The sequence below is a fragment of the Pseudomonas sp. NPDC087598 genome (assembly GCF_044743525.1).
Classification (GTDB): Bacteria; Pseudomonadota; Gammaproteobacteria; order Pseudomonadales; family Pseudomonadaceae; genus Aquipseudomonas.
Genome location: NZ_JBIUWQ010000022.1, coordinates 39,873 through 95,677, shown reverse-complemented (window position 1 = coordinate 95,677; position 55,805 = coordinate 39,873). Strand labels below are relative to the sequence as shown.

The 55,805-nt window shown below is 59.4% G+C and carries 45 protein-coding genes; 14 read left to right on the top strand and 31 right to left on the bottom strand.

What is annotated here, in order from left to right:
- The 8 genes from ACIOWE_RS14620 to mtnA form a co-directional block, all read right to left on the bottom strand.
- Positions 1–305: S1 RNA-binding domain-containing protein (locus tag ACIOWE_RS14620; RefSeq protein WP_401392465.1), on the bottom strand; the 305-nt coding region annotated here is incomplete at its 3' end.
- A gap of 119 nt (positions 306–424) precedes the next feature.
- Positions 425–1,114 carry a (d)CMP kinase gene (gene cmk, locus ACIOWE_RS14615; protein WP_401392462.1) on the bottom strand — a complete coding sequence of 230 codons (690 nt, stop codon included), beginning with the start codon at positions 1,112–1,114 and terminating at the stop codon, positions 425–427.
- Entirely contained in the window at positions 1,111–3,318 is a 2,208-nt protein-coding gene (locus ACIOWE_RS14610; RefSeq protein WP_401392459.1) for a bifunctional prephenate dehydrogenase/3-phosphoshikimate 1-carboxyvinyltransferase, read from the bottom strand. Before ACIOWE_RS14610 ends, cmk begins: the two co-directional genes overlap by 4 nt.
- A gap of 28 nt (positions 3,319–3,346) precedes the next feature.
- Positions 3,347–4,459, bottom strand: a complete 1,113-nt coding sequence (gene hisC, locus ACIOWE_RS14605) for a histidinol-phosphate transaminase (protein WP_401392456.1) — start codon at positions 4,457–4,459, stop codon at positions 3,347–3,349.
- A 12-nt stretch (positions 4,460–4,471) separates the two neighbouring features.
- Entirely contained in the window at positions 4,472–5,566 is a 1,095-nt protein-coding gene (gene pheA / locus ACIOWE_RS14600; RefSeq protein WP_007908404.1) for a prephenate dehydratase, read from the bottom strand.
- Positions 5,566–6,651, bottom strand: a complete 1,086-nt coding sequence (gene serC, locus ACIOWE_RS14595; RefSeq protein WP_401392453.1) for a 3-phosphoserine/phosphohydroxythreonine transaminase — start codon at positions 6,649–6,651, stop codon at positions 5,566–5,568. Before serC ends, pheA begins: the two co-directional genes overlap by 1 nt.
- Before the next feature lie 231 nt (positions 6,652–6,882).
- Entirely contained in the window at positions 6,883–9,657 is a 2,775-nt protein-coding gene (gene gyrA, locus ACIOWE_RS14590) for a DNA gyrase subunit A (protein WP_401392450.1), read from the bottom strand.
- 425 nt (positions 9,658–10,082) lie between these two features.
- Positions 10,083–11,159: an S-methyl-5-thioribose-1-phosphate isomerase gene (gene mtnA, locus ACIOWE_RS14585; protein WP_401392447.1), complete on the bottom strand. Its 1,077-nt coding sequence runs from the start codon at positions 11,157–11,159 to the stop codon at positions 10,083–10,085.
- A 108-nt stretch (positions 11,160–11,267) separates the two neighbouring features.
- Between mtnA and ACIOWE_RS14580 the strand changes: the two genes are divergently transcribed.
- From ACIOWE_RS14580 to ACIOWE_RS14560, 5 genes are all read left to right on the top strand, one after another.
- Positions 11,268–12,602 carry a TRZ/ATZ family hydrolase gene (locus tag ACIOWE_RS14580; protein ID WP_201237301.1) on the top strand — a complete coding sequence of 445 codons (1,335 nt, stop codon included), beginning with the start codon at positions 11,268–11,270 and terminating at the stop codon, positions 12,600–12,602.
- Between the two features lie 58 nt (positions 12,603–12,660).
- A complete protein-coding gene (ubiG, locus tag ACIOWE_RS14575) occupies positions 12,661–13,359 on the top strand; it encodes a bifunctional 2-polyprenyl-6-hydroxyphenol methylase/3-demethylubiquinol 3-O-methyltransferase UbiG (protein WP_025113081.1) in 699 nt (232 codons plus the stop codon).
- 4 nt (positions 13,360–13,363) lie between these two features.
- Positions 13,364–14,035 carry an N-acetylmuramic acid 6-phosphate phosphatase MupP gene (gene mupP / locus ACIOWE_RS14570; protein ID WP_201237300.1) on the top strand — a complete coding sequence of 224 codons (672 nt, stop codon included), beginning with the start codon at positions 13,364–13,366 and terminating at the stop codon, positions 14,033–14,035.
- Between the two features lie 186 nt (positions 14,036–14,221).
- Positions 14,222–14,962 carry a YciK family oxidoreductase gene (locus ACIOWE_RS14565; protein ID WP_401392443.1) on the top strand — a complete coding sequence of 247 codons (741 nt, stop codon included), beginning with the start codon at positions 14,222–14,224 and terminating at the stop codon, positions 14,960–14,962.
- 361 nt (positions 14,963–15,323) lie between these two features.
- Positions 15,324–16,250, top strand: a complete 927-nt coding sequence (locus tag ACIOWE_RS14560; RefSeq protein ID WP_201237298.1) for a GGDEF domain-containing protein — start codon at positions 15,324–15,326, stop codon at positions 16,248–16,250.
- A gap of 125 nt (positions 16,251–16,375) precedes the next feature.
- Here ACIOWE_RS14560 and ACIOWE_RS14555 read toward each other — a convergent pair whose 3' ends face one another.
- The 7 genes from ACIOWE_RS14555 to ACIOWE_RS14525 form a co-directional block, all read right to left on the bottom strand.
- Complete coding sequence (locus ACIOWE_RS14555) at positions 16,376–17,137, bottom strand: TenA family transcriptional regulator (protein WP_401392440.1); 762 nt, start codon at positions 17,135–17,137, stop codon at positions 16,376–16,378.
- Between the two features lie 79 nt (positions 17,138–17,216).
- Positions 17,217–19,676 carry an EAL domain-containing protein gene (locus tag ACIOWE_RS14550; RefSeq protein WP_401392437.1) on the bottom strand — a complete coding sequence of 820 codons (2,460 nt, stop codon included), beginning with the start codon at positions 19,674–19,676 and terminating at the stop codon, positions 17,217–17,219.
- 201 nt (positions 19,677–19,877) lie between these two features.
- The gene (locus ACIOWE_RS14545; RefSeq protein ID WP_401392434.1) at positions 19,878–21,704 is read right to left on the bottom strand and encodes an ABC transporter ATP-binding protein; all 1,827 of its coding nucleotides are present in this window, start codon (positions 21,702–21,704) and stop codon (positions 19,878–19,880) included.
- Positions 21,697–22,332, bottom strand: a complete 636-nt coding sequence (locus ACIOWE_RS14540; RefSeq protein ID WP_201237294.1) for a DsbA family protein — start codon at positions 22,330–22,332, stop codon at positions 21,697–21,699. The genes ACIOWE_RS14545 and ACIOWE_RS14540 overlap by 8 nt, the downstream gene beginning before the upstream one ends.
- A gap of 2 nt (positions 22,333–22,334) precedes the next feature.
- Positions 22,335–23,276 (bottom strand): rhodanese-related sulfurtransferase, encoded by a 942-nt coding sequence (locus ACIOWE_RS14535; RefSeq protein WP_401392430.1) that lies wholly within the window; start codon positions 23,274–23,276, stop codon positions 22,335–22,337.
- A gap of 318 nt (positions 23,277–23,594) precedes the next feature.
- A complete protein-coding gene (locus tag ACIOWE_RS14530) occupies positions 23,595–23,894 on the bottom strand; it encodes a BolA family transcriptional regulator (protein WP_201237292.1) in 300 nt (99 codons plus the stop codon).
- A gap of 12 nt (positions 23,895–23,906) precedes the next feature.
- On the bottom strand, positions 23,907–24,425 hold the full coding sequence (locus ACIOWE_RS14525; RefSeq protein ID WP_201237291.1) for a DUF2059 domain-containing protein: 519 nt from the start codon (positions 24,423–24,425) through the stop codon (positions 23,907–23,909).
- Between the two features lie 193 nt (positions 24,426–24,618).
- Between ACIOWE_RS14525 and ACIOWE_RS14520 the strand changes: the two genes are divergently transcribed.
- A complete protein-coding gene (locus tag ACIOWE_RS14520) occupies positions 24,619–26,013 on the top strand; it encodes a class II fumarate hydratase (protein WP_401392426.1) in 1,395 nt (464 codons plus the stop codon).
- A gap of 123 nt (positions 26,014–26,136) precedes the next feature.
- Here ACIOWE_RS14520 and ACIOWE_RS14515 read toward each other — a convergent pair whose 3' ends face one another.
- On the bottom strand, positions 26,137–27,096 hold the full coding sequence (locus ACIOWE_RS14515) for a DMT family transporter (protein ID WP_401392423.1): 960 nt from the start codon (positions 27,094–27,096) through the stop codon (positions 26,137–26,139).
- A gap of 207 nt (positions 27,097–27,303) precedes the next feature.
- Here ACIOWE_RS14515 and ACIOWE_RS14510 point away from each other — a divergent pair, with 207 nt between their 5' ends.
- Positions 27,304–27,498, top strand: a complete 195-nt coding sequence (locus tag ACIOWE_RS14510) for a DUF6316 family protein (RefSeq protein ID WP_401392420.1) — start codon at positions 27,304–27,306, stop codon at positions 27,496–27,498.
- 111 nt (positions 27,499–27,609) lie between these two features.
- Here ACIOWE_RS14510 and ACIOWE_RS14505 read toward each other — a convergent pair whose 3' ends face one another.
- Both ACIOWE_RS14505 and pap read right to left on the bottom strand, forming a co-directional pair.
- The gene (locus ACIOWE_RS14505) at positions 27,610–28,794 is read right to left on the bottom strand and encodes a thiolase family protein (protein WP_401392417.1); all 1,185 of its coding nucleotides are present in this window, start codon (positions 28,792–28,794) and stop codon (positions 27,610–27,612) included.
- Positions 28,795–28,897: 103 nt separating this feature from the next.
- Positions 28,898–30,412 carry a polyphosphate:AMP phosphotransferase gene (gene pap, locus ACIOWE_RS14500; protein ID WP_401392414.1) on the bottom strand — a complete coding sequence of 505 codons (1,515 nt, stop codon included), beginning with the start codon at positions 30,410–30,412 and terminating at the stop codon, positions 28,898–28,900.
- 356 nt (positions 30,413–30,768) lie between these two features.
- On the opposite strand from pap, the gene mnmC reads away from it, so the two are divergent.
- A complete protein-coding gene (gene mnmC / locus ACIOWE_RS14495; protein ID WP_401392411.1) occupies positions 30,769–32,748 on the top strand; it encodes a bifunctional tRNA (5-methylaminomethyl-2-thiouridine)(34)-methyltransferase MnmD/FAD-dependent 5-carboxymethylaminomethyl-2-thiouridine(34) oxidoreductase MnmC in 1,980 nt (659 codons plus the stop codon).
- Positions 32,749–32,751: 3 nt separating this feature from the next.
- On the opposite strand, the gene ACIOWE_RS14490 is transcribed toward mnmC, so the two are convergent.
- On the bottom strand, positions 32,752–37,587 hold the full coding sequence (locus tag ACIOWE_RS14490) for an NEL-type E3 ubiquitin ligase domain-containing protein (RefSeq protein ID WP_401392408.1): 4,836 nt from the start codon (positions 37,585–37,587) through the stop codon (positions 32,752–32,754).
- A 249-nt stretch (positions 37,588–37,836) separates the two neighbouring features.
- Here ACIOWE_RS14490 and ACIOWE_RS14485 point away from each other — a divergent pair, with 249 nt between their 5' ends.
- From ACIOWE_RS14485 to ACIOWE_RS14465, 5 genes are all read left to right on the top strand, one after another.
- Positions 37,837–39,654 carry a dermonecrotic toxin domain-containing protein gene (locus ACIOWE_RS14485; protein WP_401392406.1) on the top strand — a complete coding sequence of 606 codons (1,818 nt, stop codon included), beginning with the start codon at positions 37,837–37,839 and terminating at the stop codon, positions 39,652–39,654.
- 109 nt (positions 39,655–39,763) lie between these two features.
- Positions 39,764–41,536 carry an N-acetylglutaminylglutamine amidotransferase gene (locus tag ACIOWE_RS14480; protein ID WP_401392403.1) on the top strand — a complete coding sequence of 591 codons (1,773 nt, stop codon included), beginning with the start codon at positions 39,764–39,766 and terminating at the stop codon, positions 41,534–41,536.
- A gap of 3 nt (positions 41,537–41,539) precedes the next feature.
- Entirely contained in the window at positions 41,540–43,288 is a 1,749-nt protein-coding gene (gene ngg, locus ACIOWE_RS14475) for an N-acetylglutaminylglutamine synthetase (protein WP_401392400.1), read from the top strand.
- Between the two features lie 161 nt (positions 43,289–43,449).
- The gene (locus tag ACIOWE_RS14470; protein ID WP_122597192.1) at positions 43,450–44,640 is read left to right on the top strand and encodes an osmoprotectant NAGGN system M42 family peptidase; all 1,191 of its coding nucleotides are present in this window, start codon (positions 43,450–43,452) and stop codon (positions 44,638–44,640) included.
- A gap of 170 nt (positions 44,641–44,810) precedes the next feature.
- Positions 44,811–45,038 carry a YheU family protein gene (locus tag ACIOWE_RS14465; protein ID WP_003236706.1) on the top strand — a complete coding sequence of 76 codons (228 nt, stop codon included), beginning with the start codon at positions 44,811–44,813 and terminating at the stop codon, positions 45,036–45,038.
- A gap of 5 nt (positions 45,039–45,043) precedes the next feature.
- Here the strand turns inward: ACIOWE_RS14465 and csrA are convergent, their stop codons facing one another.
- From csrA to ACIOWE_RS14450, 3 genes are all read right to left on the bottom strand, one after another.
- Complete coding sequence (gene csrA, locus ACIOWE_RS14460; protein WP_064120335.1) at positions 45,044–45,229, bottom strand: carbon storage regulator CsrA; 186 nt, start codon at positions 45,227–45,229, stop codon at positions 45,044–45,046.
- A gap of 148 nt (positions 45,230–45,377) precedes the next feature.
- Positions 45,378–45,710, bottom strand: coding sequence for a YnfA family protein (locus ACIOWE_RS14455; protein WP_003226957.1), 333 nt, complete (start codon positions 45,708–45,710; stop codon positions 45,378–45,380).
- Between the two features lie 63 nt (positions 45,711–45,773).
- Positions 45,774–46,589, bottom strand: coding sequence for an SDR family oxidoreductase (locus tag ACIOWE_RS14450; RefSeq protein ID WP_401392396.1), 816 nt, complete (start codon positions 46,587–46,589; stop codon positions 45,774–45,776).
- Positions 46,590–46,914: 325 nt separating this feature from the next.
- Here ACIOWE_RS14450 and ACIOWE_RS14445 point away from each other — a divergent pair, with 325 nt between their 5' ends.
- A complete protein-coding gene (locus ACIOWE_RS14445; protein ID WP_169432680.1) occupies positions 46,915–47,073 on the top strand; it encodes a DUF3309 family protein in 159 nt (52 codons plus the stop codon).
- 73 nt (positions 47,074–47,146) lie between these two features.
- Here ACIOWE_RS14445 and ACIOWE_RS14440 read toward each other — a convergent pair whose 3' ends face one another.
- From ACIOWE_RS14440 to ACIOWE_RS14400, 9 genes are all read right to left on the bottom strand, one after another.
- Complete coding sequence (locus ACIOWE_RS14440; RefSeq protein ID WP_401392393.1) at positions 47,147–49,240, bottom strand: LTA synthase family protein; 2,094 nt, start codon at positions 49,238–49,240, stop codon at positions 47,147–47,149.
- Positions 49,241–49,556: 316 nt separating this feature from the next.
- Positions 49,557–50,162 carry an START domain-containing protein gene (locus ACIOWE_RS14435; RefSeq protein ID WP_401392390.1) on the bottom strand — a complete coding sequence of 202 codons (606 nt, stop codon included), beginning with the start codon at positions 50,160–50,162 and terminating at the stop codon, positions 49,557–49,559.
- A 41-nt stretch (positions 50,163–50,203) separates the two neighbouring features.
- Positions 50,204–50,458, bottom strand: a complete 255-nt coding sequence (locus ACIOWE_RS14430; RefSeq protein ID WP_201237277.1) for a YkgJ family cysteine cluster protein — start codon at positions 50,456–50,458, stop codon at positions 50,204–50,206.
- Positions 50,459–50,624: 166 nt separating this feature from the next.
- The gene (locus ACIOWE_RS14425) at positions 50,625–51,095 is read right to left on the bottom strand and encodes a translation initiation factor 2 (protein ID WP_401392387.1); all 471 of its coding nucleotides are present in this window, start codon (positions 51,093–51,095) and stop codon (positions 50,625–50,627) included.
- A 78-nt stretch (positions 51,096–51,173) separates the two neighbouring features.
- Positions 51,174–52,613, bottom strand: coding sequence for a PLP-dependent aminotransferase family protein (locus tag ACIOWE_RS14420; RefSeq protein WP_401392384.1), 1,440 nt, complete (start codon positions 52,611–52,613; stop codon positions 51,174–51,176).
- A gap of 201 nt (positions 52,614–52,814) precedes the next feature.
- The gene (locus tag ACIOWE_RS14415) at positions 52,815–53,627 is read right to left on the bottom strand and encodes an OmpA family protein (RefSeq protein ID WP_201237275.1); all 813 of its coding nucleotides are present in this window, start codon (positions 53,625–53,627) and stop codon (positions 52,815–52,817) included.
- Positions 53,624–53,980: a DUF4398 domain-containing protein gene (locus tag ACIOWE_RS14410; protein WP_201237274.1), complete on the bottom strand. Its 357-nt coding sequence runs from the start codon at positions 53,978–53,980 to the stop codon at positions 53,624–53,626. The genes ACIOWE_RS14415 and ACIOWE_RS14410 overlap by 4 nt, the downstream gene beginning before the upstream one ends.
- Positions 53,981–53,989: 9 nt before the next feature.
- A complete protein-coding gene (locus ACIOWE_RS14405; protein WP_401392381.1) occupies positions 53,990–54,811 on the bottom strand; it encodes a substrate-binding periplasmic protein in 822 nt (273 codons plus the stop codon).
- A gap of 80 nt (positions 54,812–54,891) precedes the next feature.
- Positions 54,892–55,805: electron transfer flavoprotein subunit alpha/FixB family protein (locus ACIOWE_RS14400; RefSeq protein ID WP_401392378.1), on the bottom strand; the 914-nt coding region annotated here is incomplete at its 5' end.

Below are 55,805 nucleotides of genomic sequence, written 5' to 3'. Positions count from 1 at the left end.
GCTTCCAGAACGATCCAGCACTCAGCGCGCTTGGCTTTTTCACGGGACAGCTTGGTTTCACCGAAACCGTCTTCAACCGAGTCCAGAGCAACGTGAACTTCGTCACCGACATTGATAGTCAGATCGCCAGCGTCGTTGTAGAACTGCTCAAGCGGGATGAGTGCTTCAGACTTCAGGCCAGCGTGAACGGTTACCCAGCGAGCCTGGTAATCGATATCAACGATAACACCGGTGATGATGGAGCCTGCCTGAAGGTTCAGGGTTTTTAGGCTTTCTTCAAAGAGTTCCGCAAAGCTTTCGCTCATTTTAATTCCTGTAAATGAGGGCGAAGGATACGCCCATCTCCACACCCCAGACGGTGTGGGTTAGTTTCATATAGAAGAAGCGCTGCAGGACTATGACTGGTCCCCTGCGGCCTTCTTGGTCACCCGGCGATATCGCGAATGGCGATCTCGCTCATGATGCGTTCAAGCACCTGATCGAGCCACAACCCCGTGGAATCCAGCTGTATGGCGTCAGCCGCCGGTTTAAGCGGGGCTACCGCTCGCTGGGTGTCACGCTCGTCGCGCGCACGGATCTCATCTAGCAGACTCGACAGACTAACACCCTCGACTTTGCCCTTCAACTGCAAATATCGACGGCGCGCCCGTTCCTCGGCACTGGCCGTGAGAAAAATCTTCAGCGGCGCACCCGGAAAAACCACCGTACCCATGTCGCGACCATCTGCGACCAGGCCCGGCGCTTCCTGAAATGCACGCTGGCGCTGCAGCAGCGCCTCGCGCACGGCCGGCAATGCCGCCACTTGCGAGGCGCCGGAACCGACGCTTTCAGTGCGAATGACATCGCTGACTTCATCGCCTTCCAGAATGATCCGCTGCAACTGACCGTCGGTCGCCGCAATGAACTGAACATCCAGATGAGCGGCAAGTTTCTTCAGCAACTCTTCATTGGTCAGGTCGACACCATGGTTGTGCGCAGCAAACGCGAGCAATCGGTAAAGCGCACCGGAATCCAGCAGATTCCAGCCCAGACGCTTGGCCAGAATCCCGGCGACGGTGCCTTTGCCCGAGCCGCTTGGCCCATCAATGGTGATGACCGGTGCAATGTTCTTCACGACTGAGCCTCTTGTGCCACACGAATACCGACCTGCCCGCACAACGCGAGGAAGTTAGGGAACGACGTCGCGACGTTGGCGCAATCATGGATGCGGATCGGTGCAGTAGCGCGCAAGGACGCAACACTGAAGGCCATCGCGATACGGTGATCGCCGTGACCATGCACCTCGCCGCCACCAATCTGGCCGCCGTCGATAATGATGCCGTCCGGCGTTGGCTGGCATTTGACGCCCAAAGCCAACAGACCGTCCGCCATCACCTGAATACGATCCGATTCCTTGACCCGCAGCTCTTCGGCGCCGGTCAGCACGGTGCGCCCTTCGGCACAGGCAGCAGCCACGAACAGCACCGGGAATTCGTCGATGGCCAATGGAACCAGCGCTTCCGGAATCTCGATACCTTTGAGTTTAGCTGCCCGCACGCGCAGGTCAGCCACAGGTTCGCCGCCGACTTCACGCTGGTTTTCCAGGGTGATGTCCGCGCCCATCAGACGCAGGATGTCAATGACACCGGTACGGGTCGGGTTGATGCCGACGTGCTCAAGTACCAGCTCCGAACCTTCAGCGATAGAAGCAGCCACGAGGAAGAACGCCGACGACGAGATATCGCCAGGCACTTCGATATGAGTAGCTGTCAGCTTGCCGCCGGACTCGACCGAAGCCGTCGCACCATCGACGCTCACCGGATAGCCGAAACCACGCAGCATGCGCTCGGTGTGGTCACGGGTTGGTGCAGGCTCGGTAACGGTGGTCTTGCCTTCGGCATACAGACCGGCCAGCAGCAGGCAGGATTTCACCTGAGCACTGGCCATCGGCATGGTGTAGGTCAGGCCCTTGAGCTTGTGGCCACCACGAATGATCATCGGCGGACGACCTTCAGCGGCGGTTTCGATCACGGCGCCCATTTCACGCAGTGGATTGGCCACGCGATTCATCGGACGCTTGGACAGCGAAGCATCGCCAGTCAGGGTGCTGTCGAAGTTCTGCGCGGCCAACAGGCCGGACAGCAGACGCATCGAGGTCCCGGAGTTGCCCAGATAGATCGGGCCCGGCGCAGGTTTCAGGCCGTGCAGGCCAACACCGTGAATGGTTACACGGCCATGGTGCGGGCCTTCAATGACCACGCCCATGTCGCGGAATGCCTGCAAGGTTGCCAGGGCGTCTTCGCCCTCAAGGAAACCTTCGACTTCGGTGACGCCTTCGGCCAGCGAGCCGAGCATGATCGAACGGTGGGAAATCGATTTGTCACCCGGTACGCGAATCCGACCGGACAGGCGGCCACCAGGTTGAGCCAGGAAGATCAGATCGTTGGAATTCATAGCGTCCACATAGGCCCGGCGGGCCAGGATTTGACTGAAATGCTCGCGGGCAACCCGGGCGCGAGTGAAAACGCCCAATAATTGGTGCCCATCCCCTGCATCGACCGCGTCGCGCAAGGCGTCGAGGTCGCTGCGAAATGTATCGAGTGTGCGCAGGACAGCCTCGCGGTTGGCGAGGAAGATGTCGTGCCACATCACCGGGTCGCTTCCGGCGATTCTTGTGAAATCGCGGAAACCACCGGCAGCGTAACGGAAGATCTCAAGGTTTTCATTGCGCTTGGCCAACGAGTCGACCAGACCGAAGGCCAGCAGGTGCGGTAAATGACTGGTCGCGGCCAAGACTTCGTCGTGACGCTCGACCTGCATGTGCTCGACGTCGGCACCCAATTCGCGCCACAGACGATCAACCACGACCAGTGCAGCCGGATCGGTTTGCTCAAGCGGCGTCAGGATCACTTTATGACGACGAAACAGTTCGGCGTTGGAGGCTTCCACCCCGCTCTGCTCGGAACCGGCAATCGGATGGCCCGGCACGAAGCGCGGCGGCATCGCACCAAACGCTTCGGTTGCTGCGCGCACCACATTGCCTTTGGCGCTGCCGACATCGGTCAGAATCGCCTGCCCCAGATCCATGCTCGCCAGACGTGCGAGCACCTTCTCCATCGCCAGAATCGGCACCGCCAACTGAATCACGTCCGCGCCCTGGCAGGCTGCCACCAGGTCGTCTTCACAGCGATCCACCACACCCAACTCGACCGCCAGCTTGCGCGATTGCGGATCGAGATCGACCCCGACCACTTCGCGGCATACGCCACTTTCACGCAAGCCTTTGGCAAACGAACCACCGATCAACCCCAGACCGACCACTACAAGGCGACCGATCATAGGTGCAGCAGATTGCAGAGCAGTGACATCACCCACGAGCCAGAACCTTGCGCAGCGCTTCGAGGAAGCGGCTGTTTTCCGCCGGCAGACCGATGGTCACCCGCAGGTGATTGGGCATGCCGTAATTGGCCACTGGACGTACGATCACGCCTTCACGCAGCAGACCCTGGAATACCGGAGCGGCTACCTGAGCGAGATCGACACAGATGAAGTTGCCTTTGGATTCGATCCAGCCCAGGCCCAGCTCACGGAAACCGGCTTGCAACTGCTGCATGCCCGACTCGTTGAGCTGACGACTTTGCGCCAGATATTCTTCATCCTTCAACGCCGCACAGGCCGCTGCCAAAGCCAGGCTGTTGACGTTGAACGGCTGGCGAACGCGGTTCAGCACGTCAGCAACAACCGGAGTCGACAGACCGTAACCAACGCGCAACGCCGCCAGACCATAGGCCTTGGAGAAGGTGCGCGAAACCAGCAGGTTCGGGTAAGCGGCGAGGAAATCCAGACCGTCCGGCAAGTCGCTGCCTTCGGCGTACTCGATGTACGCCTCATCCAGAACCACCAGCACATGCTCCGGAACATCCTGCAGGAACTCGTCCAGCGCTTCAGCGCCGAACCAGGTGCCGGTCGGATTGTTCGGGTTGGCGATAAACACCACGCGGGTGTTGGCATCGATTGCCGCCAGCATAGCAGGCAGGTCATGCCCCCAATCCTTGGCCGGCACCACTTTGGCTTGCGCGCCGACCGCCTGAGTGGCAATTGGGTACACAGCGAAAGCGTGCTCACTGAACACCGCATTCAGGCCCGGCGCCAGATAGGCGCGCGCGACCAGTTCGAGAATGTCATTGGAACCGTTGCCCAGCGTGACCTGATTCAGGTCGACGCGGCACTGCTCGGCCAGCAAGGATTTCAATGCGAAACCGTTGCCGTCCGGATAACGGGTCAGCTCGGCCAGCTCTTCACGGATCGCCGCCAGCGCTTTAGGGCTGGCGCCCAGCGGGTTTTCATTGCTCGCCAGTTTGACGATTTTTGCCGGATCCAGATCCAGCTCGCGCGCCAGTTCATCCACAGGCTTGCCCGGAACGTACGGCGAAAGTTGTTGCACGCCCGGCTGTGCCAGAGCGAGGAAATTGCCACTCATTACTACCGCCCCTTACAGAACTGCTTTCGGGTAGGAACCCAGCACTTTGAGTGCTACTGCTTCCTGACTGATCTTTTCCAATACACCCTTGATCAACGGATCACGATGATGGCCGACGAAGTCGATGAAGAACACGTAAGTCCATTTGCCGCTGCGCGACGGACGGGTTTCGATGCGGGTCAGGTCGATGCCATTGTCATGGAACGGCACCAACAGCTCGTGAAGCGCGCCGGGTTTGTTGCTCATCGACACGATGATCGAGGTCTTGTCGTCGCCGGTCGGCGGCACTTCCTGGTTACCGATCATCAGGAAGCGCGTCGAGTTGTCCGGGCGATCTTCGATCTTCTCGGCCAGACGGGTCAGGCCGTACAGCCCGGCCGCCATGTCACCGGCAATTGCCGCCGAATTCCATTCACCCTTGACCCGTTTGGCCGCTTCGGCGTTGCTCGATACCGCGACGCGCTCGACATTCGGGTAATGCGCGTCCAGCCACTTGCGGCACTGGGCCAGCGACTGCGCGTGAGAATAGATGCGGCTGATGCTGTCGGTTTTGGTGTTTTCACCGACCAACAGGTGATGGTGGATACGCAGCTCGACTTCGCCACAGATGACCATGTCGTGTTCGAGGAAGCTGTCCAGCGTGTGGTTGACCGCGCCTTCGGTGGAGTTCTCCACCGGGACCACGCCAAAGTTCACCGCACCGGCGGCCACTTCACGGAACACTTCGTCGATCGCCGCCATTGGCTTGCTGATCACCGCGTGGCCAAAGTGCTTCATGGCCGCCGCCTGGGTGAACGTGCCTTCAGGGCCGAGATAAGCCACTTTCAGCGGCTGCTCCAGCGCCAGGCAGGAAGACATGATTTCGCGGAACAGCCGCGCCATCTCTTCGTTGCCCAGCGGCCCCTGATTACGCTCCATCACGCGTTTGAGCACCTGAGCTTCACGCTCGGGACGATAGAACACCGGCACTTCGCCTTCGGCCAGCGAGGCCATCTTTACTCGCGCGACTTCCTGGGCGCAACGCGCACGCTCACTGATCAGCTCCATGACTTTAGTGTCCAGAGCGTCGATGCGAACGCGCAGTGCCTTGAGTTCTTGCTCGGACATCAGCCGTGTTCCTTCTCGAATTCAGCCATGTACGCCACCAGCGCATTGACGGCGGTGATGTCGACGGCGTTGTAGATGGAGGCGCGCATGCCGCCCACAGACCGGTGGCCCTTGAGGTTGAGCAGACCGCGCTCGTCGGCACCGGCGAGGAACGGCTTGTCCAGACGGTCATCAGCCAAGCGGAACGGCACGTTCATCCACGAGCGATCCGACTTGTTGATCGGGTTGCTGTAGAGGCCACTGGCGTCGATGAAGCTGTACAGCGTGCGCTGCTTGACGTCGTTGAGTCTGGCGATGGCTTCGACGCCACCCTGCTCTTTCAGCCACTGAAACACCAGACCGGACAGGTACCAGGCCAGCGTCGGCGGAGTGTTGTACATCGAGCCATTGTCGGCGGCGACCTTGTAGTCGAGCATGGTCGGGCACAGCGAACGCGCCTTGCCAAGCAAGTCTTCGCGGATGATGTTGACGACAATGCCGCTCGGGCCGATGTTTTTCTGCGCACCGGCGTAGATCATGCCGAAACGCGAGATGTCGACCGGACGCGACAAAATGTCGGAGGACATGTCAGCCACCAGCGGTACGTCGCCGGTTTCCGGGATCCACTGGAATTCCAGACCACCGATGGTTTCGTTCGGCGCGTAATGAACGTAAGCGGCGTCTTTCGACAGGTTCCACTCGTTCTGGCCCGGAATGGCGAAATAGTCGTAAGGCTTGGCGGTAGCGGCAACGTTGACGTGGCCGTAGCGCGACGCTTCTTCGATGGCTTTCTGCGACCAGATACCGGTGTCGATGTAGTCGGCCGAGCCGCCTTCAGGCAACAGGTTCAGCGGGATCTGCGCAAACTGCTGACTGGCGCCACCTTGCAGAAACAGCACCTTGTAGTTCGAAGGGATATTCAGCAGGTCACGCAGATCCTGCTCGGCCTGGGTTGCGATGGACACGAACTCATCGCTGCGATGGCTCATTTCCATGACCGACAGGCCCTTGCCGTGCCAGTCAAGGAGTTCACCTTGGGCGCGTTGCAGGACAGCTTCGGGAAGCGCCGCAGGGCCGGCGCAGAAGTTATAGGCTCGCTTGCTCACATCCAATCTCGCTCTGATTTGGTGGTATCACGCAATAAATCACACTACCGATCAACACAGCCCTGTGGGAGCGAGCCTGCTCGCGAATGCATCACCGCGGTGCGTCAGAGTTACCGCAGCGCCTGCATTCGCGAGCAGGCTCGCTCCCACAGGGGTTCTCCATGATGTCGAAATTTCATACCGGACAAATAACAAGGGGGCGAATTCTCATCCGCCCCCTCGCTTGTCCGCTTATTCTTGCGGTTCTTCGTCTGCTGCGGCGTCGAGCTGCTGGTCTTCGGCAGCATCGTCGATCACGACATTGCCTTCGAACTCCTCGCCCTCTTCACCTTCAAGCTCTTCACCTTCGACTTCCGAAGGCTCCTGAACCCGTTCCAGGCCGACCAGGGTTTCATCCTTGGCCAGTTTGATCAGCGTGACACCTTGAGTGTTACGACCCAGGCTCGACACTTCGTCGACACGGGTACGCACCAAAGTGCCCTGATCGGAGATCAGCATGATTTCTTCGCCATCCTGCACCTGAACCGCGCCGACCAGACGGCCGTTACGCTCGTTGCTGACCATGGCGATAACGCCTTGGCCGCCACGCTTGTACTCAGGGAACTCGGTGATGGCAGTACGTTTGCCATAACCACGCTCGGAAGCAGTGAGGATCTCGCTGCCTTCTTCCGGAATCAACATGGAGATCAGCTTCTGCCCTTCTGGCAGACGCATGCCACGCACACCGCGGGCGGTACGGCCCATGGCACGAACTTCGGATTCCTTGAAGCGAGTCACCTTGCCGCCGTCGGAGAACAGCATGATTTCCTGCTCGCCATCGGTGATGGCGGCGGAAATCAGGATGTCGCCTTCGTCCAGTTCCAGCGCGATCAGACCGACGCTGCGCTGACGGCTGAAGGCCACCAGCGGCGTCTTCTTGACCGTACCATTGGCAGTCGACATGAAGATGAACGGTGCCTTCTTGCGATCGGCAGCCTTGATGCGCGCACGGCGCTCTTCGTCGGTTTCGTTGCTGTTTTCGATTTCTTCTACGTCAGCCTCAACGCCTTCGGCCTCTTCTTCTTCAGCCTGACGCTTCATGGCTTCGAGATCGACCGGCAGCATGGTGGTGATGTATTCACCTTCGCTCAATGGCAAGAGGTTGACCAGCGGACGACCACGGGCTGCGCGGGACGCTTCCGGAATCTCGTAGGTCTTGAGCCAGTACACCTTGCCCTTGCTGGAGAACAGCAACAGCGTGGTGTGGCTGTTGGCAACCAGCAGGTGAGCAATGTAATCCTCATCCTTGACGCCGGTGGCCGATTTGCCTTTACCGCCACGACGCTGAGCCTGGTACGCAGCCAATGGCTGGGTCTTGGCGTAGCCACCGTGGGAAATGGTCACGACGCGCTCTTCTTCCGGGATCATGTCACCCAGGGTCAGGTCGAGACGGGCATCGAGAATTTCGGTGCGACGCTGATCGCCGTATTCGGCGCGGATCACTTCCAGCTCTTCGCGGATCACTTCCATCAGGCGCACGGCGCTGTTGAGGATGCGGATCAGCTCGCCGATCTGGTTGAGGATCTCTTGATACTCGGCCAGCAGCTTTTCGTGCTCCAGACCGGTCAGACGGTGCAGACGCAGCTCCAGAATGGCTTGCGCCTGCTCTGGCGACAGGAAGTATTTGCCTTCGCGCAGACCGTATTGCGGGTCGAGGTTTTCCGGACGGCACGAATCGGCACCGGCACGTTCAACCATCGCCACTACGGCGGAAGATTCCCACGGCGTGCTGATCAGCGCTTCTTTGGCTTCCGACGGGGTCGGCGAAGCCTTGATTAGGGCAATAACCGGGTCGATGTTCGACAGGGCAACGGCCTGGCCTTCGAGGATGTGGCCACGCTCGCGCGCCTTGCGCAGTTCGAACACGGTACGACGGGTGACAACTTCGCGACGGTGACGAACGAAGGCTTCCAGCAGATCCTTGAGGTTAAGGATGCGTGGACGGCCGTCGATCAGCGCAACGATGTTGATGCCGAATACCGATTGCAGCTGGGTCTGGGCGTAGAGGTTGTTGAGGATGACCTCAGGCACTTCGCCGCGACGCAGTTCGATCACGACGCGCATACCGTCCTTGTCGGACTCGTCGCGCAGCTCGGTGATGCCTTCCAGCTTCTTCTCTTTGACCAGCTCGGCGATCTTCTCGATCAGACGCGCCTTGTTCAGCTGATAAGGCAGTTCGGTGATGACGATCTGCTGACGACCACCGACCTTGTCGATATCTTCGATGATCGAACGGGCACGCATGTAAATGCGCCCGCGACCGGTACGGTAGGCTTCGATGATACCGGCGCGACCGTTGATGATCGCGGCAGTCGGGAAGTCCGGACCGGGGATGTATTGCATCAGCTCGTCGACGGTCAGCTCAGGGTTGTCGATGAGTGCCAGGCAACCGTCGATGACTTCACCGAGGTTGTGTGGCGGAATGTTGGTCGCCATGCCCACGGCGATACCGCTGGAGCCGTTGACCAGCAGGTTGGGGATACGGGTCGGCATGACCGCCGGGATCATTTCGGTGCCGTCGTAGTTCGGCACCCAGTCCACGGTTTCTTTATGCAGATCAGCGAGCAGCTCGTGCGCCAGTTTGGTCATGCGCACTTCGGTGTATCGCATGGCCGCAGCGTTGTCGCCGTCGACCGAACCGAAGTTGCCCTGACCGTCAACCAGCAGGTAGCGCAGGGAGAAAGGCTGAGCCATGCGGACGATGGTGCCGTACACCGCGGTATCACCGTGCGGGTGATACTTACCGATCACGTCGCCGACAACACGGGCAGATTTCTTGTACGGCTTGTTGAAGTCGTTGCCCAGCTCACTCATCGCGAACAGTACGCGACGGTGCACGGGCTTGAGGCCATCGCGCGCATCCGGCAGTGCACGGCCGACGATTACGCTCATCGCGTAGTCGAGATAGGACTGTTTCAGCTCGTCTTCGATATTGACCGGGAGGATTTCTTTGGCCAGTTCGCCCATGAGAAGCCTGATTCCTTTTTCTGGTGAAACTTCGTCATATCCATGTGGGAGCAACGAAGCTCGTCGGGGCAGGCTGAGTGCCATGCGCCGACTTACGACAAATCAACAATCTGGAGAGTGGATTTGCGCAGTAAAGACAGCTCCGCGGAGCTGCCTCGGAAAACGCCGGATGTTATCACAAAGGCCGCCACGCACCTATCCCCCAGATGCGCATGGAGCATAGTTAGTTGACCGGTGACAGGCTTAACGGGGACGAGAGAGGCTCAGAGCTTCTTTGAATGCAGAATCGGGGCTTGGATTGCGGATGTTTATTGACTTTTAGGGCCTATTCGCGAGCAGGCTCGCTCCCACAAAGTTCTGCAGCGATCACAAAACCTGTGGGAGCGAGCCTGCTCGCGAAGAGAACAACGCCGACATCATGCCAATCAATGCAGGCGTTTGCGGCACATCAACTGGGCCATTTTCGCGGTGTCCGGGCGCTCGACGATGCCCTTCTCGGTAACAATCGCATCGATCAGGTCCGCTGGCGTCACGTCAAACACCGGGTTGAACGCCTCAACGTCTGCGCCGACCCGTTTGCCGCCGACTTCCAGCAACTCGGCACCGTCACGCTCTTCAATCGGGATGTCATCGCCGCTGGCCAGATTCATGTCGATGGTCGAACTCGGTGCCACCACCATGAAGCGCACGCCGTGGTGCATCGCGTTGACGGCCAGTTGATAGGTACCGATCTTGTTCGCCACGTCACCATTGGCAGTGATCCGGTCAGCACCGACGATCACCCAGGTCACGCCTTTGGTCTTCATGATGTGCGCGGCGGCGGAATCGGCATTGAGCGTGACCGGAATACCTTCGTTGGCCAGTTCCCAGGCAGTCAGCCGCGAGCCCTGCAACCACGGGCGGGTTTCGTCGGCATAAACGCGCTCGACCATGCCCTCAAGGAATGCCGCGCGAATCACGCCCAGCGCCGTACCAAAACCACCCGTGGCGAGTGCGCCGGTATTGCAGTGGGTCAGGATCGCCTGCGCATTGCCTTGATGTTTGCGGATCAGGTCGACGCCCAATTGCGCCATGGTCAGGTTGGCTTCGCGGTCGCTTTCATGAATGGCGATGGCTTCCGCTTCCAGCGCGGCCAGTGGATCGGCATTGTCTTTCAGCCGATCGAGCCGATCGTGCATGCGACCCAACGCCCAGAACAGGTTGACCGCGGTCGGACGAGAATCGGCCAACAACGCGAAATCCTCCTCCAGCGCCGCATACCAGTCACCGCCCTCAGCCAATCGCGCACGGGCCGCAAGCACAATGCCATACGCCGCACTGATGCCAATGGCCGGTGCGCCGCGCACCACCATCGAGCGAATCGCTTCAGCCACGCCAGCGGCGCTGGTGTAGGCAATCCAGGTTTCCTCGAACGGCAAAATACGCTGATCCAGCAGGTGGAGCGCGCCATCTCGCCAATCGATGGCCTTCACTTTCTCCGCAGCCAACAGTCGATCGCGCATCCCTCACCCCGCACTCATGAACAAAAGCCGCCGATTATAGCGATCCCCCCGCGAAGACGCTCGGGTATACTTCGCCATCCTTTACAAAAGCACTGGAACCGACCCTCGATGCCGAAACCTGCCATTGCGCTCGACTTATTATTGCTGCCGACCTGGCTGGTACCCGTCGAACCTGCAGGCGTTGTGCTCAAGGAGCACGGCCTGGGCATCCGCGACGGTCGCATCGTGTTTATCGGCCCACGCGCCGAAGCATTGAAGTGCAACGCCACGGAAATCCGTGAATTGCCGGACGTCTTGCTCAGCCCGGGCCTGATCAACGCGCACGGCCATGCAGCGATGACCCTGTTTCGCGGCCTGGCAGATGATCTGCCGCTGATGACCTGGCTGGAAAACCACATCTGGCCGGCCGAAGCCAAATGGGTCGATGAAGACTTCGTCCGTGACGGCACCGATCTGGCCATCGCCGAGCAGATCAAGGGCGGCATCACCTGTTTCTCGGACATGTATTTCTTCCCCAAGGTTGCCAGCGAGCGCGTGCACAACAGCGGCATTCGCGCCCAGATCGCCATTCCGATCCTCGATTTCCCGATTCCTGGCGCCAGCAGCGCCGATGAAGCCATTCGTCAGGGCGTCGAGCTGTTCGGCGATCTGAAGCATCACGAACGGATCAAGATCACCTTCGGCCCTCATGCACCCTACACCGTCGGCGACGAGAACCTCGAGAAAATCCGCGTGATCGCCGAGGAGCTCGACGCCTCGATTCACATGCACGTCCATGAAACGGCCTTTGAAGTCCAGCAAGCGGTCGAACAGCGCGGCGAACGGCCGCTGGCCCGCCTCGGCCGACTTGGCCTGCTCGGCCCGCGCTTCCAGGCCGTGCACATGACCCAGATCAGCGATGACGACCTGGCGTTGCTGGTAGAAAGCAACACCAGCGTGATCCATTGCCCGGAATCGAACCTCAAACTGGCCAGCGGTTTCTGCCCCGTGGAACGTTTGTGGCAGGCTGGGGTGAATGTCGCCGTCGGCACTGATGGCGCAGCGAGCAACAACGATCTTGATCTGCTGGGTGAAACCCGCACAGCCGCGCTGTTGGCCAAGGCCGTCGCCGGCTCCGCCACCGCACTCGACGCCCACCGCGCCCTGCGCATGGCCACGCTCAACGGCGCGCGAGCGCTGGGCATCGAATCGCAGGTCGGCTCGCTGGAAATCGGCAAAGCCGCCGACATCGTCGCTTTCGACCTGTCTGGCCTGGCCCAACAACCGGTCTATGACCCGGTTTCGCAGCTTATATATGCCACCGGTCGCGATTGCGTGAAACACCTGTGGGTCGCCGGCAAACAATTGCTCGACGACCGGCGCCTGACGCGCATGGACGAACAACAGCTGGGCGCCACCGCCCGCACTTGGGGCCAGCGCATCAGCGGCCACACCGAATCGTAAACACCGCGGAGTCCGTTCCGCGGCTACAACCTTTTTCAAGTTTTTCGAGGAATTGAACATGAGCAACGTCGACCACGCCGAAATCGCCAAATTCGAAGCCCTGGCCCATCGCTGGTGGGACCGTGAAAGCGAGTTCAAACCGCTGCACGACATCAACCCGCTGCGTGTCAACTGGATTGACGAACGAGTCAATCTGGCCGGCAAGAAAGTCCTCGACGTAGGCTGCGGCGGCGGCATCCTCAGCGAAGCCATGGCTCAGCGCGGCGCCACCGTGATGGGCATCGACATGGGTGAAGCGCCGCTGGCGGTTGCGCAACTGCATCAGCTGGAATCCGGTGTCAGCGTCGAATACCGACAGATCACCGCCGAAGCCCTGGCCGAAGAAATGCCCGAGCAGTTCGACGTGGTCACTTGCCTGGAAATGCTTGAACACGTGCCCGATCCATCGTCGGTCATCCGCGCCTGCTTCCGCATGGTCAAGCCGGGCGGCCAGGTGTTCTTCTCGACCATCAACCGCAACCCGAAGGCCTACCTGTTCGCCATCGTCGGCGCGGAATACATCATGAAGCTGCTGCCGCGCGGCACCCACGACTTCAAGAAATTCATCCGTCCGTCCGAGCTGGGCGCGTGGAGCCGCATGGCCGGCCTGACCGTCAAGGACATCATCGGTCTGACCTACAACCCGTTGACCAAGCACTACAAACTGGCCAACGACGTTGACGTCAACTACATGATCCAGACCCTGCGCGAGGAGTAAGCCGATGGCCATCAGAGCAGTCCTTTTCGACATGGACGGCACTCTGCTCGACACCGCGCCGGACTTCATCGCCATTTGCCAGGCGATGCGCGCGGATCGCGGTTTGCCGCCAATGAACGACAAGCACATCCGCGACGAAATTTCCGGCGGCGCCAAAGCCATGGTCGCGGTGACGTTTTCGATGGATCCGGAGTCGCCGGGCTTCGAGGAATTGCGCCTGGAGTTTCTTGAGCGCTATCTGGCTGGCTGCGCAGTGCACAGCAAACTGTTCGATGGCATGGGTGAACTGCTCGCCGACATCGAGAAGGCCAACCTGGTCTGGGGCGTGGTCACCAACAAGCCGCTGCGCTTTGCCGAGCCGATCATGCAGCAGCTGGGGCTGGCCGAGCGCTCGGCGCTGTTGATCTGCCCGGATCACGTGAAGAACAGCAAGCCGGATCCGGAGCCGTTGATCCTTGCGTGCAAGATGCTTGATCTGGATCCGTCGACGGTTCTTTTTGTAGGCGATGATCTGCGCGATATCGAGTCGGGCCGCGATGCCGGGACCAAGACCTGCGCAGTGACGTTTGGCTACATTCATCCGGACGACAACCCGCGGCACTGGGGCGCGGACGTGGTGGTGGATCATCCGTCGGAGTTGCGCAAGGTACTCGACAGCGCGCTTTGCAGCTGCTGACCCGACTGTTTGCAGGATGCCTTTTGTGGCGAGGGGATTTATCCCCGATCGACGGCGAAGCCGTCGTTAAATCTGCACATCAAATCGACCTGAACGAATGCTGGGGCTGCTGCGCAACCCATCGGGGATAAATCCCCTCACCACAAAGGGTGAAGCAGGTCTTCATGAATGGATTGTGAGGTTTTTATGTTCGATTACTCCGCTCGTCCCGAATTGCTCAAGGATCGGGTCATTCTGGTCACCGGTGCCGGTCGCGGCATTGGCGCGGCTGCCGCCAAGACCTATGCCGCGCATGGCGCTACGGTGCTGCTGCTGGGCAAGACTGAAGCCAACCTGACGCAGGTCTACGATGAGATCGAAGCGGCGGGTCATCCGCAACCGGCGGTGATTCCGTTCAACCTCGAAACCGCCCTGCCCCATCAGTACGATGAGTTGGCAGCGATGATCGAAACCGAATTCGGTCATCTTGACGGCCTCCTGCACAACGCCTCGATCATTGGCCCACGCACGCCGATCGAGCAATTGTCCGGCGAAAACTTCATGCGCGTCATGCAGATCAACGTCAACGCCATGTTCATGCTTACGAGCACTCTGCTGCCGCTGCTCAAGCTGTCGCAGGATGCTTCGGTGGTGTTCACCTCCAGCAGCGTCGGGCGCAAGGGTCGTGCGTACTGGGGCGCTTACGGCGTGTCGAAGTTCGCCACCGAAGGCCTGATGCAAACCCTCGCCGACGAAGTTGACGGCGTGGCGCCAGTGCGCGCCAACAGCATCAACCCGGGCGGCACTCGCACCAGCATGCGCGCGCAGGCTTATCCGGGGGAAAACCCGCTGAACAATCCGACTCCGGAGGAAATCATGCCGGTCTACCTGTACTTGATGGGTCCGGACAGTACCGGCATCAACGGCCAGGCATTCAACGCGCAGTAATGCCATACGTCGCATTTGTTGCCGTGGCGGATTCCCGTCGCGGCATGCATTTGCCGCCGCCGGCCGTCACATAACAGTCAAATATCCAGCACGCCCTTCTCGCCTCTCACATCAAGTCGTTGATTTATAACGGGTTAAATAAAACCGAACCGAATGGCACGACTTTCGCTCTAAATTTCCTCAAAGCATGCCGTGTGAAGGCAATGGGGCAAGGCCTGATTCGATAGCTGACTAATCGTCATCAGGCAGACTAAACTTACGCCAAATGTCCTACGGGACTGATGGATCAGTATGACGCGCAGCCCATAGCCGCTCTCACCCAGCCTGTAAGACAGACTTACTGCTTAGGGGCTCACGCCATATGAAATCACCCTCCCAGACCAATGCAATTGACTTTGACAGTGCCAAATTGCAACGCCTGGGCTTTGGTCAGCTCCCTCCGCTTCTGGAGCGTCCGACCAGCCTGGCGCAACTGCGCCAGCAAATGAGCCTGCAACTGCAAACCAGTCTTGAGCCGCAACGGATTCTCGGTCTGTTTTTTCGCGAAGTGCAACGTCTTGTGCCGCTGGATGCCTTGAGCTACGTGCATCAGGGCAGTGACCTGCGCCTGGAGTTTGGCGCTCGAGGCCACCACTCGGTCAGCTACAGCCTGAGCCATGAAGGCGAGCACATGGGCGAACTGGTGTTCCGCCGCAATCAGCGCTTCAACGAACAGGATCAGGGCAATCTCGAATCGCTGCTGTCGTCGTTGCTGTTTCCGATGCGCAATGCCCTGCTCTACCGCGCCGCAACGCAAAGCGCGCTGCGTGATCCGTTGACCGGTGCCGGCAACCGCATCGCCATGGAGCAGACACTGCAACGCGAGATCGAAATGTCGCGTCGGCACCTGCAACCGTTATCGGTGCTGATGCTCGATATCGATCACTTCAAACGCGTCAATGACAGTCACGGACACAGCGCTGGCGACACCGTGCTCAAAGCCGTGGCCGCCTCGATCAAGGGCCAGTTGCGCAACGTCGACATGGTGTTTCGCTATGGCGGGGAAGAGTTTCTGATCCTGCTGTCCAACACCAGCCGGGAAGCGGCGGCGATGGTTGGCGAGCGCCTGCGCTATGCGGCACAGGCTGCGGAGTATTACGCGGATGGGCAGTTGATCGAGCTGACGGTCAGTCTGGGCTGCTCGACCTTGCTCCCGGGCGAGTCGGCGGAGAGTCTGTTGCGTCGTGCGGACAGTGCGCTGTACGTGGCCAAACGCGAAGGACGTAATCGCTTGGCGATGGCGGGCTGAATCTCCCCACCAAAAACAACTGTAGGAGTGAGCCTGCTCGCGATAGCGATCTGACATTCAACAATGATGTTGGCTGACAGTCCGCCATCGCGAGCAGGCTCACTCTTACATTTTTACGCGGCTAATCAGCTCTCGACTACCGCCCGGCGCTCACGGCTTACCAGCAAGCGCTCAGACGTTTCGAGCTGCATGCAGCGCTCCAGGAACAGATACATATAGTCATAGCTCTTGCACACCGCCTGACGCAGCTCGGCCTGCAACGCCTTGCTCGGGTTCATGCCCGCCAGGGTGCAGATGATTTCCAGCGCCTCCCAAGGGTGAGCATCGTCGTATTGGGCGTGCATCTTCAGCCACTTCATCGCCCGCTTTCGGTCTTCTTCGGGAAACGCGGCGGCGTACACCCCGTTGGAACAGACCAGCGCCGACCACTCCCCGGTCGCGCCTTCGATAGCGTAGTTGGTCGCGGCGATGGCCACGATCAGCGAATCGGCAGAACTGGTATGCCAGCACCAATGACTCAGAGCATGCAGTTCCGGCGGCACGTGCTGAGCCTGAAGATCTTCCAGACTGACGCCGTGCGCGCGACTCCAGTGCACCCAGTAATCGGCGTGATTGAGTTCAACGCGGATGTTGCGCATCAACCAGCGCCGCGCCATGTCTTCGCCCGGGTGACGGGCAAATTTGGTTTTGGTGAGATTCTGCGCCATGTACAAGGCAAATTGCTCAACCACCGGCCAGCCCCCGATCAGGTACTGACGCATGGTTTTGGCACTGAGCTTGTTATCACGCATGCGCAGATACAACTCATGTTCGACAACCCGGCGCTTGCTCTCGCTGCAATCCTCTATCAGCTGTTGTGCCCAGCCGGGATAACTTGCAGCTTCCATGAGTGGTCCGGTTCGGTTGAATGTGTCGATCACTGTTCGGCTCCTTTTGATTTGTGATTGTAAGGATCGGCGAGAGACTTCAACGGAACGTGCCAGGCGCTTTGAATAACAGCGGCTGCGGTCTGGCGGGCCGACTTAGCAAACTGTCGCAGGTAAACAATTGCGGGCGTTCAATAACATAACCCTGAGCGTAATCCACACCAATCTCAAGCAATGCCTGCTCGATCTGGGTTGTTTCAACAAACTCGGCAATTGTCTGCTTACCCATGACATGGCCGATGTGATTGATCACTTCGACCATTGCGCGGTTAATCGGGTCGTCCAGCATATCCTTTACGAAACTCCCGTCGATCTTCAGGAAGTCTACAGGCAAATGTTTCAGATAAGCGAACGAAGACATTCCGGCACAAAAGTCATCCAGTGAGAAATAACAACCCAAGCCTTTGAGTTCATTAATAAATCTGATTGCACTGCCCAAGTTTGAAATTGCACTGGTTTCAGTAATTTCAAAACAAATCATTTCAGGCGGAATAGAATGAATAACAAATTGTTCCCGCAGGAAGTGCAAAAACGCGTCATCTCCGATAGTAATGCCTGACAGATTAATCGCACACATTGCTAATGGGCCTTGATGTTCTTGTGCAATACATTGAGCAATAACCTTGAATACGTTTTGCACTACCCAACGATCCAACTGACTCATCAAGCCATAACGCTCGGCGGCGGGAATGAAACTGTCCGGCAGGATCATCCGGCCGGCTTCATCATGCAGACGCAGCAGGATCTCGATGTGTCCACCCTTGCCATCGCTCGGTTTCAGCGGCGAGATTTCCTGGGCGTAGAGGCAGAAGCGGTTTTCTTCCAGCGCCATGTGCAATCGTTGTACCCAGGCCATTTCGCCGAAGCGCAGCGACAGCTCGGAATCGTCGGCATGGTAGACCTGCACGCGGTTACGGCCCTTCTCCTTGGCCATGTAGCAGGCCATATCGGCAGCGCGCAGCGAGGCTTCAAGGGTTGTCGGCGTTTGCGCGACATGCACCAGGCCAATACTCACAGTGGTCAGGAAGGGCCGCCCTTTCCAGACAAAATGCAGGTTCTGCACGGTCTGACGCAGCGACTCGGCGATTTTCTCCGCCGCCTCCGGCGCGCAGTTCTCCAGCAGAATGCCGAACTCGTCACCACCGAGTCGCGCCAGCGTGTCGCCCTCGCGCAGGCCCGACTGCAGCAACGTGCAGATATGCCGCAACAGTTCATCGCCGGCGGCATGACCGCAGGTGTCGTTGACCAGTTTGAATTGATCCAGATCGAGGAACATCAGCGCATGCCGCCCGGACTGGCGCGTGAGGTTGTGCAATGCCTGTTCCAGGCGATATTCAAACTCGCGGCGGTTGGCCAGCCCGGTCAGCGCATCATGGGTGGCCTGCCACGACAGATTGGCGATGTATTGCCGCTCCTGAGTCATGTCGTGCAGCACCAGTACCGTGCCAATGACCTTGCTGCTATTGCGGATCGGCGCGCCGACCAGCGTCACCGACACCGTGCTGCCATCCAGGCGCTGGATCAGCTTGGAGTGCTCGCTGCCACCACTGAGCTGACCACTGAGAATGTGCTCGATCAGGGTCAGGCCTTCGGTCTGGGCGTTGTCGTCGAGCAAGTTGAACAGCGCCGCCAGCGGTAGCCCCGCAGCCTGCTCGGCCTTCCAGTGCGTCATGGCTTCGGCGGCGGGATTCATGTAATCGATGGCGCCGGTCACGTCGGTGGTGATCACGCCATCGCCAATCGATTGCAACGTGACATGCGCCCGGTCTTTCTCCAGCTGCAGCGCTTCGGCGAAGGCATGACGCTGCTTGAGCAGTTTGTGGGTGCGCCACAAGGCCAGCACGATCAACCCCAGCGCCGTGGCCAGGTTGGTGAGCAGCAGCAACCGCAGGATCATCCGCGAACCTTCGCCCAAAGCGTCGCTGAAGGCTTTCGCCGCTGGGGTCACGCCGTCGTTGATGGCAAAGATCCGCGCCTTCCAGCCCTGGATATCGGCGCTGCTGGCGGTGTCCTGCGAGATGCTGCGGTGCATTTCGCGCGCCACGTCATCGAGTTCGACCAGATAGGCGTCACCCACGGTCCAGCGGTCGATGGCGGTTTCCAGATAGCTGAAATGCCGGAAGTTGAGGTACAGCCAGATCAGGCTGGAGACGTCATCCGGGTGGTTGCCGCCCTTCAGAATGCCTTCGCGCGCAGCAGCCAGATCCGGCGGCTGGCGATCCAGCGCCAGGCGCAACTGATGGCCACCCTGAGGCACGGCAATCGCATTCTGGTATTTAAGGAAAATCGTCTCGTCACGACTGTCGGCGTACAGGTTGAGATAGTAGATGGCGTCTTTCTGGCCCTTGGACCAGAGGCTCTCCCCTGCCACATAGCCACGAACGGCCGACAGCACGTAAAGGCTCACGCCCCCCAACAAGGCCTGAAATAACACGACGGCAATAAATGGCCAGACGATGCCCAACAACCGTGGCGTTCCGAGAGTCCGCTTTTGCTTCATGAGATCCCTTGCGCAAGCACTGCCAGTTGAACACCGGAAAATACCGCTCCTGACAGCTCAGCCTAGGCTAATTTTCGACATGTCAAAGGGGCAGCTCTGCCGTCCACTATGTCGATCGTGCAACCTGGTTGTCTGCGGAGGTATTCCGGGCGTCTTTACTCAAAGCAATTCAAGCACTAAGCACAGAAACGCGGATAAAACTCAAGGGCGCTGGATTTGTTGCAGGTGGCCATAGAGCTTCGCGTACAGCCCGCCATCGGCAATCAATTGCTGATGATCGCCATCTTCGGCAACCTGCCCGCCATCGAAAACCAACACCCGGTCAGCCTGCTTTACCGCCGACAAGCGGTGGGCAATGATCAGCGTGGTGCGGCCATTGAGAAAGCGCGCCATGGCTTGATGCAAGTTGTATTCGGTGGCGGCGTCGAGGGCCGAGGTGGCTTCGTCGAGGATCACCACTTTCGGCTCCGCGAGGATCATTCGCGCAATCGCCAGACGCTGGCGCTGACCGCCAGACAAACGCACGCCGGAACGCCCGACGATGCTGTCGAGGCCGTCCGGCAATGCGCGAATGGCGGGTTCGAGTTGGGCGATTGCAAGTGCCTGCCAACAGGCTTCGTCACTGCGGGTGCGGCCCATGGTCAGGTTGGCGCGCACGGTGTCATTGAACAGCGCCGGGTGCTGCAACACCACGGCGACGTTTTCGCGAACCGTCTCCAGGCCGATTTCCTGCTGAGTCGAACCGCCGAAACGGATAGTCCCCGCCAGCGGCGTGTACAGCCCCAACAGCAACTGCACCAAGGTGCTTTTGCCACCGCCGCTGGCACCGACAATCGCCACCTTCTCACCGGGAGCGATGGACAGGTCCAGCTGATTCAGCACCAGTTCGTCGCCGTAACCGAAGCTCAGGCCTTGCACCTGAATGCCCACGGTGTCGCGGCCCTTGAACGGATCGACACCACCCGGGTACTGCGGCTCATCGGCACGTGCCAGCAACTCGTTGATCCGCGCCAGCGCACCGCCGGCCGCGTAGTAGGCGTATTGCAGATTCAGCAGCTGTTCCACCGGGCCGATCATGAACCACAGGTAACTGAATACCGCGAGCATCTGGCCGATCGACAGGTCGGAAAACAGTACGGTAAGCATCGCCGCCGCACGGAATATATCGATACCGAACTGGAACAGCAGACCACTGGCGCGGTTGGAAGCGTCGGTTTTCCACTGCGAGTTGACCGCGTAGTTGCGCACTTCCTGCGCTCGCAATCCGAGCCGGCCGAGGAAGTAACCCTGACGGTTGCCCGCACGCACTTCCTGGATCGAATCGAGGGTTTCGCTCAGCGCCTGGGTGAAACGCGCCGTGCTGTCGTTCTCGAGTTTCTTCAGGTGCTTGACCCGTTTGCCCAACTGCACCGTGGCGTAGATCACCAGCGGATTGAACAGCAGAATCAGCAGCGCCAGTTTCCAGTGCATCCACATCAGGATGCTCGCGGTGCCGACCAGCGTCAGCATCGCCACCAGAAAACGGCTGAGGGTTTCACCGACAAACTTGTCGAGGGTGTCCAGGTCCGTGACCAGATGCGTGGTCACCGTGCCGCTGCCCAGACTTTCATATTCGCCGAGGGAAATGCGCTTCAGCCGGTCGATCAGGCGCACGCGGATGCGATAGACGATGTCCTTGGCCAGCCGTGCGAACAGCCGCGACTGCAACACGCCAAAGCACAATGCGCTACAACGCAGGGTCAGGGTGACTACCAGCATCAGACCGATATAACCCGCCGCCTGCTGCCACATTGTCGGCAGCACATGGTTCATGATTTTCAACGCGGCATCGCCGTGACCGAGCAAGACTTCGTCGACCAGCAACGGCAGCAGCAGCGGAATCGGCACACTGCACAGCGTCGCCAGCACGGCCACACCGTTGGCGATCCACAGGGATTTTTTGTGATGGAGTGCCAGACGCCGGACTTCTGCCCAGCTCAGCCGGTCGACACGCTTTACGGCTGGCGTGTCATCGGCCCGGTCAGGCACAGGCTGCGCGCTCCAGCCAGCGACCGAGCAATGGCGATAACTCGCTGAGCGGTTGATAGCCGTTGGTCAGCAGCGCCAGTTGGCCGTTGCGTTCAGCAAGCAAGGTCGGAAAACCGGCGATGCCCAGATCCTGCACCCAACTGAAATCGGCCTGGGTCGCTTTGTGTTGATCCGCATGATCGAACAACGCAGCAAATTCGATACGCGGCACGCCGGCCTGTTCCGCCAATTCCACCAGCACGCTGGCCTGGGTGACGTCGCGACCTTCAACGTAAAACGCCTGTTGGATCAGCCCGACCAGTTTCCACGCACAATCGGGTGCGAGGCTGCGCGCCGTGACGATCGCACGGCAGGCAGGCTCGGTGTCGTAAACAAAACCCTCAGGCAACGCTCCCTCTAGCTTGAACGGCTGGCCGGTGGCCTCGGTGACCGCTTGCCAGTGCTCAAGAATGTAGCGCCGAGTCGTCGGTTCCAGCGCCGCCCCGCTGCCGGTGCGCAAACCGCCCACCACAAGGTGCAGCTCGACCCCGGCGGCTTGCGCCTGCTCGACCAGTGCCTTGGCCACCGGAGCGAACCCCCAGCACCAGGAACACATCGGATCCATTACATAGAGCAGGCGCGCAGACATGGTTAAGCCTCGGTGGATGCTTGCTTATAGTTGTAGCCGATCGGGTGCGGCTGATTGCGCGCCTTGGCCAGTTCGATCTGCTTCTGGCGATCGGTGGCGCTGCGACGGGTTTTCTCGCTCAGGCTGTTCCAGCAGTGCGGGCAGCTGATACCGGCGACGTAATGCTCGGAGGCGCGATCTTCAACGCTGACCGGCGTGCGGCAGGCATGACATTGATCGTAGTCGCCTTCGCTGAGGTCGTGGCGCACGGTCACGCGGTTGTCGAACACGAAGCAGTCGCCCTGCCACTTGGTTTCTTCCTGCGGCACCTCTTCGAGGTACTTCAGGATGCCGCCCTTGAGGTGGTAAACCTCTTCGTAGCCTTCGCCGAGCATGTAGCTCGACGCTTTCTCGCAACGAATACCACCGGTGCAGAACATCGCGACCTTCTTGTGCACGGCCGGGTTGAAGTGTTCTTTGATGTAGTCGGGGAATTCGCGAAAACTGGTGGTTTTCGGATCGATGGCGCCTTCGAAGGTGCCAATCGACACTTCGTAGTCGTTGCGCGTATCGATCAACAGCACTTCCGGGTCGCTGATCAACGCGTTCCAGTCTTGCGGATCAACGTAGGTGCCAACCTTTTTATTCGGGTCGACGCCTTCGACACCGAGGGTGACGATCTCTTTCTTCAGCTTGACCTTGGTGCGGTAGAACGGTTGCTCGTCGCAGTACGATTCCTTGTGATCGATGTCGATCATGCGCGGGTCGTTCTTGAGCCAGGCGAGCAGGCCGTCGATGCCTTCGCGCGTACCGGAAACCGTGCCGTTGATGCCTTCTTCGGCGATCAGCAGCGTGCCTTTGATACCGTTGTCGACCATCGCTTGCAGCAGCGGCTCGCGCAGGTTGACGTAATCTTCGAGGGTGACGAACTTATACAGTGCCGCCACGACAATCGGTTGTGTCATGGGTATTTCTCCAGGTGGCTACCCTCGTAAAGGGTGAACCGGATTCAAAAAAAAACGCGCCGGGTGAGCGGCGCGTTGCGGATTCTAGCAAAAACACGATGTGTTTTGGATTTACTGAGATGCCTGTGGCAACACAGAACCTGTGGTGAGGGGATTTATCCCCGATGGGTCGCGAAGCGGCCCCAAACCCTGATAATGCGTTTTTTCAGGTATATCGAGTTCTGTGGTTTTGGGGCTGCTGCGCAACCCATCGGGGATAAATCCCCTCGCCACAAAAATCCCCTCACCACAAAGCACCACGAACAAAACCGTCCAATATCAGTGTTTGCTTCCGCCGGCACAGGTCGGCGACGCCGGGGCGGCGCCGATCTCTGCCCATTCCTGCGGGGTGTAGGTGTGCAGCGCCAACGCATGGAACTCGCCCATCAGCTCGCCGAGCGTGCCGTAGACTTTCTGGTGGCGCTTGACCCGGTTCAGGCCTTCGAACTGCGCGCTGACCACCACGGCTTTGTAGTGCGTCTGTAACCCGCGACTGTGCATGTGGCTTTCATCCAGCACTTGCAGATGCTCAGGCTGCAGCAGGCCCAGCGTCGATTCGATGCGTTGTTGCATGGTCATCACGAACTCCGCTTACTTCTTCTTGGCCGGAGCAGCGCCTTTCGGGGCCAGCTCGTTGGTCATGTCGTCAAGCAACTTGTTGACCACCGGCACCGCGCTTTCCAGCTTGGCCTGAGTCATCTGGGCCGATTGCTGAGTCAGCTGCGGCATTTTTTCCAGGACTTTCTTGCCCAGTGGCGACTGGTAGAACGCGACCAGATCCTTGAGTTCGGATTCGCTGAAGTTGCTGGTGTAGAGCTTGACCATGTCCGGCTTCAGCTTGTTCCAGCCAATGGCCTGGTCCAGAGCGGCGTTGGCCTTGGCCTGGTAGGTTTCCAGAGTGGCTTTCTTGGATTCCGGGGCTTTGGTCTGTTCAAAACGCTGGGCGAACATTTGCTGCACTTGCATGTACACCGGGGTGCCCAGCTTGTCAGCGTGCGCCAGGGTCAGGAAAGCTTCGGCACTGGCGTTGTGGCTGGCGGTATCGGCAAGCACCTGGCCGCTGGCGCAAACCAGTGCAACCGCGGTACAGATGGCACGAAGACGAGTCATCGAGTTTCCTTTTAAGCAAAGCGAGGTAAAACCCCAAGGGCGACCATTCTGCGCCTAAAAATCGCTGCGGCTCAACCCCCGGGCCTTGCCGCGCTTGATTGACGGGGATTTGCCGGTCAACAATCGGATCGAGGGAACCACCTGGGCCGACACCGGCCTAAACTGCGCAAACAGACCAACAGGAGTGTGCACGATGAGCCGTATCGAAACCGACAGCCTGGGCCAGATCGATGTCCCGGACGACGCCTACTGGGGTGCTCAGACGCAACGCTCGCTGATCAACTTCGCCATTGGTCAGGAACGCATGCCGCTGCCGGTATTGCACGCCCTGGCCCTGATCAAGAAAGCCGCCGCACGGGTCAACGACCGCAACGGCGACCTGCCCGCCGACATCGCACGCCTGATCGAACAAGCCGCCGACGAAGTGCTCGACGGCCAGCATGACGACCAGTTTCCACTGGTGGTCTGGCAGACCGGCAGCGGCACCCAGAGCAACATGAACGTCAACGAAGTGATCGCCGGTCGCGCCAACGAACTGGCCGGCAATCCGCGCGGCGGCAAGACGCCGGTGCACCCGAACGATCACGTCAACCGTTCGCAAAGCTCCAACGACTGTTTCCCGACCGCCATGAGCATCGCCACGGTCAAAGCCGTGCAGGAGCAGTTGCTGCCGGCGATTGCCGAGCTGTCCGGTGGTCTCGCTGAACTCGCCGCTCGCCACATGAAACTGGTGAAAACCGGCCGTACGCACATGATGGATGCGACGCCAATCACCTTCGGCCAGGAATTGTCCGGGTTCATAGCGCAACTGGATTACGCCGAACGGGCGATCCGCGCCGCGCTGCCGGCGGTGTGTGAATTGGCGCAGGGCGGCACCGCTGTCGGTACCGGGCTGAACTCGCCGCACGGTTTTGGCGAGGCGATTGCGGCGGAACTCGCCGCGCTGTCGGGCCTGCCGTTCGTCACCGCACCGAACAAGTTCGCCGCACTGGCCGGCCACGAGCCGCTGACCAGTCTGTCCGGGGCGCTGAAAACCCTCGCCGTGGCGCTGATGAAAATCGCCAACGACCTGCGCCTGCTCGGCTCTGGCCCCCGCGCGGGTTTTGCCGAAGTGCGCTTGCCGGCCAACGAGCCGGGCAGCTCGATCATGCCCGGCAAGGTCAACCCGACTCAGTGCGAAGCGCTGTCGATGCTCGCCTGCCAGGTGCTGGGCAATGACGTGACCGTCGGCATCGCCGCCAGTCAGGGCCACTTGCAGTTGAACGTGTACAAGCCGGTGATCATCCACAACCTGCTGCAATCGATCCGCCTGCTCGGCGATGGCTGCAGCAACTTCCAGCAGCACTGCATTGCCGGTCTTGAGCCGGACGCCGAAGTCATGGCGAAACATCTGGAACGTGGCTTGATGCTAGTGACGGCACTGAATCCGCACATTGGCTACGACAAGTCGGCGGAAATCGCCAAGAAGGCTTACAGCGAGGGGTTGACCTTGCGTGAGGCGGCGCTGGAACTGGGCTATCTGACTGATGAACAGTTCGATGCGTGGGTGCGGCCGGAGAACATGATCGAGGCTGGCGCCAAGGGCTGAGTTCTCTAGCGCCTCGATGTCCGTCTTCGCGAGCAGGCTCGCTCCCACATTCGATCGCATTTCCGACATGGGATTGCGATCAATGGTGGGAGCGAGCCTGCTCGCGAATGAGGTCGACGCGGTTCAACCTGCCGCCACCTTCATCCGCCGCGCCTTCAATCCGGCAATCAACGACGGCCCCAACGCCACCAGCGCCGACCCCAGCACCACCAGCACTGCCCCGCCGTAGCCCAGACCGTTGATCTGCTCGGCATGCACGTATTCCGGCCACATCCATGCGGCAATCGCCACCGCACTGAACGTCACCAATGGCGTGATCGCCAGCGTCGCACTGACCCGCGACGCCTCCCAGTGCGCCAACGCTTCGGCAAACGCGCCATAGGCAATCAAGGTGTTCAAGCAGCACGCCAACAACAGCCAGCCCTGCAACGGGCTTAACTCAAGTGCTTCGAGCGGATGCACCCAAGGCGTCAGCAACAATGCGCAGAACAGGTAGATCACCATCATCACTTGCAGCGAATTCCACACCGTCAGCAACTGCTTCTGACCCAGCGCATAAAAGGTCCAGACCGTCGACGCCAGCAGCACCAGCAACACCCCGGCGGTGTAATCCGACAGCGAGGTCAGCAACTCCGCCAGACGCTGATTGAAGAACAGCACAAAACCGATCAACAACACCGCAAGACCAATGCCCTGGCCGATGCTGAAGCGTTCCTTGAACACAAACAGACTGGCGATCAACAACATGATCGGCCCCATCTGCACCACCAGTTGCGCAGTGCCGGGACTCAGCAGATTCAGGCCCATCAGGTACAGAACGTAGTTACCGACGAGCCCGAGCACCGCCATCAATACCAGCCAGCCGCCCTTCGGCCCGAGCACTTTGCGGCTCGGCAGACGTTTGACCGCAGCCAGATAAATGAACAGGCAGCCACCGGACACCGTCAGGCGAAACCAGGTCACCGTGATCGGGTCCATCACCAGCAAGACCTGTTTGAGCTTGATCGGCAGGATGCCCCACAACAACGCCGTCAGCAGCGCCAGGAACAAGCCGTACACCCAGCGACCCGATGAAATGTGCATGCGAACCCCGAAGCCTGCTGACAAGTGCGCTCATTCTAGGCTTGGCAACGCACGCAACACAGGGACAGTTCCGGACACGCCGCGAATGAAACTGTGCAGGTCGCAGCATTAAATTGACGTGTGCCGTTGATCGGCAGAGCAGGCAGGGTAAGTGCTTCAGGCATAAGCTCATTGTATCCACCGCCACCGCCATCAAGGAGACCCGTCATGTTAGGCATGCGCCGCCAGGACCCCGCCCCCGCCACGCACTTTCGCAGCGATCGGATATGCCGGGTCAATGGCGAACTGTTTTTCAGCACGCGGGAAAATACCCTTGAGGGGCCGTTCGACAGTGCCGAAAAGGCTGAGCTGGAAATCCGGGCTTATATCGCGCGGATGCAGTTGCAGGACTCCAACCGCTAGTCCGTGGTGAATTCATTCGCGAGCAGGCTCGCTCCCACAGGGGAATGCGATCACCTGTGGGAGCGAGCCTGCTCGCGAAAGCGGTAGATCAGACAACAAACAGGTCAGCGCTTAACGCACCGCCTCAAACAACCCCGTCGCACCCATCCCGCCACCAACGCACATGGTGACGATGCCATAACGCAGATTACGCCGCTGCAACTCCCGCACCAGATGCCCGACCTGACGCGACCCGGTCATGCCGAACGGGTGACCAATGGAAATCGAGCCGCCATTGACGTTGTACTTCTCGTTGTCGATCTCCAGCCGATCACGGCTGTACAGGCACTGCGACGCGAACGCCTCGTTGAGTTCCCACAAATCGATATCCGCCACTTGCAAGCCCTTGGTCTTGAGCAGTTTCGGCACCGAGAAAACCGGACCGATGCCCATTTCATCCGGCTCGCAACCGGCGACCGCAAAACCACGGAAAAACGCTTTCGGCTTGAGACCCAGTTGCAGCGCTTTCTCCAGGCTCATCACCAGCGTCATCGAAGCGCCATCGGACAACTGCGACGAGTTACCCGCCGTCACCGAACCGTCTTCGGCAAACACCGGCTTCAACCCGGCGAGGCTTTCGTAAGTGGTGTCCGGGCGGTTGCAGTCGTCACGGTCAACGATGCCATCGAGAATCTGCACTTCACCGCTGTTCTTGTCCTCGACGCGATACTTCACCGCCATCGGCACGATTTCATCGTTGAACAACCCGGAGGCCTGCGCTTGAGCGGTACGAATCTGGCTTTGCAGGGAATAGCGATCCTGCGCCTCGCGGCTGACGCCATAACGCCGCGCGACCACTTCGGCGGTCTGGCCCATCGTGTAATAGATGCCCGGTGACTGCTGTTTGAGCAGCGGGTTGATCAGGTGATCGGTATTGACGCTTTTCATCGTCAGGCTGATCGACTCGACACCGCCGGCGACGATGATGTCGCTGCAACCCGAGGCGATCTGGTTGGCGGCAATCGCAATCGCCTGCAAACCCGACGAACAGAATCGGTTGAGGGTCATGCCCGCCACGCCTGTGCCCAGTTGCGAGAGCACCGCGACGTTGCGACCGATGTTGTAGCCCTGCGCGCCTTCGTTGGAACCGGCGCCGACGATGCAATCCTCGACGCTGGCCGGATCGATGTCATTGCGCGACAGCAGCGCGTTGACGCAGTGCGCCGCCATGTCGTCAGGGCGGGTCTGGTTGAACTTGCCGCGAAAGGACTTGGCCAGGCCGGTCCGTACGCTGTCGACGATCACCACTTCACGCATGGCATACCTCATTGTTGTTGTCGGTTGAAAGTGGACCTGAGCATAAGTCCACCCGATTACCGACCGCGACAATCATTCACCCCGCGTATGCGTGTCCATCGGTTCAGTCCTTGTGCTTTTTAGCCTTCTTGTCGGACTTCTCAAACGCCTCTTCCAGTGCCCGGTTGATCGTGTGCAACACCTTGACCCGCGCCCAGCGCTTGTCGTTGGCCTCAATCAACGTCCACGGAGAAATCTCGGTGCTGGTGCGGTCGACCATGTCGCCGACGGCGGCGCGGTAGTCGTCCCACTTGTCGCGGTTACGCCAGTCGTCTTCGGTGATCTTGAAGCGCTTGAACGGAATCTCTTCGCGTTCCTGGAAACGCTCCATTTGCGTGTCCTTGTCGATGGCCAGCCAGAACTTGACCACGATCACGCCAGCGTCGTCGACCTGCTCCTCGAAGTCGTTGATCTCGCCGTAGGCACGCATCCAGTCGGCGGTACTGCAGAAGCCTTCGACCCGCTCCACGAGTACTCGGCCATACCAGGAACGGTCGAACACGGTGAACTTGCCCCGCGCCGGAATATGCCGCCAGAACCGCCACAGGTAAGGCTGCGCGCGCTCCTCTTCGGTCGGCGCGGCAATCGGCACGATGTTGTACTGGCGCGGGTCGAGTGCGGCTGCGACCCGGCGAATCGCCCCGCCCTTGCCTGCCGCGTCGTTGCCTTCGAACACGGCCACCAAGGCGTGGCGGCGCATGCGTTTATCGCGCATCAGCCCGGACAGCCGCGCCTGCTCGGTGATCAGTTGTTCTTCATAGTCCTTCTTGTCCAGGCGCTGGGTCAGGTCGAGGCTGTCGAGCAGGTTCAACTGATCGACTGCCGTGCCCAATGGCGCCGCACTGACATCGTGGGGATGCACGTCCGGTCGCTTCAGGGCGTTTTGCAAACCCTCGAGCAGAATCTTGCCGACCGCCAGACTGCGGTAATGCGCATCGGCGCCTTCGATGATGTGCCACGGCGCATAGTCGCGACTGGTACGACGCAACACACGCTCGCCGTACTTGACGAACTTGTCGTAGGTTTCCGACTGCTGCCAGTCCAGCGGACTGATGCGCCAGCTGTGCAACGGATCGTCGGCGAGGGCCTTGAGCCGCGCCTTCATCTGTTTTTTGGACAGGTGAAACCAGAACTTGAAGATCAGCGCGCCTTCATCGCAGAGCATTTTTTCCAGACGCTCGGCGGCGTTGATCGCCTGGTCCAGGCGCGGGTCCTTGAACAATCCATGCACCCGACCCTGGAGCATCTGGCTGTACCAGTTGCCGAAGAAAATCCCCATCCGCCCCTTGGCCGGCAACATCCGCCAGTAACGCCAGGCCGGTGGCCGCGCCAGTTCTTCGTCGGTCTGCTGATCGAAGGTGCGAACCTCGATCAGGCGCGGGTCCATCCACTCGTTGAGCAATTTGACCGTCTCGCCCTTGCCCGCGCCCTCGATACCGTTGATCAAAATGATCACCGGGAAACGCTTTTGCTGCTGCAACTCGAACTGCGCTTCCAGCAGTGCTTCACGCAGTGCAGGAACGGCGGACTCATAAGTGTCTTTGTCGATGGCGTGACCGATTTCAGCGGATTCAAACATGGGACGGCTCCTTCCAGGGTTCAGCAAGACTAGCGGATTGGGCACGGGCAAGGCGGAGAAATTCCCGCCTCACAGCAAGCGATGTGAACGACGATCCTGTGGCGAGGGAGCTTGCTCCCGCTCGACTGCGCAGCAGGCGCCAATCATGCTGGCGCGGGGAGTCAGACATACACGATTCGTCCGATTTCGGGGCCGCTTCGCAACCCAGCGGGAGCAAGCTCCCTCGCCACATAAATCCTTATATCCAATCCTGAATCATCGATTGTCCTTTAGGCGACCAATACAAGGCTTGCCTTGGATCAAGCAGGCCCTGCGCGATCGGCTAGAATGGCGGCCTTGTTGCTGCCGAGCCTGCCATGAAACCTGTAATGCCCCACGCCCAACTCGACTGGGATGACCAGGGACGCCCGCGTTCGCGGGTGTTCGATGACGTGTATTTTTCCGACCAGTCGGGGCTGGAGGAGACCCGTTATGTGTTTCTTGAGCAGAACCGTCTGGCCGAGCGCTTCGCGGCATTACCGGCGGACGGGCGACTGGTCATCGGCGAAACCGGATTCGGCACCGGGCTGAATTTTCTCTGCGCCTGGCAACTGTTCGAAGAGCATGCCTCGGCCAGTGCGCGTCTGCATTTTGTCAGTGTCGAAAAGTACCCGCTGAGCCCCGCCGACCTGCAACGCGCACTGGCGTTATGGCCGGCGCTGAAGCCACTCGCCGATCAGTTGCTCAAGCATTACGTGGCGATCCATCAAGGCTTTCAGCGCATCACCCTGGCCAACGGTCGAGTGACACTGACGCTGTTGATCGGTGATGCCCTCGAGCAATTGCCGCAGCTGGACGCGCAGATCGACGCGTGGTTTCTCGACGGTTTCGCCCCGGCGAAGAACCCTGACATGTGGACCGCTGAACTGTTCGTCGAACTGGCCCGACTGGCCGCGCCCGGCTCGACCATCAGCACCTTTACCAGCACCGGGTGGGTGCGGCGTTTGCTCAACGCCGCCGGGTTCAAGATGAAACGCACGCCGGGCATCGGCCACAAATGGGAAATCCTCCGTGGCGAATTCCTCGGCTGGCCCGAGCACGTTGCCCCGCCGCAAGCGGAAAAACCCTGGTTCGCACGCCCTGCCCCGCTGAACGGTGACCGCCGGGCGCTGGTGATCGGTGCCGGTCTGGCCGGCTGCGCCACGGCAGCCAGCCTCGCGTCACGCGGCTGGCATGTGAGTCTGCTCGAGCGTCACGCTGCCATTGCGCAGGAAGCGTCCGGCAATCCGCAAGGCGTGCTGTACCTGAAACTCTCGGCCCATGGCACCGCGTTGTCACAACTGATTGTCAGCGGTTTCGGCTACACCCGACGTCTGCTGGAAACCCTGCAACGCGGCCGCGACTGGGACGATTGCGGCGTGCTGCAACTGGCGTTCAACACCAAGGAAGCCGAGCGCCACGCGCAATTGGCGGAGGCGTTTGCGCCAGACCTGTTGCTGTGGCTCGACCAGCCCGAGGCACAAGCTCGCGCTGGCGTCGGTGTGGCCCACGGCGGTTTGTACTATCCCGAAGGTGGTTGGGTGCATCCACCCGCGCTGTGTCAGGCGCAAACGGCGCAAGCGAATGTCGAATTGCTCAGCCATCGCGAAGTGCTTGATCTGCGCAAGGTCGATGACCAGTGGCAAGCCTTCGACGGCGACCGTTTACTCGCCAGCGCGCCGGTCGTGGTGCTGGCCGGTGCTGCCGAGATCAAGCGTTTTGCGCAAAGTGCCGAGTTGCCACTCAAGCGCATTCGCGGGCAGATCACGCGACTGGCACAGACCGAACAGAGCCAGGCGCTGGCCACCGTGGTGTGCGCCGAAGGTTACGTTGCCCCCGCACGATTAGGCGAACACACCCTTGGCGCCAGCTTCGATTTCAACAGCAACGACCTGACGCCGACCACCGCCGAGCACTTTGGCAATCTGGCCATGCTCGAAGAGATTTCCAGCGACCTGGTGACGCGTCTGCAGATCGATCAGCAGGATCCTGAGGACCTCCAGGGCCGAGCAGCCTTCCGTTGCACCAGCCCGGATTACCTGCCGATCGTCGGTCCCCTCGCCGACCGCGAAGCATTCATTCAAGCCTATGCCGCGCTAAGCAAGGATGCCCGGCAAGTGCCGGACATCGCCTGCCCATGGCTCGACGGTTTATACGTCAACAGCGGGCATGGCTCACGCGGTCTGATCACCGCGCCGCTGTCTGGCGAACTGCTCGCCGCCTGGCTGGACAATGAGCCGTTGCCGCTGCCAAGAAGCGTCGCCGAGGCCTGTCATCCGAACCGTTTCGCGCTGCGACAATTGATTCGCGGCAAGTAGAGCTCACGCATCGGCTATCGAACAGAGACCCAGATCGGCCAGACGTATCGCATCGTCGGTCAGGCGTGAGAGTTCGGCGTCGACAGCTTGCTCTCGCTTTAATTTGATGGCGTCCATCTGGGCCAGGTAATCAGCGGTGGTCAGTTGGGTCGCCTGTTCGAAAACCGTATTCATCTGCGGCGCGAACGTATCATCGATGGCGGCGAACTTGCGTGGAAACGTGCGTTTCAGGTAATCGCCCCAAAAGGGTTGGCGCTGCATGAACGTCAGCCATTCGGAAGACAGTTCCGCGGCATTGACCGTGTTCTTCGCCGTCGCCAGATCGGCCTCGGTCACTGCGCCCAACACGGCAAACTTCATATGCCGTGGCTGCCCCGGCAGATCGAGTGCATCGGCCAGTCCGGTGCGATAGGCCAGGTTCACTTCCAGCGGATCGGCCTTCGGATGTTTGAGTGAGTGTTCGCGCGCAATCGCGTCGAGCTGGTCCAGCCGAAACAGACCTCGACCCAGCTTGAGCAGCGGTTTCGCACGGATGGTTTGGCCGTCCGCAATCCGCGTCACTCTGCTCACTTCCACCGCAAGTTCGAGATGGCTGAAGTTTATCGCCGCACTGTCGGTACAGTTGATCGGGTTGGCGGCCAGATTCAGCACTTGCTCGCTGAGGATCGCGTCGGGCTCGGCCGTTTCAAGCACCGCCCAGACCCGTCGATGCATGTCTTCGCTGACCTTTTCGGAATCGGCCGTATTACCCAGTTCCGAGAGCAGATGAAACAAGCCTTCGGCCCTTGGATCATCCTTGAATGCCGTCCAGATGCGGTTACGCCGCCCCCAATCCTCACCGGCTCCGTCTTTGAACCACAACGAGCGCGCCTGCTGTTCGTCAAGACGGGCGATGTCATCCTCCAGATAGCCCATGCCAACACCGATGTTTTTTCGATAATCGGTCAGATGAGTGCGGCTGGTCAGCGCCAGAGGATTACCGCGCAAATTGAGTGCCTGACTGAAATGCCTGGAGGACTTGAACAGCCATGCAGGCAGGTCCTTGATCTCGTTATTGCGCAAGTCCACCCAGTCGAGATAAGGCAGGCGTGCAAGCCCTTTGGGCAATTCGGTGGCGCGGGTGTCGCGCAGAGACAAGGCACGCAAATCAAACAGCTTGCCGACGTCCGGGGTTGCGCCCAACGGGTTACCGCTCAAGTTCAGTTGCTGCAGGGTGCGCAACTGGCCGAGTTTCGCCAGGGTGTGCTCGGTCAATTTGATCTGGTTGCCTGCCAGGCTCAACCGGGCCAGTTTGGGCATATGCGACAGCACTTCCGGCAGCCGGGTGAGTGTGTTGTTGTCGAGTTCCAGCGATTCGACCTGTTTGAAGGCCTTGAGGAAATAAGCGAGGTCGTCGTCCTGCGCCATGTTTTTCAGCGACAACCGCTGTATATGATCGAAACTCAACCCGGGCGGTAAGGTCGGCAGTTTGCCCACCCGCATGCCGTCGAGATTCAGGGCGCAGACTGATTTTCCACGCTCATCGGTCGCCAGATAAATCCGTCGAAATCCGTCCTCGATCTGCTCTGCGGCCCACTTGCGGCTTCGCCGCAGTTCACGCAGGTCGCCGCCCACAGCTTTCATGGCGTCCTGATCCTCACTCCATTTTTCCAGCACTTCGCGCAGATGTGCACGATCGGTCAGCAACGCTTGTACCCGGGTGGCGCGGGTCAGCACGTCACTGCCCAAGCCATCGATAAACTCACTGGCCCGGGTTTCAGAAAATCGGGGATAGAGCTTTCTGACCTTGCGCAGTAACGCGCGGGGATGGCTCGGCGTTGCCGGCGCTTGATCGGCCTGAAGACACGCAGGCTCAACCACCAGCGGCTCAAGTTTGCCGTCGCGCAAGATCCGCGCACTGGCTTCACGCTCATCCAGTGCGACATTAAGCAATTCACTGCGCAGCCGTGCACTGTCGGCGTCAACCGGATCGGGAAAACCGGCGGCGAGTCGCTGGCGCGGCGGCAACGCCTTGAGGATGCCGGCATAGAGGCTGTCCGGGCCCGCCGCCACGCTCCCGACAGATTTACCGTCACCGGCGAATGCTTCATAACCACTGGTCGATTTGACCAGCGTGCACGTATTCGAAGGTGTCGCCGACGCCTCTCCGATGGCTTCAAGCACCGGCCCGGTCAGCGTCTTCTCACGCACTGTCAGACGCAGGGCCGGGTCCCAGCCGCGCAAACGGGGCAACAACTGGATGGCCAGTTTTTCGCTATCGGCATTGGCAATCTGCGGCAGGTGAAACCCGCTTAACGCCCGATCCAGGCGCACCGCAGCGCTGGCATCGCGGACCTTTTGCGCCAGGCCCAGGGGCACCCGCCCGGTGGCGCGCAGATGCCCACGTTCGACGCTCGGCGCCTGGTCGATCAGGCGCTGAGCGTAACGCGCAGGAAGCTCGGCAAACACGTTGCGCAACTGCTTCACCTCGTCGACTTCACTCTGGTCATAGCGTTGATACATGCGCTCGAAAACCGCTGCACGATCGGCCTTGAACGCCGCGCCCAGCTTCTTCGCCAGCGCCTGACTTTCGCCAGCGGCGTTGACTTTGCTGCTCAGCAGCGTATCGACCTCCTTCTGGTACAGGCCGTCGATCACCGTCTGCAGCAATTGCCCGGAATCCAGCTGATCCTGGCTGACCACCACGCTGAGCGTATCGTCAGGGATGGCGGGCGCGGGATACCTTGCGCTAACAACGCCTTCGCTATCGTTGACCTCAATGTAGCGGTCCGTCGGCCAGCCGGGCAACTTCGGCAAGCCGTGCAATTGTTCCTGCACAGGCTGACCCGAGTGAATTTCACCTGTGCGCAGCTCACGGATGAGCTGACTCAACTCGCGCTCGATGCGCAGGCGCTCGACGGTGTCGCGCAAGCGCACGGGCAGCGCGAGGTTGTCGATAAAGGCACGCTGCAATTGCTCGTGGCTGACGCCGCTGAGTCGACGCATCGTCTCCAGATCGCTGTCGGCGAACTCACTCAGATGCGGGTCCATGCGTTTGAGGGTATAGGGCGTGCTGGTCCACTGTTCGGGATGTTCGGTCGCCAGTCGCCAGCCGCCCTCGACATGGCGCTCCAGCTCAGGCGCGTAGGCTTGCGCGCGATGGGGATGGTCGAGGCGCCAGCGCTGGGTCTGCGCATCGATAGCGCCGGAGACGATCCGATGGTCGACGCGACCGACGATCTTGTCGCCGATCTCGTACATCTCCTCGGAGTCGGCGGCCACGGTGAAACCTTCCGGCAGCCGATGCTCATACGTGGCGAAATCAGGCTTCCACAGCCGTGCTTTTCCGGCCGGATGGGTAATCGCGGTGAACTGCGCGAAAAACTCCGGATGGGCACTGACCAGTTTGCGCCCGAGCAACCCCACTGCCTTCTGCCCACCGGCAAACAACCCCATCAAAGCAATGTTTTCCGCCACGCTGAACAGATGCGAGAGTGCCGCCTGCTGATCGCCCCGGCGCCAGTCCTCGACGCCTTCGTAAACCTCGGCCAGCAGCTGCCCGGCCGCGACGCCCATCATCAATTGGCCGATGACCGGCACGAAAAATCCCGCCACCGTCGCAATCGTCACACCCAACTCAAGAAAATCGAGCAAGCGCTTATCCCGCACATCCTCATCGATATCAGCGGTCGGCACAGCCAGTTTGCGCGCATCGATCTGCAGCTTGCCGACGTGGCTCTGCACCATGAACTCGAACAACGGCACGCTGATCGGCAACTGCCGAATGTGCCCCAGATCAGCGGTGCTGGCGAAGGTCTTGAAGAAGTCTGCCTTATCATCCTCATCGAGGCTGTTGGCGAAGTAGTCCTTGTAGCTTTTCACGCTCAGTTGCTGCGTGAGGTACTGCTTGAACTCGGTAAAACTGGCGTATTCATACAGCGGCCGTTCGGGCTCGCCGGCCATGTACACCAGGCACCACTCGTCCGGGTACGACTCGACCGACCGCGCGGAAAACACCACAACGCCCCAGATGCAGCTGTCGAGGATTTCGATGCCTTGCATGATCATGGGGCTTTGCCCGTACCGCAGGGTTTGCGCGGACGGTTTGCCGTCAGCGGCCGCCAATTGCTGGAGCATCCGCACGCCTTCCGGCGTGATGTGCGACCTGAGCCCGGCCAGATGCATATCCAGTTGCAGCAGGTTTTTTTTCATCGTGGCGATGTCGCGGGTCATGCTGCTGGTGGCGACGACCTTGCCGTCGCTTTCGGTGATGCCGAACGCCTGCTGAAAATGTTCCTGATAACGCTTGCCCAGATCCAGTTCACGACAGAGTTTGGCGAATGCCGCCGGGGTCAAGCCGTCCACACCTGACGGCGCACTGTTCACCCGCACCAGACTGCCCTCGGGAAAACCGTCGGCTTCTTCGTCTACGCTGAAATTCTGCATGGCGGCCTGCAGCAGCGTCTGTGTGGCATGCGGGACGGTTTCAATGCCCTTGTTGTCGGTCGATGTCGGCGTACAACCACAATCGGGTCCCGGCAGACTCAGAAGATCCTGTTCGACATCAAACACCGCCGGCCATTTGTCTTTCAGCGCACGGGTCAATTCAGTGATGCAGAAGGTGTTCAGGGGTTTGAGCTGGAGCAGATCCTTTTCAACCTTGAGCTGAACGGCATGCAGGTCACGCACGGTTTGATCAAGTGCAGCCAGGGTGTCAATCGAGCTTTTCAGGAGTATCTCGGGCAGGCACTTTTGCAGTGCCTTGGCACTCTCCAGATCGCCAGTGGCTTCGAGCAAGGTGCCGAGTATTTCGTTCGGTGTCGGCGCCCGAGGCTCGGTTTTGTTTTGAGTGGTCGTCATCGCAATAGTCCTTTATTGCAGGTATGAGCCATTGACCTTATCGATTTAAAACAAAACGGCAAACATAAAAACTGATCATTTTCACTGGCATTGCAACAGGCATACTTTCTCGACAAATGTGCGGTACATAGATATGTCAAACTTTCAAAATCCAGCTGAACTTCGCCCCTAAACCATTCATTAATGGCGTTATTTTTCTGTACTCACTGCGCCTAACATCGAGTCTCCTTCCGCGATGAGACTTCTTGTATGACTTTGCCATTGGAGCAACAACCTGGCACGCCCACGAACGACAACTTACTGACTCAAGTCTTCAATGAGATCAATGACTGGGACAAAGCAACAATTGTCGAAAAATGCCTGTCCGGCAAACTGCCGAACGCCGACCAAACCAGAATCGCCGAGTATCGATCCGCACTGAAAAAGGCACTCGCGCTCCAGACTTTTTTTGAAACTTTGCTGCCCAGCCTGGACACCCCCAACAAGTTCTGCGGGCGGATACTTCGAGACGAGTTACGTAAGACCTACGGCACCCGATTCAGGGTTCAGGACATCATCAGGCTCGTCCCCAAGGCACGTTCGGAAAAAGCCAAACACGCCTGTACCTTGCTGCAAGCAGCGATGCTGAACTTTACCAACGCCGAAGCTGCGGCTAATTACTTCTCGGCCGATAGCGCAACGCTTTCCGACGCTCAGGACACACCCGCCGACAGTGCCGCCAACGTGCAGATGACTGCGCAAGTATTTGCGGCGTTGAGTCGCAAGCTCGATCTCGGTGACCAATACCAGAAACTGATCACTCGAACATTTGAAGAGCCAAACGTCCAGTTGCAGGCCGTGCAGCTTGGCAAACTCAATATGAGGATGGCCGCCTACAACCGATATTTCAGCAAAGACATTCAACAATTCCTGTTATTCATGCTGACTCAATTTACCGAGGGCAATGACGATATTCTCAATGGTGACCTTTTCAATAACGCACCGATTCAACTCTGTTCGGTACAGATCTTCGGCAAATATCTGGTCAATGCCGTACTGATCATTTGCCGTCTCACTCATGAATCGACCCAGGATCGTTACTTGCTTTATGTGCCTGACGATAAAGGCAGCGTTTTTTACCACACCGATAATGAAGACAACTGCCGGATCAGTCTCGCCGCCAGTCTGCTTGGTCAGTCGTCGCTGCGAAGCGTGTTCGCCGCTCAACTAAACCGCAGCGATCAGAATGACTTCCTCAATGAAAAACTGGGCGTGGTGTCATTTACCAAGGACATCAGCTTCACCCCGCTAAGCCAGGGGCTATTCGAATATCTGTTTAAACGGCAACTTGATAAATTCGCATCCGATGTCAAGCAACTGGCTGTCCCCGTTGCCGAGGTCAACCAGTCGATGCATGACAAGCGGCGTGAAAATCGTGCATTGCAGCAACGCCCGTCGCTCTCCGAAACCTTGATGTACGACTTCAACAAACGTATCCGCGCCGGTTCGCCAGATGCTTTGCTGAGCGACGTGTTTAGCGGTGTCGAAGACTGGACGTTCAGCGAAAAACTGCTGGGGCTCAACGCACTGCTGAATCTGAAGGAAAAACTCTCCCCTGCAGATGCCAATAGTCAAAGCGACAGTGAGCAACCCCTCGATACGTCCGCCGAACCAACTTCTGTGTTTTTCAAGAAGTTCGAACTGCAAGACCACTCCAATCCGCAAAAGAACGCTTTGCTGTGGAAACGAACGCTGTCCGGGTACGAACAGAAAACCCACGCAGCTAACCGAATCATGGATCAGGCGTATCCCGATGACGATGATCAGCGGGTGCGCAACTACAACGGGCGGCATTTCATCCGAGTGGCCGGCAGCGTCTACGAAGTCGAGCCCAATCCTCTGGCATGGCGCATTCGCCATCCACTCAACGAAGCGGCCTACCGCCCGCCCGTGGTCTATTCCCCCGGCAGCGGCTGGAACTTGCAGCACAAACGCTCCGTCGTCGGAACAACGAAAACACTTGAAGTCACGGAAGCTGCAGACACGGTCAGTTCGCTGCCAGCAGCGACACCGCCAGCGGTCTTATAACTTATCGTTCTAAAACTCCACTTACCGAGGCGGGTCAGTTTCTGAGTACCCGCCCTTTTGGCGAGGTAGTGTTTGCCCCCTCCCCAACGGAAAAACCGGTAAGGACTTTATGTGCGGATTAGCTGGCGAGTTACGTTTTGATCATCAACCTGCAGACCTTGCAGCCGTTGAACGAATCACCCATCACCTGGCCCCTCGCGGACCGGACGCGTGGGGCTTCCATGCCCAAGGGCCGATTGCCCTGGGCCATCGTCGCCTGAAAATCATGGACCTGTCGGACGGCTCGGCGCAGCCGATGATCGACAGTCAGTTGGGCCTGTCACTGGCCTTCAACGGCGCGATTTATAACTTCCCGGAACTGCGCGCCGAACTCGAAGCGCTGGGTTACGCGTTCTATTCCGGCGGCGACACTGAAGTGCTGCTCAAGGGCTATCACGCCTGGGGTGAAGCGCTGCTGCCGAAACTCAACGGCATGTTTGCCTTCGCCATTTGGGAACGCGACGCTCAGCGGCTGTTCATCGCCCGCGACCGTCTCGGCGTCAAGCCTCTGTACCTGTCGCGCACCGGTCAGCGTTTGCGTTTTGCCTCGGCATTGCCGGCGCTGCTCAAGGGTGGCGACATCAACCCGATCCTTGATCCGGTGGCGCTCAACCATTACCTGAATTTCCACGCGGTGGTCCCGGCGCCGCGCACCTTGCTGGCCGGCATTGAAAAACTGCCACCGGCGAGCTGGATGCGCATCGAAGCCAACGGCACTACCGAGCAGAAAACCTGGTGGACCCTGCCGTACGGCCCACACGACGACGAGAAAAATCTGACCCTCGAAGACTGGGTCGACCGTGTCCTCGACAGCACCCGCGAAGCCGTGGCCATTCGCCAACGCGCCGCCGTGGATGTCGGCGTGTTGCTCTCCGGCGGTGTCGATTCGAGCATGCTGGTCGGGCTGTTGCGTGAAGTCGGCGTGGAAGACCTCTCGACTTTTTCTATCGGCTTTGAGGATGCCGGCGGCGAGCGCGGCGACGAGTTTCAGTATTCCGACCTGATCGCCAAGCACTACGGCACCCGGCACCACCAACTGCGCATCGACGAGAAAGAGATCATCGAGCAACTGCCCGCTGCGTTCCGCGCAATGAGCGAGCCGATGGTCAGCCACGACTGCATCGCGTTCTATCTGTTGTCTCGCGAGGTGGCCAAGCACTGCAAAGTGGTGCAGAGCGGCCAGGGCGCCGATGAGTTGTTCGCCGGTTATCACTGGTATCCGCAAGTTGACGGCGCGGCCGATCCTTACGCGGCGTATCGCGAGGCGTTTTTCGACCGCAGCTACGACGACTATGCCGCCACCGTGCAACCGAAATGGCTGACCGCGAATGACGCCGCCGGCGACTTCGTGAAGGAACATTTCGCACAGCCCGGTGCCGAGGCGGCGGTAGACAAAGCGCTGCGTCTGGACAGCACGGTGATGCTGGTCGACGACCCGGTCAAACGCGTCGACAACATGACCATGGCCTGGGGCCTGGAAGCGCGCACGCCGTTTCTCGACTATCGCCTGGTCGAGTTGTCGGCGCGGGTGCCCGGCAAGTTCAAACTCCCGGACGGCGGCAAGCAAGTGCTCAAAGAAGCGGCGCGCCGGGTCATTCCGAGTGAGGTCATTGACCGCAAGAAAGGCTACTTCCCGGTGCCCGGCCTCAAGCATTTGCAGGGCGACACCTTGAACTGGGTGCGTGAACTGCTGCTCGATCCGAGCCAGGATCGCGGCCTGTTCAATCCGGCCATGCTCGACAAATTACTGACTGATCCGCAGGGCCAACTGACGCCGTTGCGCGGCTCGAAGCTGTGGCAACTGGCAGCCCTGAACCTGTGGCTCAGTGAACAAGGAATCTGATTGATGAAACCCCACGCCACGGCCATCAACCAACGCCTGATTCGCGGCCAGACGCCGTCGTATGAACGCTTGCAGGCGCGTCTGGCCGAAGACGGCAGCGAACTCGCGACCGCGCCGATTGCAGTGCATTGCGGCTGGGGCCGATTGTTGATCGGCCACACCTTTCCCGACCCGGCCACACTGGCGCAAGAATTGCTCAACGAGCAGCCCGGCGAGCGCGACATCGCGCTGTACGTCGCCGCGCCGCAACAGATTCTCGGCCTTGAGCCGACGCAGTTATTCCTCGATCCGTCCGACACGTTGCGCCTGTGGTTCAGCGATTACCGTCAGGCCACTCGCGTGTTTCGCGGTTTCCGCATTCGACGTGCGCAGAGCGAAACGGATTGGCAGGCAATCAATCAGCTGTATCAGGCGCGCGGCATGCTGCCGATCGATGCCACGTTGCTCACCCCGCATCATCAGGGCGGCCCGGTGTACTGGCTGGCCGAGGATGAGGACAGCGGCGCGGTGATCGGCAGCGTCATGGGCCTCAATCATCACAAGGCCTTCAATGATCCGGAAAACGGCAGCAGCCTGTGGTGCCTCGCGGTTGATCCGCAGTGCTCGCGACCCGGTGTCGGCGAAGTGCTGGTGCGCCATCTGATTGAACACTTCATGAGTCGCGGCCTGAGCTACCTTGACCTGTCGGTGCTGCACGACAACCGTCAGGCGAAAAACCTTTACGCCAAGCTCGGTTTCCGCAATCTCTCGACTTTCGCGATCAAGCGCAAGAACGGCATCAATCAGACGCTGTTCCTCGGTCCCGGGCCGGAAGCCAATTTCAATCCCTATGCACGAATCATTGTCGAAGAAGCGCATCGACGCGGTATCGACGTACAAGTCGATGACGCCGACGCCGGGCTGTTCACCCTCAGCCACGGCGGGCGCCGCGTGCGTTGCCGCGAATCGCTGAGCGACCTGACCAGTGCGATCAGCATGAGCCTGTGTCAGGACAAGAGCCTCACACACAAAGTGCTGAAAGCCGCCGGGCTGAAACTGCCCTCGCAACAATTGGCCGGCAACGCTGACGACAATCTGGCCTTTCTCGATGAGCATCAACGGGTGGTGGTCAAACCGCTCGACGGTGAACAAGGCCAAGGCGTGGCAGTGGATCTGCAAAACATCGAAGAGGTGCAGCAGGCCATCGAAACAGCGAAGCAGTTCGACAGCCGAGTGCTGCTGGAGAGCTTTCACGAAGGTCTCGATCTGCGCATTCTGGTGATTGGTTTTGACGTGGTGGCAGCGGCGATTCGTCGTCCGGCGGAAGTGATTGGCGATGGTCAGCATTCGATTGGTGCGCTGATCGAAGCCCAGAGCCGCCGCCGGCAAGCAGCCACGAGCGGCGAAAGCAAAATTCCGCTGGATCATGAAACCCAGCGCACGTTGCATGCAGCCGGTTATGACTACAGCAGCATTCTGCCGGCCGGTGAGCATCTGTTCGTACGGCGTACGGCGAATCTGCACACCGGCGGCACGCTGGAAGATGTCACGGCGATTCTGCATCCAACCCTGGTCGATGCGGCCGTGCGCGCGGCGCGGGCGCTGGATATTCCAATGGTCGGCCTCGACCTGATGGTGCCGGCAGCGGATCAGCCCGAATACGTCTTCATCGAGGCCAACGAACGCGCGGGTCTCGCCAATCACGAACCGCAGCCGACGGCGGAGCGCTTTGTCGATTTGTTGTTTCCGCACAGTCAGCCGGTTGTTTCCTGATTTTGCTTTGCCTGGGCTGACGCCTTCGCGAGCAGGCTCACTCCTACATTTGATCGCGTTCCCCTGTAGGAGTGAGCCTGCTCGCGATGAGGCCCTCAAAGGCGCCACAAATTTTCCTCCTCATCGAAACCATCGATGTGCTCAACCCATCAGGAGTTTCCATGACCACGCAAATCCCTGAACCAGATCTCAACTATCTGCAAAAAGTCCTCCTGGAAATGCTCGCCATTCCCAGCCCTACCGGGTTCACCGACACCATCGTGCGTTACGTCGCCGAACGTCTGGAAGAGCTCGGTATTCCATTTGAAATGACCCGACGCGGGACCATTCGCGCCACGCTCAAGGGCAAGAAAAACAGCCCCGACCGCGCCGTCTCGGCCCACCTCGACACCATCGGCGCGGCGGTGCGTGCGATCAAGGACAACGGTCGCCTGACCCTCGCCCCGGTCGGCTGCTGGTCGAGCCGTTTCGCCGAAGGCAGTCGCGTCAGCCTGTTCACCGACAACGGCGTGATTCGCGGCAGCGTGTTGCCGCTGATGGCGTCCGGGCATGCCTTCAACACCGCAGTGGATGAGATGCCGATCAGTTGGGATCACGTCGAGCTGCGCCTGGACGCCTACTGCGCGACCAAGGCTGATTGCGATTCGCTGGGCATCAGCGTCGGCGATGTAGTGGCGTTCGATCCGCTGCCGGAGTTCACCGAAAGCGGCCATATCAGCGCTCGCCATCTCGACGACAAGGCCGGCGTTGCGGCGTTGCTGGCATCACTCAAAGCCATTGTCGACAGCGGTCAGGAACTGATGATCGACTGCCATCCGCTGTTCACCATCACCGAGGAAACCGGCAGCGGCGCGGCGGCGGCATTGCCGTGGGACGTCAGTGAGTTCGTCGGTATTGACATCGCACCGGTCGCGCCGGGGCAGCACTCCAGCGAACACGCGGTGAGCGTGGCGATGCAGGATTCCGGCGGGCCGTACGACTATCACCTGTCGCGGCACCTGCTGCGTCTGGCCGGCGAAAACGAACTGCCGGTGCGCCGCGACCTGTTCCGCTACTACTTCAGCGATGCGCACTCGGCGGTGACCGCCGGGCATGACATCCGCACCGCCCTGCTCGCCTTTGGCTGCGACGCGACTCACGGTTACGAACGCACGCACATCGACAGTCTGGCGGCGCTCAGTCGCTTGCTCGGGGCGTACATTCTAAGTCCGCCGGTATTCGCCAGCGATGCGGCGCCGGCCAACGCGTCACTCGACCGCTTCAGTCATCAGATCGAACATGACACACAGATGGAGAGTGATACGCGAGTGCCGTCGGTGGACAGTCTGGTGGGGCAGCGTTCCGACAGTTAAATCATTGTTGGCAGAACCATCGCCTTCGCGAGCAGGCTCACTCCTACAGGGGAATGCATTCCAAATGTGGGAGCGAGCCTGCTCGCGAAGGGGCCATATCAAGCAACACAGAACTGGCAGGCAACCGGCAATCGCCGTAGCATCCCGACATTGATTTAGCCGAGGTGCCCATGCTCATTCCTTACGACGCTCTTGAAGTCGACACCCTCACCCGCCTGATCGAGGATTTCGTCACCCGCGACGGCACCGACAACGGCGACGACACCCCGCTGGAAACCCGCGTGCTGCGCGTGCGCCAGGCACTGACCAAGGGCCAGGCACTGATCGTCTTCGATCCGGACAGCGAGCAGTGCCAACTGATGCTCAAACACGACGTGCCCAAGCACCTGTTCGACTGAAACCCTCAGCGAGCCTTTTCCGTGGCTTGCTTGCGCTGGATCCGCTCATAGACCTCCGAGCGATGCACATTGACCTTCTGTGGCGCCTCGACGCCAAAGCGCACGCTGGAACCGTTCACGGACAGAACGCGCAAGGTGATGTCATCACCGATTGAAATCAACTCACCAACGACACGGCTGAGCACAAGCATGAGATTCGTCCTTCAGGGTTAACGAACCCTGAAGATGCGCGGCTTGCGGCGGCTCTACAATGCGTTGCGAGCAAATCAGTAATGCCCTACGCGGTGCAGCGCGACCGCCCTTCAGACATTTCCTGCAAATCGTTAAACAGGCTTCTTCTCAAGCGGCGGAAAAGCGTGGGCCAAACAGAATCACGCTGGCACCGATCACGCACAACGCCACGCCGATCCAGTCTGAACCCAACGGCCGAACCCGCTCGACCACCGCCAGCCAGCCAATCGAAGCGACGATGTAGATCCCGCCATAAGCGGCGTAGGCGCGACCGGCATAGGCCGCCTCGACTCGCGTCAACAACAGCGCGAACAGGGTCAGGCTGAGCAGTGCAGGAATCACCCACAAGGCGCTTTTGCCCTGACGCAGCCACATGAAGAAGGCGAAACAACCGGCGATTTCAAACAGCGCCGCGAGGAAGAACCACAGGTAATTGAGCATTTGCACATCCAGACAGGGTGACCATTGCGGCCACCCTATCGACGCCAAACGCCGGGGGCAAGGTCAGCCGTTGTTCTGCTTGGCCTTGGCACGCATTTTTTCCGCCATGGCGGTCATTTCGTTGTAGAGCAGTTGCGGATTTTTCTGCTTGATCGCCCAGGCCATGCGGCCCTGCTCATGCGGCAGGATCATGAATTCGCCGGCGGCCACTTGCTGATAGATGTAGTCGGCAATGTCCGCGGCAGTGATCGGCGAACTCTCCAGCAACTTACCGACCTGAGCTTTCATGGCCGGGGTCGGTCCACGGAAAGAGTCGAGCAGATTGGTCTGGAAGAACGACGGGCAGACCACATGCACGCCGACTTCCTGTTGCGCCAGTTCGATCAACAGACTTTCTGACAATGCCACCACGCCAGCCTTGGCCACGTTGTAGTTGCTCATCGCCGGGCCTTGCATCAGCGCCGCCATGGAAGCGATGTTGATGATCTTGCCTTTGCTTTGTTCAAGCAGTGGCAAGAACGCTTTGCAGCCCTTGACCACGCCCATCAGGTTGATCGCGATCTGCCAGTCCCAGTCTTCCAGCGACAGTTCGCTGAAGAACCCGCCCGAGGCGACGCCGGCGTTATTGACGATGATGTCGATGCCGCCGAAGTTCTGCTCGCAGGCCTGGGCGAATGCGGTGAGCTGGCTGTAATCGCGCACATCGCAGCGCTGGATGAAGCCATCGCCGCCCGCCTCGCGGACCATTTTCAGGGTTTCCTGCAGGCCGGGTTCACTGACATCCGACAAGGCCAGTCGCCAGCCTTCACGCGCCCAGCGCAGCGCGATTTCGCGACCCAGGCCCGAGCCTGCACCAGTGATCATCATGCGATTTTGCATAGCGGACAGCCTTGTTGTTCTGGGGAAGATCAGCCGAGTGTAGCGAAGGATCTTTGGTATCCCACGCTCTATCAGAATGCTGAATACAGGATCAAAAGATCGCAGCCTTCGGCAGCTCCTACTATTGAACTCGTGTAGGAGCTGCCGCAGGCTGCGATCTTTTGATCTGTCGCTGTAAAGGAAATAAGCGAGTAATCCAAATACATTAAAAAAACATTGAATTTTCTTTCGTTCGCACCAGTCGGATTTTGTAAGCCGTCTGGAATTACTTAGTCTCCAGTCGCCCCTTGAACAGCAAGACTTCTCGAACACAATCAACAAGGAAATCGACATGGGCACAATTCTTATCATTATCCTGATCCTGTTGCTGATCGGTGGTCTGCCGGTCTTCCCGCACTCCAGAAGTTGGGGTTATGGTCCTTCGGGCATTATCGGCGTGGTGTTGGTCGTGCTGTTGGTGCTGTTGTTACTCGGTCGGATATAAAGATTCCGGCATAAAAAAAGAGGCCCTGTTCAGGGCCTCTTTTTTATTGCGCGGACTTTGCTTTAACGAGCAATCAGTCCGGCTTGCCGTTAATCACGCCGGCGGTGTTGTCAATCAGGCTCTTGGTCGCCGTTTGCAGGAACGACTCAAGCTTGAGTTTCAACTCTTCGGTGCGCGGTGCATTTGGAACGACTTCGGCACTCGGGTTGGCACCCAGTTGGTAGTGCCACATCTTCGGTCCCATTTCCTTGTCTTTCGGCAGCACAAGGATCTGGTCAGCGGTGACGATGGCGGTGGTCTGCTCGCTGCCCGACGGCTTGATCACACCGAAACCGGTGTCGCCTGCCGGCAGGTTGAGCAAGTCACGGCCCCAGCACTGATGACGCACTTCGCCACCCAGACGGCCCATGATGGTCGGCACGATGTCGATCTGCGTACCCACGGTGTGGTCACGCGTACCGAACTTCTCCTGAATGCCCGGGGCAATCATCAGCATCGGCACGTTGAAGCGGCCCAGGTCCATTTCAGTGATCTGGCGTTCGTTGCCGAAACCGTGGTCGCCGACGATGACGAACAGGGTTTCCTTGAAGTACGGCTCTTTGCGCGCCTTCTCGAAGAACTGACCCAATGCCCAGTCGGCGTAACGCATCGCGGTCAAATGCTCGTTCAGCGAACCGCGGTCGGTCACGCGCTCGACCGGCAATGGTGTCGGCAACGCATACGGTGTGTGGTTGGACAGGGTTTGCAGCAGTGCGTAGAACGGCTTGCCGTTTTCCCGCGCCTTGAGTTCGACCAGGCCACGGTCAAACATGTCCTGGTCGGACACGCCCCACGTCGGATCGGAGAACACCGGGTTGACGAAGTCGTTACGGCCAACGAAGTTGGTCATACCCTGGTTGCTGAAGAAGCCCGACTGGTTGTCCCAGGCGAAGTCACCGTTGTAGACGTACACGTCGTCGTAGTCACGGGCGCTGAGCAACTGCGGCAGACCGGACAGTTTGTGGCTGCCTTCCGGGGTCTGCATCAGGTATTCGAAACCTGGCAGGTTGGGGAAGCAGGCCATGGTCGCGAACATACCCTGGTGGGTGTGCGTACCGTTGGAGAAGAAGCGGTCGAACAGCAGGCCTTCCTTCGACAGTTTGTCCAGGTATGGCGTGATGTTACCCGGTGCACCCAAGGCGCCGACCGAGTGACCGGCCATGCTTTCCATCAGGATCACCACGACGTTCTTGATCGGCAGGGTCTTGTCGGCTGGCGGCGTGTAGTCACGGCGCACGGCGGCGATGTCGGCATCGACCAGTTTGTCGTCCGGCATCAGCAGCATGTCACGCACGACTTTTTGCGCTTGTTCTTGCGGCAGCGTGGCTTTCCAGATGTTGTCGCGATCTTCGCCCATGCGGTCCTTGGCGGCAGCGATCAGCGACAGAGTACCGTTGAGGCCGAGCTGGTTGGCGAAGTTCGAGTCGGTGGTGTAGACGTCACCCCAACGCATTGGCGGGCCTTGACGCAGAGTGCCACGAGCGGCGACCACGCAGATCAGCAGGCAGACCACGAATACCGCAAGGCGCGTGTACCACGGCGCCACCTGACGGGTGCTGACGCTGCCGCCACTGAACGGCCCGCGCGGACGCGTCGCGCGGTCGGCGCCTTTGAATGCCAAGGTCAGAATGACGGTGCCGATGACCCAGGCCAGCAGATAGCGAACCACCGGGAAACCGTACCAGAGCATGCTCATCACGGTTTTCGGATCTTCTTTCACGTACTGGAACACCAGGCCGTTGAGGCGCTGGTGGAACTCGCGGTAGAAGTCCATCTCCATCAGGCCGAGGAACAGCGCGATGCTCGAGGCGATCGTCAGCCACAGACGGAAGAAGCCGCGGGCAGCCATGGCGCGGGCACTGAACAGTGCCAGCACCAGCGGAATGCAGACGTAAACCACCAGGCGCAGGTCGAAACGCAGGCCGTTGGCGAAAGCTTCGAGGAAAGTCGAAGCCGGGGTGTCGAGGATCATCTCGCGGTTGTAGACCAGCAGCGCGAGGCGCAGCACGGAAAACATCACCATCATGACCAATGCACAAAGCAGCGTGTAGGCCAGATGCGATTTGACGGTCGGTTGCAGCAGGCGAGCAGAAGATCGCTGCTGATTCAGGGCGTCCGGGTTTGCCATGTCGTTTTAGGACCCATTGGAAGTTGAAGTTGCAAAAATACAGCGGCGCCATGCCCTCTATTGGTCATTCCAGACCCCGGGGCGTGCGCGGTGCGCAAATGTTGCACGATCACCCGCACCATTGCCATTGATTACTGCCCTGCCCTCCGACACTTTCATTTAAAGCGGCGGCAGACCGGGACAGCGTGCAAACAGCGCGGGCGAATTGTCTGGAACGTGTTGTGAAAATTTCGTTCAACGCATATCTGGAAACACAATATAGATACAAAACAAAACGCCCCGACTGGATCGGGGCGTTTTGCTGTCTGCGCGACGATTACTTCTCGGCGCGTTCTTTCAGGGCTTTCAGTGTTTTGAACGGTGCATCAACCACAAACTTGTTGGCGACCATTGCCGGGACGCTGCCGCCTGGCTCGGTGTGCACTTGATAAGTCACTTCAACCTGATCGCCTTTCGGTACGAACTTCCAGAAACCTTTGACTTGAGCAACGCGGACAAAGCCTTTTTCTTCCGGAATGTACTTAGGCACACCTTCAAGATTACGGGTCAGGCTGCCATCGGCGCCTTCCACGGTGGTGATGTGCAATACCGAATCACGCGGGGTGACAGGCCACGGCGTGTTGAATTGGGTGTAGGTCCAGCTCTGATCGCCTTCGTGCTTGAGCAATTTCTGGGTCTTGCACTCGTGAATCCAGGCACAGGCGCCGGAAACGTCTTCCTGCAATGCGCGCAGTTTGGCAACGGTGGTCTTCATCAGGGCGACGCCTTGATAGGACTTGTAGTCCGAACCCGGCACTTCGCTCAGGGACACCTTGATGCCGTCTTCATTCTTGGCGACTTTCCAGTCTTCAGCCTGAGCAGCGGAAGTGGCCAGCACGGCGGTCAAACCACACAACACAGCGATACGATGCAGCGAACCCATAGTCTTATTCCTTATTGTTGAAGTTCCGTTCGTTTGACACATCACGCCGCCGTCATTTGCTCCCACCAGCCGAGCAATCTGATCGCTTCTTCCGAACTGCTGCCACAGACTTCGACATCAGCAGCGAAGCCGGAACAGACTGCCGGGCGCTCCGGTCTGCCGAAAATGCTGCACAGGTTTTCGACCGAGAGTTGCACGCAACGTTCGCCGGCAGGTTTGCCATCAGGCATGCCGGGAATCGGCGAACTGATGGAAGGGGCAATGCAGCAAGCGCCACAGCCTTCACGGCATTTCATGACGAACAATTCCTCGCGACGGGCGATGTGTAAAAGGGACGCGGAACAGAGTAACCGCTAAAACGGCTGTTTAAAATTCCCTGAACCGGGGTTTTTACGGATAAGTGAATGTGACTGACCAGTCTCCGACAAAGCGTCTGGTCTGCGGGTCACAGATGCATGGCATTTACTGTTTGAATTCGAAATCCAGCGCCGCACCTTCCACTTCTCGGCGCTCTTCGTTGCGCAGTTGCAGTTGCATTTCGTTGCTGAGCAAACGGCCGTTGAGCTGGAATCCGCTGTTTTTCTCGCCAAAAAACTGCGGCAGGATCGGTTCGCGTTTGGGCAGGACCACGGTGCCAGGCGGTTTCAGCTCCTGGACCATGTCCTTGGGCAGGCTCAAGTCCAGTTTGGCTGGCGGCAATTTGGTTTTTGCCACTTCGCTGGCAGGTTTCGACTTGGAGGCAATCGGGGCGCGTTTTTTAACGACTTTCTGCTGCGTTTTCTTCGCTGGTGCAGCCTTTTCAGCTACTGCGGATTTTTTCGCGGTGGTCGTCGCTGCCGGTTTTTCCTGAGCCGCAGCCGCCATGACACCCGGCGCATGACTGATCATCAGCAAACAGAGCAAAAAACCAGCGGCAGAAAAAATCGCTTTCATGGACCCAACGACACTAACGGCAGAGGGCCATATGCTCGCTTGTTGGACGCCACATGACAAGCATGACCCACCGCTCGTTCAGAATCCGCCGGCCGTTTCCTGACACAGTTGGGTCGCCAACATTCCCAGCGTCATCAACGCCCGCTCCGCCTCACGGTTCCACGGAATGCCGCAATTCAGGCGGATACAGTGGTTGAATTGCTCGGTGTTACTGAAGATCAGCCCCGGTGCGATGCTGATACCTTGCTGCAACGCACGGACATGCAATTCCTGCGTATTGACTCGCCCCGGCAGACTCACCCAAAGGATGAAACCGCCCGTGGGCCGGGTCATTTGCGTGCCTTCGGGGAAGTACTGCTGCACCGCCAACTGGAAGGCACTGAGGTTTTTTCGGTATTCCTGGCGGATGTACCGTAAATGCCGGTCATAACCACCGTTTTCCAGATAGGCGGCGATAGCCATCTGCGTGACGCTACACGCCGAATGCGTGCTGAAGGTCTGCAAGCGCTGAATTTCCTGCTGATACTTGCCGGCGATCATCCAGCCAATGCGCACACCCGGCGACAGGGTTTTAGAGAAACTCGAACAGTAGATCACCCGATCCAGCCGGTCGTAGGCCTTGAGCGCCTTGGTGCGTCCTTGTTCGAACATCAACTCGCCATAGATATCGTCTTCGACGATCTGGATATCGAAGTCCGAGGCCAGGCGCAGCAGCTGTTTCTGGCGCTCTTCGGGCATGGTGCCGCCCAGCGGATTGCTCAGGCGCGTGGTCAACACCAGCGCTTTGATCGACCACTGGTTCGCAGCCAGTTGCAGCGCTTCGAGGCTCATGCCGGTGGCGGGATCGCTGGGGATTTCGATGACTTTCAGGCCCAACAGGTCGGCCAGTTGCAGCAGACCGTAATAGGTCGGTGATTCGGCGGCAATCAGATCGCCCGGGCGGGTCAGCACGCGCAACGACATCTGCAAGGCATCGACGCAGCCGTGGGTGATCACTACTTCGGAGGGATCAACCACCACGCCGGCGTCGCGCATGCGGATCGCCACTTGTCGACGCAGCGGTTCGAAACCGGGGCTGAACATGTAGCTGAAGGCCCGCGGGCTGTGGAAACGCGTGACTTTGGCCAATTGCTGATGCAGTGCGCGCACCGGCAAATAATCAACGCTCGGTACGGCGGCGCCCAACGGGAACACACCTTCGCGCCGCGACTCGACCAGCACCTGCTGAATAATGCTGCTGCGCGTGACCAGGCCCGGCCGTTCGACGCGAGCGATATCCGGCGTCGGTGCCGTCAGCGCAGGCGTCTGATGCACGTAATAACCGGATTGCGGCCGCGCACGAATCAGCCCCTGATCCTCGAGGTTGGCGTAAGCCTGCAACACCGTCGCATGACTGACGTTGAGCTGCGAACTCATCTTGCGCACCGAAGGCACGCGCTCCCCCGGTTGATAGACACCACGGCGAATGTCTTCGGCCAGTTGCTGAGCAATACGTTGGTAGAGCAAGAGATTGGTCATGACGCAGCACTCGATTTCACGGGCATTTTATTCTTGTGTGAAACAATACCGGAACAGTTTAGAAGTGTACTGGGACAGTTGTCACTCTAGTCGACCATACAGTGCAGTGTCTGCCACAACTGTATTGAATTGCGAGCTATTCGACAGACGTAAAAAAGCCCGGCACTGCATGACAGTCCGGGCTTTCCAGAGACGCAACCCTTAGCGGGCAGCGCCGAGCTGGCCTTTTTCGTCGGAGAAGACAATTTCCACGCGACGGTTCTGTGCGCGTCCACGCTCGGAAGCGTTGGCGTCCACCGGGTATTCGTCGCCGTAACCCTCGACCTGAATGCGTTTTTCGTCGATGCCCAGGTCCGTCAGCACGTCGGCCACCGATTGCGCGCGATCGCGGGACAGCTTGAGGTTTTCCTGTTTGCCGCCGGTGCTGTCGGTGTAACCCTCGATGCGTACCACGCGTTTCGGGTTCAACTGCAGGAACTGCACGATCTTCAAGACCACGCGATTGGCCGAGTTTTTCAGCTCCGCTTCACCGGTGTCGAACAGTACATCACCGAGGGTCATCACCAGACCGCGATCGGTCTGCGTGGTGGCCAGCGCAACGATCTGCTCTTCGAGCCATTTGCCCTGTTGCTGCACGCTCAGCAGTTTCGATTCACGCAGGGCCAGTTGCAGACGCTGACGCTCCAGTTCGAGTTTGGCTGCGTGTTCTTCGTTGAGTACCTGATTGGTGTGCTCGCGGGCGATTTCGCTGTAGCGCTGACTCAGGTAGGCGTAATGCACCACGTCCGAACCGCTGCCCCAATAGGTGGACAGGCGATCGGCACGAGCCAGGGACTCACCGGCGCGAATCACGTCTTTTGGCGCGATGCGCAGCACATTGGAGTCTTCCTTGACCTTCTGGAAGTCGGCACTGGCCTCTTGCAGGGCGGATTCACTGTGTTGGCCGGCGCAGCCGTACAGGCTGGCGCAACCAGCGAGAATCAGACCACCGAGAACTTTGGATTTGAGGCTCATTGGGCATCTCCCAACTGCTTGCGCAAACGGGCGATGCGGGTGTTGAGCACATTCACCTGTTCTTCACTTTTCTGGGTCAGCACTTTGGCTTCTGCCAGACGCGCATCCAGTTCGGCCTGTTCGGCACGCATGCGCGCATTGCGGTAGGACTCGTCGGCCATGTTGCCTTTGGCGCGGTTGTATTTGGTTTCGGCCAGTTTCATTTCCGGCACGTCATCAGCGGTGGCGCCTACGGCCTTGGCCTGGGTGATGGTCTGTTCGGTCAGGCGCATTTGTTCAACGGGTGCCGGATCGGTCGCGCAACCGGCCATGGCCAGAACGGCCACAGCCGCGAAAAGAGGTCGAATACTCACTAAGAATCCCTACTGTTTTGGGGCACTGACAGGTTGTTGCGGCTGTTGCTGCTGAGCCTTCCAGCGCTCGATATTGCGTTGCAGCGCGGCTTCCGTCAGTCCGGACGCGGGCAATTCTGTCATCTTTTTGGCCAACTGTCCGCGCAACCACGGATCGTTGCATGCCGAGTTATGGGAAACCGCGAGGAACAGCCCCGGCCGATCGATGGGTTGCTCAAACGCCAGCAGGTCATTGGCCATGCCCAGCGCCTGCGCGGCGGCCATGCCGGAGTAGCGACCGGCGAGTACATATTCCACTTCACCCAGGAGCAATTTCTGAAAGGCCTGAGTGAGGTTTGCTGTGCGGGTCAGAGTCAGATTCTGCTCGGCGAAAGTGCCGAATGCCTGGGTCATCCGAGACTTTTCCGACAAGCCACCGGTGTGGCCGTGCAAGTCTTTTGCTTCACTGTAAACCAGCGTCGAGCCCTTGCGGGTCCACACAAGATAGTCGTTTTCCAGCAGTGGCGGATGTATGTAGTCGAGATTGTCCAGCTCAGTGAAGGCCAGCGGCGCATCAGCCAGCATGTCCATGCGGCCGCTGCGCACTTCATCGAGCGCCTGGGAGCGTTTGCCCGCGTAGAGCAGCTCGACCTTGATGCCGAGGTCCTTGGCCACTTGCTGCAACAGGTCGGCGCTGGCACCGATCAGCTGCTTGGGATTCTGCGGGTCTTGCCACAGGTACGGCGGCGCATCCGGGCTGCCGGTGACGACGAGGCGCTCGCACTTGCCGGCAGCCGTGGCCATCCCCGGCAAGAGGATCAATCCTAATAACAACCTGCGGCGCAGATCCATGGCAAAACGCTCCCGCTCAAATCCGAGTCAAAAAAAAGCCCGACCAAAAGGTCGGGCTCTTTATAAGTGAAGCCGCTGGATTAGACCAGCTTCTCCAGCTCAGGTACCGCTTCGAACAGATCAGCCACGAGACCGTAATCGGCCACCTGGAAGATCGGCGCTTCTTCGTCCTTGTTGATCGCAACGATCACTTTGGAGTCTTTCATACCGGCCAGGTGCTGGATCGCGCCGGAGATACCGACGGCGATGTACAGCTGTGGCGCAACGATCTTGCCGGTCTGACCGACCTGCATGTCGTTCGGTACGAAACCTGCGTCGACCGCAGCGCGCGAAGCACCGACGGCAGCGCCCAGCTTGTCGGCCAGGGCGTACAGGTGTTTGAAGTTGTCGCCGTTCTGCATGCCGCGGCCGCCGGAAACGACGATCTTGGCAGCGGTCAGCTCTGGACGATCTGACTTGGCCAGCTCTTCGCCGACGAAGCTCGAGGTGCCAGCGTCGTGCGCAGCAACAACAGCTTCAACAGCAGCCGAACCGCCTTCAGCAGCAACCGGGTCGAAACCAGTGGCACGCACGGTGATCACTTTGATTGCAGCGGTCGATTGCACGGTAGCGATAGCGTTACCGGCGTAGATCGGACGCTTGAAAGTGTCAGCGCTTTCGACCGAGATGATCTCGGAGATCTGGTCAACGTCCAGTTGCGCGGCAACGCGCGGCAGGATGTTTTTGCCGTTGGAAGTCGCGGCAGCCAGGATGTGGCTGTAGCCCTTGCCCAGCTCTGCAACCAGCGGAGCAACGTTTTCCGGCAGCTGATGCGCGTAAGCGGCGTTGTCTGCGTTGAGGACTTTGCTCACGCCAGCGATTTTCGCAGCGGCTTCAGCCACGGCGCCAGCACCTTGACCGGCAACCAGAACGTGGATGTCGCCACCGATTTTGGCAGCGGCAGCAACGGTGTTCAGGGTGGCCGGAGCCAACACCTTGTTGTCGTGTTCGGCGA

What these genes read in the sequence shown, in the direction of transcription:
- pap (WP_401392414.1), bottom strand. Translation starts at nt 30,412, where the DNA reads ATGTTTGAATCCGCTGAAATCGGTCACGCCATCGACAAAGACACTTAT.
- ACIOWE_RS14455 (WP_003226957.1), bottom strand. Translation starts at nt 45,710, where the DNA reads ATGCTCAATTACCTGTGGTTCTTCCTCGCGGCGCTGTTTGAAATCGCC.
- ACIOWE_RS14420 (WP_401392384.1), bottom strand. Translation starts at nt 52,613, where the DNA reads ATGACCAATCTCTTGCTCTACCAACGTATTGCTCAGCAACTGGCCGAA.
- mupP (WP_201237300.1), top strand. Translation starts at nt 13,364, where the DNA reads ATGGCCATCAGAGCAGTCCTTTTCGACATGGACGGCACTCTGCTCGAC.
- ACIOWE_RS14440 (WP_401392393.1), bottom strand. Translation starts at nt 49,240, where the DNA reads ATGGCAAACCCGGACGCCCTGAATCAGCAGCGATCTTCTGCTCGCCTG.
- ACIOWE_RS14510 (WP_401392420.1), top strand. Translation starts at nt 27,304, where the DNA reads ATGTTAGGCATGCGCCGCCAGGACCCCGCCCCCGCCACGCACTTTCGC.
- hisC (WP_401392456.1), bottom strand. Translation starts at nt 4,459, where the DNA reads ATGAGTGGCAATTTCCTCGCTCTGGCACAGCCGGGCGTGCAACAACTT.
- ACIOWE_RS14430 (WP_201237277.1), bottom strand. Translation starts at nt 50,458, where the DNA reads ATGAAATGCCGTGAAGGCTGTGGCGCTTGCTGCATTGCCCCTTCCATC.
- ACIOWE_RS14515 (WP_401392423.1), bottom strand. Translation starts at nt 27,096, where the DNA reads ATGCACATTTCATCGGGTCGCTGGGTGTACGGCTTGTTCCTGGCGCTG.
- mtnA (WP_401392447.1), bottom strand. Translation starts at nt 11,159, where the DNA reads ATGCGCGATCGACTGTTGGCTGCGGAGAAAGTGAAGGCCATCGATTGG.
- ACIOWE_RS14530 (WP_201237292.1), bottom strand. Translation starts at nt 23,894, where the DNA reads ATGACCATGCAACAACGCATCGAATCGACGCTGGGCCTGCTGCAGCCT.
- ACIOWE_RS14465 (WP_003236706.1), top strand. Translation starts at nt 44,811, where the DNA reads ATGCTCATTCCTTACGACGCTCTTGAAGTCGACACCCTCACCCGCCTG.
- mnmC (WP_401392411.1), top strand. Translation starts at nt 30,769, where the DNA reads ATGAAACCTGTAATGCCCCACGCCCAACTCGACTGGGATGACCAGGGA.
- ACIOWE_RS14485 (WP_401392406.1), top strand. Translation starts at nt 37,837, where the DNA reads ATGACTTTGCCATTGGAGCAACAACCTGGCACGCCCACGAACGACAAC.
- ACIOWE_RS14480 (WP_401392403.1), top strand. Translation starts at nt 39,764, where the DNA reads ATGTGCGGATTAGCTGGCGAGTTACGTTTTGATCATCAACCTGCAGAC.
- ACIOWE_RS14525 (WP_201237291.1), bottom strand. Translation starts at nt 24,425, where the DNA reads ATGACTCGTCTTCGTGCCATCTGTACCGCGGTTGCACTGGTTTGCGCC.
- ACIOWE_RS14470 (WP_122597192.1), top strand. Translation starts at nt 43,450, where the DNA reads ATGACCACGCAAATCCCTGAACCAGATCTCAACTATCTGCAAAAAGTC.
- ACIOWE_RS14565 (WP_401392443.1), top strand. Translation starts at nt 14,222, where the DNA reads ATGTTCGATTACTCCGCTCGTCCCGAATTGCTCAAGGATCGGGTCATT.
- ACIOWE_RS14560 (WP_201237298.1), top strand. Translation starts at nt 15,324, where the DNA reads ATGAAATCACCCTCCCAGACCAATGCAATTGACTTTGACAGTGCCAAA.
- ACIOWE_RS14405 (WP_401392381.1), bottom strand. Translation starts at nt 54,811, where the DNA reads ATGGATCTGCGCCGCAGGTTGTTATTAGGATTGATCCTCTTGCCGGGG.
- ACIOWE_RS14415 (WP_201237275.1), bottom strand. Translation starts at nt 53,627, where the DNA reads ATGAGCCTCAAATCCAAAGTTCTCGGTGGTCTGATTCTCGCTGGTTGC.
- ACIOWE_RS14490 (WP_401392408.1), bottom strand. Translation starts at nt 37,587, where the DNA reads ATGACGACCACTCAAAACAAAACCGAGCCTCGGGCGCCGACACCGAAC.
- ACIOWE_RS14450 (WP_401392396.1), bottom strand. Translation starts at nt 46,589, where the DNA reads ATGCAAAATCGCATGATGATCACTGGTGCAGGCTCGGGCCTGGGTCGC.
- ACIOWE_RS14535 (WP_401392430.1), bottom strand. Translation starts at nt 23,276, where the DNA reads ATGACACAACCGATTGTCGTGGCGGCACTGTATAAGTTCGTCACCCTC.
- ACIOWE_RS14540 (WP_201237294.1), bottom strand. Translation starts at nt 22,332, where the DNA reads ATGTCTGCGCGCCTGCTCTATGTAATGGATCCGATGTGTTCCTGGTGC.
- ACIOWE_RS14555 (WP_401392440.1), bottom strand. Translation starts at nt 17,137, where the DNA reads ATGGAAGCTGCAAGTTATCCCGGCTGGGCACAACAGCTGATAGAGGAT.
- ACIOWE_RS14550 (WP_401392437.1), bottom strand. Translation starts at nt 19,676, where the DNA reads ATGAAGCAAAAGCGGACTCTCGGAACGCCACGGTTGTTGGGCATCGTC.
- ACIOWE_RS14520 (WP_401392426.1), top strand. Translation starts at nt 24,619, where the DNA reads ATGAGCCGTATCGAAACCGACAGCCTGGGCCAGATCGATGTCCCGGAC.
- gyrA (WP_401392450.1), bottom strand. Translation starts at nt 9,657, where the DNA reads ATGGGCGAACTGGCCAAAGAAATCCTCCCGGTCAATATCGAAGACGAG.
- ACIOWE_RS14505 (WP_401392417.1), bottom strand. Translation starts at nt 28,794, where the DNA reads ATGCGTGAAGTGGTGATCGTCGACAGCGTACGGACCGGCCTGGCCAAG.
- ACIOWE_RS14580 (WP_201237301.1), top strand. Translation starts at nt 11,268, where the DNA reads ATGCCGAAACCTGCCATTGCGCTCGACTTATTATTGCTGCCGACCTGG.
- ACIOWE_RS14610 (WP_401392459.1), bottom strand. Translation starts at nt 3,318, where the DNA reads ATGATCGGTCGCCTTGTAGTGGTCGGTCTGGGGTTGATCGGTGGTTCG.
- ngg (WP_401392400.1), top strand. Translation starts at nt 41,540, where the DNA reads ATGAAACCCCACGCCACGGCCATCAACCAACGCCTGATTCGCGGCCAG.
- ubiG (WP_025113081.1), top strand. Translation starts at nt 12,661, where the DNA reads ATGAGCAACGTCGACCACGCCGAAATCGCCAAATTCGAAGCCCTGGCC.
- csrA (WP_064120335.1), bottom strand. Translation starts at nt 45,229, where the DNA reads ATGCTTGTGCTCAGCCGTGTCGTTGGTGAGTTGATTTCAATCGGTGAT.
- pheA (WP_007908404.1), bottom strand. Translation starts at nt 5,566, where the DNA reads ATGTCCGAGCAAGAACTCAAGGCACTGCGCGTTCGCATCGACGCTCTG.
- ACIOWE_RS14435 (WP_401392390.1), bottom strand. Translation starts at nt 50,162, where the DNA reads ATGGGTTCGCTGCATCGTATCGCTGTGTTGTGTGGTTTGACCGCCGTG.
- ACIOWE_RS14425 (WP_401392387.1), bottom strand. Translation starts at nt 51,095, where the DNA reads ATGAAAGCGATTTTTTCTGCCGCTGGTTTTTTGCTCTGTTTGCTGATG.